This window comes from Saccharospirillum sp., assembly GCF_039982735.1.
Lineage (GTDB): Bacteria > Pseudomonadota > Gammaproteobacteria > Pseudomonadales > Natronospirillaceae > Saccharospirillum.
Window position 1 is genome coordinate 460682 of sequence record NZ_JBDWXV010000003.1, and the last position, 57671, is coordinate 518352.

52 protein-coding genes and 2 tRNA genes (2 of these 54 running past the window's edge) are annotated in these 57671 nt (G+C 57.8%); 30 read left to right on the top strand and 24 right to left on the bottom strand.

The window, feature by feature from the left end; all coding sequences use genetic code 11:
* Positions 1–414: the 5' portion of a flagellar motor protein PomA gene (gene pomA, locus ABJT94_RS03430; protein ID WP_127560640.1), read on the bottom strand. It extends 339 nt beyond the left edge of the window; only the first 414 of its 753 coding nucleotides appear in the window; its start codon is at positions 412–414; its stop codon lies off the left edge, out of view.
* Between the two features lie 294 nt (positions 415–708).
* Between pomA and ABJT94_RS03435 the strand changes: the two genes are divergently transcribed.
* The 7 genes from ABJT94_RS03435 to ABJT94_RS03465 all read left to right on the top strand — a co-directional run bounded on the left by ABJT94_RS03435 (position 709) and on the right by ABJT94_RS03465 (position 8335).
* Positions 709–942, top strand: coding sequence for an exodeoxyribonuclease VII small subunit (locus tag ABJT94_RS03435; protein ID WP_127560638.1), 234 nt, complete (start codon positions 709–711; stop codon positions 940–942).
* 12 nt (positions 943–954) lie between these two features.
* The gene (locus ABJT94_RS03440; protein ID WP_348474037.1) at positions 955–1839 is read left to right on the top strand and encodes a polyprenyl synthetase family protein; all 885 of its coding nucleotides are present in this window, start codon (positions 955–957) and stop codon (positions 1837–1839) included.
* A 165-nt stretch (positions 1840–2004) separates the two neighbouring features.
* Complete coding sequence (gene dxs, locus ABJT94_RS03445; protein WP_348474036.1) at positions 2005–3891, top strand: 1-deoxy-D-xylulose-5-phosphate synthase; 1887 nt, start codon at positions 2005–2007, stop codon at positions 3889–3891.
* Positions 3892–4162: 271 nt separating this feature from the next.
* Positions 4163–4546 carry an MmcQ/YjbR family DNA-binding protein gene (locus ABJT94_RS03450; RefSeq protein ID WP_348474035.1) on the top strand — a complete coding sequence of 128 codons (384 nt, stop codon included), beginning with the start codon at positions 4163–4165 and terminating at the stop codon, positions 4544–4546.
* Positions 4539–5198 carry a glutathione S-transferase family protein gene (locus ABJT94_RS03455; RefSeq protein WP_348474034.1) on the top strand — a complete coding sequence of 220 codons (660 nt, stop codon included), beginning with the start codon at positions 4539–4541 and terminating at the stop codon, positions 5196–5198. Before ABJT94_RS03450 ends, ABJT94_RS03455 begins: the two co-directional genes overlap by 8 nt.
* 20 nt (positions 5199–5218) lie before the next feature.
* Positions 5219–6091: a phytanoyl-CoA dioxygenase family protein gene (locus tag ABJT94_RS03460; protein WP_348474033.1), complete on the top strand. Its 873-nt coding sequence runs from the start codon at positions 5219–5221 to the stop codon at positions 6089–6091.
* Between the two features lie 24 nt (positions 6092–6115).
* Positions 6116–8335, top strand: a complete 2220-nt coding sequence (locus ABJT94_RS03465; protein WP_348474032.1) for a glycoside hydrolase family 3 C-terminal domain-containing protein — start codon at positions 6116–6118, stop codon at positions 8333–8335.
* Between the two features lie 21 nt (positions 8336–8356).
* On the opposite strand, the gene ABJT94_RS03470 is transcribed toward ABJT94_RS03465, so the two are convergent.
* The 4 genes from ABJT94_RS03470 to ABJT94_RS03485 all read right to left on the bottom strand — a co-directional run bounded on the left by ABJT94_RS03470 (position 8357) and on the right by ABJT94_RS03485 (position 12401).
* On the bottom strand, positions 8357–8839 hold the full coding sequence (locus ABJT94_RS03470) for a YbhB/YbcL family Raf kinase inhibitor-like protein (RefSeq protein ID WP_348474031.1): 483 nt from the start codon (positions 8837–8839) through the stop codon (positions 8357–8359).
* Between the two features lie 129 nt (positions 8840–8968).
* Positions 8969–10438, bottom strand: coding sequence for an ATP-binding protein (locus tag ABJT94_RS03475; RefSeq protein WP_348474030.1), 1470 nt, complete (start codon positions 10436–10438; stop codon positions 8969–8971).
* Entirely contained in the window at positions 10435–11187 is a 753-nt protein-coding gene (locus ABJT94_RS03480; RefSeq protein ID WP_348474029.1) for a response regulator transcription factor, read from the bottom strand. Before ABJT94_RS03480 ends, ABJT94_RS03475 begins: the two co-directional genes overlap by 4 nt.
* Positions 11184–12401 (bottom strand): ABC transporter substrate-binding protein, encoded by a 1218-nt coding sequence (locus tag ABJT94_RS03485; RefSeq protein ID WP_348474087.1) that lies wholly within the window; start codon positions 12399–12401, stop codon positions 11184–11186. The genes ABJT94_RS03480 and ABJT94_RS03485 overlap by 4 nt, the downstream gene beginning before the upstream one ends.
* A 338-nt stretch (positions 12402–12739) precedes the next feature.
* On the opposite strand from ABJT94_RS03485, the gene ABJT94_RS03490 reads away from it, so the two are divergent.
* The 19 genes from ABJT94_RS03490 to ABJT94_RS03580 all read left to right on the top strand — a co-directional run bounded on the left by ABJT94_RS03490 (position 12740) and on the right by ABJT94_RS03580 (position 34138).
* Entirely contained in the window at positions 12740–13993 is a 1254-nt protein-coding gene (locus tag ABJT94_RS03490) for an ABC transporter substrate-binding protein (RefSeq protein ID WP_348474028.1), read from the top strand.
* Positions 13994–14121: 128 nt separating this feature from the next.
* Positions 14122–15036, top strand: a complete 915-nt coding sequence (locus tag ABJT94_RS03495) for a sugar ABC transporter permease (protein WP_348474027.1) — start codon at positions 14122–14124, stop codon at positions 15034–15036.
* Between the two features lie 10 nt (positions 15037–15046).
* On the top strand, positions 15047–15892 hold the full coding sequence (locus ABJT94_RS03500) for a carbohydrate ABC transporter permease (RefSeq protein ID WP_348474026.1): 846 nt from the start codon (positions 15047–15049) through the stop codon (positions 15890–15892).
* A gap of 77 nt (positions 15893–15969) precedes the next feature.
* The gene (locus tag ABJT94_RS03505) at positions 15970–17211 is read left to right on the top strand and encodes an FAD-dependent monooxygenase (protein ID WP_348474025.1); all 1242 of its coding nucleotides are present in this window, start codon (positions 15970–15972) and stop codon (positions 17209–17211) included.
* Positions 17211–18425: a UbiH/UbiF/VisC/COQ6 family ubiquinone biosynthesis hydroxylase gene (locus ABJT94_RS03510; RefSeq protein WP_348474024.1), complete on the top strand. Its 1215-nt coding sequence runs from the start codon at positions 17211–17213 to the stop codon at positions 18423–18425. The genes ABJT94_RS03505 and ABJT94_RS03510 overlap by 1 nt, the downstream gene beginning before the upstream one ends.
* Positions 18426–18472: 47 nt before the next feature.
* Entirely contained in the window at positions 18473–18937 is a 465-nt protein-coding gene (locus tag ABJT94_RS03515; protein WP_348474023.1) for a tRNA (cytidine(34)-2'-O)-methyltransferase, read from the top strand.
* Between the two features lie 375 nt (positions 18938–19312).
* Entirely contained in the window at positions 19313–20248 is a 936-nt protein-coding gene (locus tag ABJT94_RS03520) for a hypothetical protein (RefSeq protein ID WP_348474022.1), read from the top strand.
* The gene (locus ABJT94_RS03525; RefSeq protein ID WP_348474021.1) at positions 20245–20874 is read left to right on the top strand and encodes a PilN domain-containing protein; all 630 of its coding nucleotides are present in this window, start codon (positions 20245–20247) and stop codon (positions 20872–20874) included. The genes ABJT94_RS03520 and ABJT94_RS03525 overlap by 4 nt, the downstream gene beginning before the upstream one ends.
* Complete coding sequence (locus ABJT94_RS03530; protein WP_348474020.1) at positions 20871–21512, top strand: hypothetical protein; 642 nt, start codon at positions 20871–20873, stop codon at positions 21510–21512. The genes ABJT94_RS03525 and ABJT94_RS03530 overlap by 4 nt, the downstream gene beginning before the upstream one ends.
* Positions 21505–21858 (top strand): hypothetical protein, encoded by a 354-nt coding sequence (locus tag ABJT94_RS03535; RefSeq protein WP_348474019.1) that lies wholly within the window; start codon positions 21505–21507, stop codon positions 21856–21858. Before ABJT94_RS03530 ends, ABJT94_RS03535 begins: the two co-directional genes overlap by 8 nt.
* A 4-nt stretch (positions 21859–21862) precedes the next feature.
* Positions 21863–23467 carry a pilus (MSHA type) biogenesis protein MshL gene (gene mshL, locus ABJT94_RS03540; protein ID WP_348474018.1) on the top strand — a complete coding sequence of 535 codons (1605 nt, stop codon included), beginning with the start codon at positions 21863–21865 and terminating at the stop codon, positions 23465–23467.
* A gap of 15 nt (positions 23468–23482) precedes the next feature.
* Entirely contained in the window at positions 23483–24397 is a 915-nt protein-coding gene (locus ABJT94_RS03545) for an AAA family ATPase (RefSeq protein WP_348474017.1), read from the top strand.
* The gene (locus ABJT94_RS03550) at positions 24394–25497 is read left to right on the top strand and encodes a tetratricopeptide repeat protein (protein WP_348474016.1); all 1104 of its coding nucleotides are present in this window, start codon (positions 24394–24396) and stop codon (positions 25495–25497) included. The genes ABJT94_RS03545 and ABJT94_RS03550 overlap by 4 nt, the downstream gene beginning before the upstream one ends.
* Positions 25498–25503: 6 nt before the next feature.
* The gene (locus ABJT94_RS03555; RefSeq protein WP_348474015.1) at positions 25504–26337 is read left to right on the top strand and encodes a hypothetical protein; all 834 of its coding nucleotides are present in this window, start codon (positions 25504–25506) and stop codon (positions 26335–26337) included.
* Positions 26338–28089 carry a GspE/PulE family protein gene (locus tag ABJT94_RS03560; protein WP_348474014.1) on the top strand — a complete coding sequence of 584 codons (1752 nt, stop codon included), beginning with the start codon at positions 26338–26340 and terminating at the stop codon, positions 28087–28089.
* Positions 28082–29317, top strand: coding sequence for a type II secretion system F family protein (locus ABJT94_RS03565; RefSeq protein WP_348474013.1), 1236 nt, complete (start codon positions 28082–28084; stop codon positions 29315–29317). The genes ABJT94_RS03560 and ABJT94_RS03565 overlap by 8 nt, the downstream gene beginning before the upstream one ends.
* A 99-nt stretch (positions 29318–29416) precedes the next feature.
* Positions 29417–30445, top strand: coding sequence for a tripartite tricarboxylate transporter substrate binding protein (locus tag ABJT94_RS03570; RefSeq protein ID WP_348474012.1), 1029 nt, complete (start codon positions 29417–29419; stop codon positions 30443–30445).
* Between the two features lie 89 nt (positions 30446–30534).
* The gene (locus ABJT94_RS03575; RefSeq protein WP_348474011.1) at positions 30535–33231 is read left to right on the top strand and encodes an EAL domain-containing protein; all 2697 of its coding nucleotides are present in this window, start codon (positions 30535–30537) and stop codon (positions 33229–33231) included.
* Between the two features lie 133 nt (positions 33232–33364).
* Positions 33365–34138: a 1-acyl-sn-glycerol-3-phosphate acyltransferase gene (locus ABJT94_RS03580; protein WP_348474010.1), complete on the top strand. Its 774-nt coding sequence runs from the start codon at positions 33365–33367 to the stop codon at positions 34136–34138.
* Here ABJT94_RS03580 and ABJT94_RS03585 read toward each other — a convergent pair.
* On the bottom strand, positions 34135–35046 hold the full coding sequence (locus ABJT94_RS03585) for a bile acid:sodium symporter family protein (protein WP_348474009.1): 912 nt from the start codon (positions 35044–35046) through the stop codon (positions 34135–34137). The two genes, ABJT94_RS03580 and ABJT94_RS03585, sit on opposite strands and share 4 nt — an antisense overlap.
* 238 nt (positions 35047–35284) lie before the next feature.
* On the opposite strand from ABJT94_RS03585, the gene ABJT94_RS03590 reads away from it, so the two are divergent.
* Positions 35285–36247: a patatin-like phospholipase family protein gene (locus ABJT94_RS03590; protein WP_348474008.1), complete on the top strand. Its 963-nt coding sequence runs from the start codon at positions 35285–35287 to the stop codon at positions 36245–36247.
* 19 nt (positions 36248–36266) lie between these two features.
* Here the strand turns inward: ABJT94_RS03590 and ABJT94_RS03595 are convergent, their stop codons facing one another.
* Complete coding sequence (locus ABJT94_RS03595; RefSeq protein WP_348474007.1) at positions 36267–37559, bottom strand: MFS transporter; 1293 nt, start codon at positions 37557–37559, stop codon at positions 36267–36269.
* Positions 37560–37717: 158 nt separating this feature from the next.
* Between ABJT94_RS03595 and ABJT94_RS03600 the strand changes: the two genes are divergently transcribed.
* Positions 37718–37906 carry a DUF2892 domain-containing protein gene (locus ABJT94_RS03600; RefSeq protein WP_348474006.1) on the top strand — a complete coding sequence of 63 codons (189 nt, stop codon included), beginning with the start codon at positions 37718–37720 and terminating at the stop codon, positions 37904–37906.
* A 13-nt stretch (positions 37907–37919) separates the two neighbouring features.
* Here ABJT94_RS03600 and ABJT94_RS03605 read toward each other — a convergent pair whose 3' ends face one another.
* Positions 37920–38930, bottom strand: a complete 1011-nt coding sequence (locus tag ABJT94_RS03605) for an ABC transporter permease (protein WP_348474005.1) — start codon at positions 38928–38930, stop codon at positions 37920–37922.
* Positions 38931–38948: 18 nt separating this feature from the next.
* Complete coding sequence (locus ABJT94_RS03610) at positions 38949–39827, bottom strand: ABC transporter ATP-binding protein (protein ID WP_348474004.1); 879 nt, start codon at positions 39825–39827, stop codon at positions 38949–38951.
* Positions 39828–40250: 423 nt separating this feature from the next.
* On the opposite strand from ABJT94_RS03610, the gene ABJT94_RS03615 reads away from it, so the two are divergent.
* Positions 40251–41060: a DnaT-like ssDNA-binding domain-containing protein gene (locus ABJT94_RS03615; protein WP_348483213.1), complete on the top strand. Its 810-nt coding sequence runs from the start codon at positions 40251–40253 to the stop codon at positions 41058–41060.
* 40 nt (positions 41061–41100) lie between these two features.
* Positions 41101–41751, top strand: a complete 651-nt coding sequence (locus ABJT94_RS03620) for a replication protein P (protein ID WP_348485111.1) — start codon at positions 41101–41103, stop codon at positions 41749–41751.
* A 74-nt stretch (positions 41752–41825) separates the two neighbouring features.
* On the opposite strand, the gene ABJT94_RS03625 is transcribed toward ABJT94_RS03620, so the two are convergent.
* From ABJT94_RS03625 to ftsH, 15 genes are all read right to left on the bottom strand, one after another.
* On the bottom strand, positions 41826–43022 hold the full coding sequence (locus ABJT94_RS03625) for a hypothetical protein (protein ID WP_348474001.1): 1197 nt from the start codon (positions 43020–43022) through the stop codon (positions 41826–41828).
* Between the two features lie 160 nt (positions 43023–43182).
* Positions 43183–45327, bottom strand: a complete 2145-nt coding sequence (pnp, locus tag ABJT94_RS03630) for a polyribonucleotide nucleotidyltransferase (RefSeq protein WP_348474000.1) — start codon at positions 45325–45327, stop codon at positions 43183–43185.
* Positions 45328–45652: 325 nt separating this feature from the next.
* Complete coding sequence (rpsO, locus tag ABJT94_RS03635) at positions 45653–45922, bottom strand: 30S ribosomal protein S15 (RefSeq protein WP_127560569.1); 270 nt, start codon at positions 45920–45922, stop codon at positions 45653–45655.
* A gap of 470 nt (positions 45923–46392) precedes the next feature.
* Positions 46393–47313: a tRNA pseudouridine(55) synthase TruB gene (gene truB / locus ABJT94_RS03640; protein ID WP_348473999.1), complete on the bottom strand. Its 921-nt coding sequence runs from the start codon at positions 47311–47313 to the stop codon at positions 46393–46395.
* A gap of 3 nt (positions 47314–47316) precedes the next feature.
* Entirely contained in the window at positions 47317–47760 is a 444-nt protein-coding gene (gene rbfA / locus ABJT94_RS03645; protein WP_348473998.1) for a 30S ribosome-binding factor RbfA, read from the bottom strand.
* A 283-nt stretch (positions 47761–48043) separates the two neighbouring features.
* Positions 48044–50632, bottom strand: coding sequence for a translation initiation factor IF-2 (gene infB, locus ABJT94_RS03650; RefSeq protein ID WP_348473997.1), 2589 nt, complete (start codon positions 50630–50632; stop codon positions 48044–48046).
* Positions 50633–50651: 19 nt separating this feature from the next.
* Positions 50652–52151: a transcription termination factor NusA gene (gene nusA / locus ABJT94_RS03655; RefSeq protein WP_348473996.1), complete on the bottom strand. Its 1500-nt coding sequence runs from the start codon at positions 52149–52151 to the stop codon at positions 50652–50654.
* Between the two features lie 57 nt (positions 52152–52208).
* On the bottom strand, positions 52209–52670 hold the full coding sequence (gene rimP, locus ABJT94_RS03660; RefSeq protein ID WP_348473995.1) for a ribosome maturation factor RimP: 462 nt from the start codon (positions 52668–52670) through the stop codon (positions 52209–52211).
* A 581-nt stretch (positions 52671–53251) separates the two neighbouring features.
* Positions 53252–53328, bottom strand: a tRNA-Met gene (locus tag ABJT94_RS03665).
* A 153-nt stretch (positions 53329–53481) separates the two neighbouring features.
* Positions 53482–53568, bottom strand: a tRNA-Leu gene (locus ABJT94_RS03670).
* A 27-nt stretch (positions 53569–53595) separates the two neighbouring features.
* The gene (gene secG, locus ABJT94_RS03675) at positions 53596–53937 is read right to left on the bottom strand and encodes a preprotein translocase subunit SecG (protein ID WP_181952738.1); all 342 of its coding nucleotides are present in this window, start codon (positions 53935–53937) and stop codon (positions 53596–53598) included.
* Positions 53938–53940: 3 nt separating this feature from the next.
* Positions 53941–54696, bottom strand: coding sequence for a triose-phosphate isomerase (gene tpiA / locus ABJT94_RS03680; RefSeq protein WP_348473994.1), 756 nt, complete (start codon positions 54694–54696; stop codon positions 53941–53943).
* 157 nt (positions 54697–54853) lie between these two features.
* A complete protein-coding gene (gene glmM / locus ABJT94_RS03685; RefSeq protein ID WP_348473993.1) occupies positions 54854–56206 on the bottom strand; it encodes a phosphoglucosamine mutase in 1353 nt (450 codons plus the stop codon).
* A gap of 60 nt (positions 56207–56266) precedes the next feature.
* The gene (gene folP / locus ABJT94_RS03690) at positions 56267–57121 is read right to left on the bottom strand and encodes a dihydropteroate synthase (RefSeq protein ID WP_348473992.1); all 855 of its coding nucleotides are present in this window, start codon (positions 57119–57121) and stop codon (positions 56267–56269) included.
* A gap of 81 nt (positions 57122–57202) precedes the next feature.
* Positions 57203–57671, bottom strand: partial view of an ATP-dependent zinc metalloprotease FtsH gene (ftsH, locus tag ABJT94_RS03695; protein ID WP_348473991.1) — the end only. Its footprint extends 1454 nt past the window's final position; the window shows 469 of its 1923 coding nt (coding positions 1455–1923); its start codon lies beyond the right edge, outside the window; the stop codon is at positions 57203–57205.

Genomic DNA, 57671 nt, shown 5'->3' on the forward strand with positions numbered 1-57671 from the left:
TTCTTCGTGCCGTGCTGACGTCATCTTCATGTCTTTGCTGAGCAGTTGTTTGACCACTTCCGGGTCATGCCCGTCAACCAGCAACTGTATGCCTTTGGAGAGAAACTCATGGCTGGTTTCACGCCCCTCCAGTGACAACAGCCCACCCTTGCGAGCCGCGTCGGCCAGCTCAACCACTTCATCGATCATGTCGTCAGGCGTCACCAGCTTAAAGGAAAACGCTTTCCCCACGACACTTCCCACCCCGAGAAATTTCTCCAGGGTCAATTTGGACATGGCTACGAACGTTGAACCGACAAATACAATGAGTATGGAAGGTACGTTAACAAACATGCCCAAGTTGCCACCCAGCAACATCGACATCAAAACCATCGCAAAGGCCCCAATGAGGCCAATGATCATCGCTAAATCCACAGTGTAAGCTTCCCGGTCTGGTCCCGTTGAATCGTCTATCCTGTTATTCTAACAAGAGTCTAGCAAGAGTCTGGCAGAACAGCGTGCTCTATAGGCCTGTTGCAACTCCGGCTATCAAGGACGATCCGTCCATCTTAACCGGTATATCGGCAGGCCCGGTCATTGTTTGACTGTAAAACGCCCATTTCGGGAAAAGAATATCAGTAGAGTGTAAAGTATCGGCTGGTGCCAAATGGTTGACCCTTATGGCCTGCCTTCGTACCTTACGCGACCACCACAGCTCAGGACCCCGACATGACCGACCCTAAAACCGACACATTCGAAGCCAAAATGGGCCAGCTGGAGACGTTGGTCAGCCAACTGGAGTCCGGTGAACTGTCGCTGGACGATGCCATGAAAACCTTTGAACAGGGCATTAAGCTAACGAGAGAGTGCCAGTCTGCGCTCGACCAGGCAGAACAGACCGTGCAGGTACTGCTCGGCGAACCCGGTCAGGAACAGCTGTCCCCGTTAACCGATTCCGAGTGAGCCCAAGCCCCAATGACCTTTGCGTCTTTTCAGAACGATACCCGCCAGCGCCTTGAGCAGCACCTCACTCATCTGTTGCAACGGCCGGTCGCTAGCCGGCTGGCCGAGGCCATGCGTTATTCCCTGCTCGATGGCGGCAAGCGCCTACGCCCAACCCTGGTGCGTGCCGCCGCCGAAAGCCTGAGCGCCGAGCCCGACACCTGGCTGTATCCGGCCGCCGCATTGGAAATGATGCACGTCTACAGCCTCATTCACGATGATCTGCCCGCCATGGACGACGACGACCTGCGCCGTGGCAAGGCCACCAACCACCGGGCCTTCGACGAAGCCACCGCCATACTGGCCGGCGACGCCCTGCAAAGCCTGGCTTTTGAACACCTCAGCCAGGCACCGGGCCTGGACGCAAACACCCGCCTGGCCATGGTCGGTATTCTGGCCAGGCAGGCCGGACACGCCGGCATGGTAGGCGGCCAGATGCTGGATCTACAGGCCGAAGGGCAACAACTGGGGCTCGACGACCTGGCCCGTATTCACCGCCTTAAAACCGGCGCACTGATCGAATCGGCCCTGCACCTTGGTGCCCTGTGTACCAATGCCCCCCTGCCCGACGTTACCCGCGCAGCGTTAACCACCTTCGGCCAGGCTCTCGGCCTTGCGTTTCAAATCACCGACGACATACTTGATGTCACGGCCGATACCGCCACGCTGGGCAAACCTCAGGGCAGCGATGCGGCGCTGAACAAATCCACCTACGTGCAATTGCTCGGTCTCGACGGCGCCCGGCGTGAGGCCCAGCAGCACACCGACGCTGCCCTGGCCGCGCTCGACCAACTGGGTATCGACCCGGCATCTCCCCTGCGAGCACTGACGAACTATGTTCTAAACCGGAACCACTGATCGTGTTCCTTAATGACCGAACTTCCCGCAACGACCACTAGGGACGAACAGGGCTTTCCGTTACAATGCCGTGCCCGGCAGACACAGACCGGGACGACCCACACTATAACGATCATCACTGGTTCCGTTGCAGGGACAGGCTCGAAGGCAGGAAAGCGCATTTTCATGAAGGTTTTTACTCACATCCCCAAAACAAGACCGGTCACGCCCCTGCTCGATACCATCGACACGCCGGCAGACCTGCGTCTGCTAACGCTGGACGAACTGCCCCGCCTGGCGGATGAACTGCGCGAATTCCTGCTCTACAGCGTCGGCCAGACCGGGGGTCACTTTGGCGCCGGTCTGGGCGTCGTGGAACTGACCATCGCCCTGCACTATGTCTACGAAACACCCAACGCCTCACTGGTCTGGGACGTCGGCCACCAGGCCTACCCCCATAAAATACTGACCGGGCGGCGCGAGCGCATGCACAGCATCCGCCAGGCCGAGGGTCTGGCGGCCTTTCCAAAGCGCGATGAAAGCGACTATGACACCTTTGGCGTCGGCCATTCCAGCACGTCCATATCAGCGGCGCTGGGCATGTCGATCGCCGACCGGATGCTCGGCATACCGCGCCAGAGCGTTGCCGTCATCGGTGATGGCGCCCTGACCGCCGGCATGGCGTTCGAAGCCCTCAATCACGCCGGTCACGACGGCGCCGACATGTTGGTCGTGCTGAACGACAACGACATGTCGATCTCGGAAAACGTCGGCGCCCTGTCGAAAACCTTTTCCCGGGTCTTTTCCTCCAAGACTTACTCGCACATGCGCGAGAACAGCAAGAAGGTCTTGCAGAACCTGCCGCCCATCCTCGAATTCGCGCGCAAGGCCGAGGAACACGTTAAAGGCATGGTGTCGCCCGGCACCCTGTTTGAAGAGCTGGGGTTCAACTACGTCGGCCCGGTAGACGGCCACGACGTGATCGAACTGGTGCATACCCTGCGCAACCTGAAAACCTTCAACGGACCGCAATTTCTGCACGTGGCCACCCAAAAGGGCAAGGGGTTCACCCCGGCCGAGAACGAACCGATCAAATACCACGCCATCACCAAACTGGAAAAGAAAGACGTAGAGCCGGCCGCCAAACCCCCGGCAGGCCCCAAATACTCGAATGTCTTTGGCCAGTGGCTGTGCGACATGGCCAGCAGCGATGACCGCCTGATGGGCATCACCCCCGCCATGCGCGAGGGCTCAGACTTGGTCGCCTTCGCCGACCATTTCCCGGGCCGCTATTTCGACGTCGCCATCGCCGAACAGCATGCGGTCACCCTGGCCGCCGGCATGGCCTGCCAGGGTGCCAAGCCGGTCGTGGCCATCTATTCGACGTTTCTACAGCGCGCCTACGACCAACTGATTCACGACATCGCCATTCAGAACCTCGATGTCACCTTCGCCATCGACCGTGCCGGTTTGGTCGGTGAAGACGGCCCAACCCACGCCGGCAGCTTCGATCTGAGCTTTTTACGCTGCATTCCCAACCTGGTCATCATGGCGCCCAAAGATGAAAACGAATGCCGCCAGATGCTTAGCACCGCCTATCACCACCCCGGACCTGCCGCCGTGCGTTACCCCCGCGGCACCGGGCCTGGCGCTACCATCGAAACAGCGCTCACGGTATTGCCCCTGGGTGAAGCCGAAACACTGCGCCAGGGTAAAAAAGTCGCCATCCTGGCCTTCGGCAGTATGGTCGCCCCGGCCCAGGTTGCCGCCGACGCACTCGACGCCAGCCTGGTCAATATGCGTTTCATCAAACCTTTGGATACCGAGCGGGTTATGGACATGGCCCGTAGCCACGACCTCATCGTGACCGTAGAAGAAAATGCCATTTGCGGCGGCGCGGGCTCGGCTGTCACCGAATGCCTGCACCAGGCAGGCCTGACCACCCCGGTATTGCAACTGGGTTTGCCAGACACCTACATCGAACACGGCAAACCCCAGGATTTACTGGCCAGTGTCGGCCTTAATGCGCCAGGAATTCAGACAGCGATTGAGCGTCGATTAGCCGATATCTGACCCTCTGTCGCTACTTTGCATTCGGGGGTTGATTCTTCTGTTGTGCCAAAGGTTCGCGCTGGCCACTGGGTATGTTTATCCGGGTGGTGCGACACATCGCTCGGCGTAGATCCGTCAATGGCGGTCCGACGTCTCGGGCCTAGACCGCAGCATCCATGCTGCGGACTACCCCGGATAGGCATACCCAGCAACCAGCGCTGAGACTGTGGTAAAGTTCAATTTAGTAAAATCCTTTATGAGCTCAATCACTGTTTATCAGTAGGTAAATACCATGCCACAGACACTGGATTTCTGGCGCACTGTCATGCAGTCCAAGCCTGGCAGCCAGGAGGAAACCCCGTTCGGCGCTGATGCCCTGGTGTATAAAGTGGGTGGCAAGATGTTTGGATTGATCGGCATCGGCGACCGGTTCATCCTGAACCTGAAATGCGACCCTCAGGATGCCCTGATACTCAGAGAGGCTTTTACAGCGGTCACACCCGGCTATCATATGAACAAGCAACACTGGAACACGGTTGATCTGACCGCCGGTTTGGATCCGGACCTGATCAGCGAATGGATCGACGACTCCTACTTGCTTGTCGTTCGCTCCCTACCCAAAAAGCAGCAAGCCCAACTGCTGAGCCCGACTCAGCCGGAGACCAGGGATGAATAACCTAACGCTCGTGATCGCCAACAAAAACTACTCCAGCTGGTCGCTGCGCGCCTGGCTGCTGATGACACAGTTTAAAGTCAACTTTCAGGAAGTTCGCATTCCGCTCGACACGCCTGAAACACCGGCCCTGATGGACCAGCACAGTCCGAATCGCCGCGTGCCCGTGCTGAAAATCGGCAAGCTCAGCGTCTGGGATTCACTGGCCATTTGCGAAACCGTCAATGAACGGTTTCTGCAGGGCGCCGGCTGGCCATCCAACCCCGATTTGCGCGCCTTTGGCCGCTCGGCCTGTGCCGAGATGCACAGTTCATTTGCGGCGTTGCGTCATGCTATGCCGATGAACTGCCGCCGAGTGGTCAAAGGCTTCTCGCCAGACGCCGCCACCCGCGCCGATATTGACCGGATGCACACCCTGCTCAGCGATTGCCTGATGCAATCCGACGGGCCATTCCTGCTGGGTCGCTTCTCCATTGCCGACGCCTTCTTTGCGCCGGTCGCCATACGCCTGCGCGGTTATGGCATTGAATCGCCCGAGGCTGTCACCGCCTGGGTCGACCGGATGCTTGAGTTACCGTCACTGCAGGCCTGGCTCGATGCCGCCCGCGATGAAACCGAAACCATTGACGCCGAAGAAGTCCCTGATCAGGGCTGACGGAAACGGGAGTTCACCTGATGTCGAGTCTTGAACACACCATGCCTGACAACGCACCTGCCGTGCTGACCAACGAACAACTGAAACAATACCAGCAAGACGGTTTTCTGTTGCTGGAAGGCTGGGTACCGGATGACCTGAGACAGCAACTGATCGATCGAGCTTACCAACTGATCGAGCAGGCCGACCTGACCGAGCACAACCGGTTCTCCACCACCGATCGGGCGCAAATCAACAACGATTTCTTTCTGGAGTCGGCCGAAACCATTCGCTGCTTCTTTGAAGAAAAAGCCTTCGATGACACTGGCGAACTTACCCAGCCCCGCGCACAAAGCATCAACAAGATCGGTCATGCCCTGCACGATCTTGATGATGTGTATCAGGCTTTTGCCCGGCGTTCGGAATTCGGCGCCCTGGCACGCGACCTGGGCCTGCAGGCCCCGCACCTATACCAGACCATGGTGATTTTTAAACAGCCCCGCATCGGTGGCGAAGTCACCTGGCATCAGGATGCGACCTTCTTTTACACCGACCCCACCAGTGTCATCACCTACTGGTTTGCGCTGGAAGATGCCACCCTCGAGAACGGCTGTCTCTGGGTCGAGCCGGGCGGCCACACCGGCCCCTTGCGTGAGCGGTATTTCCGCGAGGACCGCGACCTGCGCATGGAATCGCTGGACGACACCCCCTGGCCCGATGACACCTCGGGCACGCCCATGCCCGTAAAGGCGGGCAGTTTGCTGGTGTTCCACGGTCACTTGCCGCACTACAGCGCCCCCAATCGCTCCGATAAATCCCGACTGGCCCTCACCTTTCACGTGGTCGATGGCCAAATCACCTATGCACCCGAAAACTGGTTGCAGCGCCCGACCCTGGGCACGTTTCCGCTGTAACCGCCGTAGAATGAGGAGTCGCTCGTGTTCGATGTAGCCACTACCCTGACCCAGCTCAGTACGGACGAAAAAGTCAGGTTACTGTGCGGAAAAGACGCCTGGCACCTGCACGGTATAGAGCGACTGGGCATTCCGGCTATAACGCTCACCGACGGCCCGCATGGCGTGCGGCTCAGTGAATCCCAGGCGCTGGATGATTCCGCCCTGCCCGCCACCGTGTTTCCGGTCGAGGCCGCCATGGCCGCCAGCTGGAACCCGGACTTACTGGAGCAGGTGGCTGCGGCCATTGGCGAAGAATGTCAGTCGATGGATGTGGGCATCTTGCTCGGCCCGGGCGTGAATGGAAAACGCACGCCTCTGGGCGGTCGCAACTTTGAATATTTTTCGGAAGACCCGTTTCTCTCGGGCGCCATGGCCAGCGCCTTTGTTCGCGGCATTCAGTCGCGCGGGGTAGGTGCCTGCCTGAAGCACTTTGCCGGCAATGAACAGGAAACCCGGCGTTTTCTGGTCAATGCCGAGATCGACGAACGCACCCTTCAGGAGCTCTATATAGAGCCCTTTGCCAAAGTCATTCGCGAGAATCCGCCGTGGACGATGATGGGCGCCTACAACGCCGTCAACGGCGTACATGCCTGTCAGTCGGCCGACTTGCTGCAACGCATCCTGCGCGACCAGCTAGGCTACGATGGCCTGGTGATGTCCGACTGGGTGGCGGTTAAAGACAAAGCCGCCTCCCACATCAACGGGCTCGATCTGGAAATGCCCGGCCCCGGTGAGCGCGATGCCGAGCTTCATGCCGCCCTGGCCGAGGACCTGCTCAGCGAAGCCGAACTCGACCAGCGGGTCACACGGGTACTGACGCTGATCAAACAGGTGTTGGACACCAACCGGACGGTAACCGTCGAATGGCCGGCCCACCACGAACTGGCCACGCAACTGGCGGTCGAGTCGATGGTGTTGCTGAAAAACGAAGCCGGCCAGCTACCCCTTAAGCCGCAACAGCGCATTGCCGTCATTGGCGACTTTGCCCGCCACCCGCGTTTTCAGGGCGGCGGCAGTTCGCACATGACGCCACACCAGCTCAGTACGGCTCTGGGCGCCATCGAACAACGTGCCGAGGTGATATTCGCCGAAGGGTACACCGAAACTCAGGTCACGCAGGAACAACTGGACGCCGCCGTCAGCGCCGCCACAGGGGCAGACCGCGTGGTTCTGCTCACCGGCACGACCGACTCGATGGAAAGCGAAGGCTTCGACCGTGCCGATATGAAACTGGCCCCGGACCACCTGATGCTGATCAGCGCCATCGCCGATGCCAACCCCAACGTCACCCTGGTGCTGCACACCGGCTCGGCCATCGAGACGCGACAGTTCGAACACCAGATACCGGCGATGCTGCAAGCCTGGCTCAGCGGGGAAGGCGGCGGTGAGGCGCTTGCCAGGGTATTGTTTGGCGAAGCCAACCCCAGCGGCAAGCTCAGTGAAACCTTTCCGGTACGGCTAGAGCACAACCCGACGTTTGAGACCTTTCCCGGCACCAAAGCCACGGTTGCCTATCAGGAAGGTCTGTTCACCGGTTACCGCTACTACGACACCAAAGCCCTGCCAGTGCAGTATCCCTTCGGTCACGGGCTCAGTTACAGTCAGTTCACCCTGGGGGATTTAACCTATCACGCCGATGCACGCCAGGTCAGTTTCAGCATCACCAACCAGGGGCCGGCCGAGGGTGCTGAGGTGGTGCAACTGTATATCCACGACGAAGCCAGCACGTACCGGCGGCCCGTGCACGAACTGAAGGCGTTCCGGAAAGTCAGGCTGGTTCCCGGAGAAAAACGAACGGTCGCCTTGCAGCTTGATGCTCATGCCTTTGCCTATTACGTGCCCCATCTGAACGGTTTCGCAGAAGAAAGCGGCCGGTTTGAATTGCGCCTGGGGTTTTCGTCAAGAGACATTCGCCAGACGCGCTGGGTGACCGTCGAATCAGACACAGATGTCCGGATACTGCCAACCCTGGGTGATACGGTTCAGGACTGGCTGTCAGACAGCCGCACGGCGCCCATTCTGCAAACCGAACTGGATCGTCTGAACTTTACCGCATCGCACCCGATGTACGGCATCGCACTCGGTTTCCCGATTCCCCAGCTCATTCAGTTTATTCCCCATATGGGGTACAGCGAAAACGATGCCAGAGACGTGCAGCGCTCGCTTGAACAGCAGTGGAGCCAGATCCAGGCGCTGGCCTGAACCCGGCCTTTAGACGGCTAATCAGCCTTCACGCCGGTAGGTTCCCACCAGCCGGTTCATGCCAATGATGTTGGGTTCTATTTTTTCCAGCAGCTGCCACAAGGTCAGGTCCGGTGCATACTGTTCGTTGCTGTCCAGCGCCAGTACCCAGAAATAATAACGGTGTGTTCCGTGCCCTTCCGGCGGCATCGGGCCACCGTAACCGGAATGGCCAAAATTGTTTTGCCCGGCCGTTCCCAGATCAGTGCCTGCTGACAGTTCGGTCAATGACCCCGGCAGGTTATAGAGCACCCAATGCACGAAACCGTAATTGCCATTGGATGACACCAGCGGTGCATCCGGATCGTGGCAAATAACCGCGAACGACTCGGTGCCTTCCGGTACCTTGTCCCAACTCAGCACGGGTGAGCGATCTTCCCCTTCACCGGTGCAGTCACGGGGAATCACGCCATCGGCTGGAAAATCAGAACTGCTTAGGGTCATGGGCGACAGGGCAAATGGCATGGGCAAACCTCCAAACGTTGACGTGAACAGAGACTGTCGTTTCTGCGCGGACCACTACACTGGCAAATCCTTGGGCCACAGGTCAATCAAACCTTGGTCGCAGAGCTAGGGAGTCTCTGAATAATTCCGCTAGTGATGATGCATGCGCACAGTATAGTCACACGGCAACTGCACCGTTACCTCAAGACCACCCTGCGGATGATCTCGCAAACTCAATTCACCACCATGACCGTGCACAATGCTTTGCGCTATACCGAGCCCAAGGCCCATACCACCGGCATTGCGCGCCTGGCCGTGCGCCAAACGGGTATAGGGTTTGAACAACTGCACGGGGTCCGTTGTACCCAGGCCCGGCCCGCTGTCTCTAATGCGCACAACGGCCTGCCCGTGCTCTATTGCCAGGCTGACGACAGCCTGGTCTCCATAAAAGACGGCATTGTCGATCAGATTGGTCAGGCAGCGCTTCAGCGCCAGGGGTTTGCCCATTACGTCAACCGGTTGTTTCTGTTGCACGATAACCCGGTGACCACCGAGTTGTTTTTCGCTGGCAATTTTGTTGATCAGTGTTCCCAGTTCAAGGGGTTTCGGGTCTTCGTGAATATCCGCATCGCGCACCGTTTGCAGGGCGCCCTTAACCATCAGATCCAGCTCTTCAAGATCTTCTTCCAGCGACAGCCGCAACGCCTCATCGTCAATCATTTCCGTCTGCAGCCGCAGCCGGGTGATGGGCGTGCGCAGGTCGTGCGAAATGGCGGCAAACAGCCGCTCACGGTCATCGAGGTAACGCTGAATGCGCAGTTCCATGGCCGAAAATGCCTCGGCGGTCGCGTCGAGCTCGCGCATGCCCGATTCAATCAGCGGTTCATGGGCTACGCCCCGGCCAAAGGAGTCGGCGGCGTCGGCCAGCCGCCGTAGCGGTCGGGTTTGCCAGCGAACAAACCAGAGGCCGAGTACGCCGACGGCCATCAACGTCACCCCCAGAGACCACCAGCGCTCGCGCGTGAGCACCCGGTTTTTATCGAGAATGTAGGGGTCGGGCAGCAGGGTGGCCAGGTATAACCAGTCGCCACTGGGCATGGGCACTTGCACCGTGAGAATGGGGGCCGGTTCCGGCTCAAGGATCAGGCTCTGGCGAATCCAGCGAATCGGGATGTCGGCAATCGGCACTTGCTGATCGTACACCCGAACTTCCTGCGGCAATGCCAGAGCCAAGTGAACACCACCCTGACCCAGGTCGGCACTGAGCTGGTCGTCAATGGCCGCCAGAAAGGCGTCCTTCAACGGCGCAGTGAAGGTGCTTTCACTGGCCAAACGGTGTTGATTGACGCTCATGAACAACCGGCTACCGCCTACTTCGCGTTGCTGGTCAATAACGATCGGACGCACGTTATCGGGCAGTGCCTGAAAGTAGCGAATGGTGGCCGCCAGGGTAATGGCCAGGTACTGGGCATTTTCCGACACCCGATTACGGCTGTCGCTGTCCAGCTGACCCGCCCAGATCAGACTGGTCATGATCTGGGCAACCCCGACGCCCGACAACATTACCAGCAACAGACGCGCGAACAGAGACCGGGGCAGCCAGCGCCGGGTCGGGTTCACGTTGAAACCTCCGGCTCCTGCGGCCGCTGGTTCAACCGTTCAACTTCAGCGGTAAACACGTAGCCCTGGTTGCGCACGGTTTGAATAAGCTGACCATTGCGTCCCGCATCACCCAGGCAGGTTCGTAACCGGCTGATCTGGACATCCAGATAACGATCGAGCGGGCCAAGGTCTCGCCCCCGGGTCGCTTTCATCAGAAAGCTGCGCGACAAGACATTACCGGCCTGGTCCAGAAACAGAGTCAGCATCTGATACTCCGCCGCTCCGAGCGTGATGGTGTGTCCCGTCGGCAGTTGCAAGGTGCGTTCGAGCGAGTCCAGCAGGTAGTGCCGAAACCGGTAAAAACGCCCGCCGTCACCGACTGACTGGGCCGGCTCGTAACGCCGGTGAATCGCCTTGATTCGCGCCAGCAACTCACGCGGGCTGAAAGGTTTGGCAATGTAATCGTCCGCGCCCATTTCAAGGCCGACCACGCGGTCGGTTTCTTCCGCATTGGCCGTCAGCATGATGATCGGCACATCGGACACAGCCCGAAGTTTCTGGCACACGCTGAACCCATCCTGTCCCGGCAGCATGATATCGAGCACAACCAGAGACACTTCCCGGCTTCGGGATTCGAACTCAGCCAGAAAAGTTTCGCCGTCGGCAGCGGCATAGACCTGATAATTGTTCTTTTCGAGATAGGTCTTCAGCAACTCACGAATCTTGTGGTCGTCATCCACCACGTAGATGTGTTTGGGTGTTTTCATTTCAATGCTCTCAGCGTCTGAGCCAGTTGAATTGCCGCCAACTCGGGCGTCATCCGCTCGTCGTTAAAGAAGCGATGCACAATCTCGAAAACGGCATCTTCCGACTCCGGAGACATGGCCATTGAATGGGCAATGCTGGGCGCCAGCATGCCGCTTTGACTGGCCTGGCCAAACACATGATGAGAAGCTCGCGAACAATCATCGAAGGCGGTTACCGGCAGGTCTTTTCGGGCCGGGATGGTCCCCTTGGCCAGGCTGAAATCGCGCTGTAAATCGGGAGACAACAGCGTATCGATAAAGGTTGGCATCGGCACCGCATTGGGTTCATCGAGAAACATCACAAAGGTGTCGATGCTGTACAGGTGTTGCTCATTGGTTCCGGGAACCGGCAGGCACAAGTAGTCCTCTCCCGGGACCAGGCCCCAGGCACTGAATTCGCCTTTAACCCAATCGCCCATAATCTGCACAGCAGCCTCCCCGTCGGCAACCAGTCGGCTGGCTTGCTGCCATTCGCGCTGATTGATGTGCGGGTCCATCAACGTTTTCAGTGTGCGCAATTGCTCAAAGGCGGCAACGACCGACGGATCGGTCAGGGCAGACTCATCCCGGTCGATAAAATACTGGCGGTAAAAGCTCGCGCCTGCCTGGCTCAGCAATACGATTTCGAACAGCGTAGCGTTCTGCCAGGGTTCGTTGCCATGTGCCAGGGGAATAATGCCCGCTGCACGCAATACCGGTGCTGACGATTCCAGCTGACTCCAGGTGGTCGGTAACGGAATGTCGAGACGTTCAAACACCGAAGGGTTCAGCCACATCCAGTTTATGCGATGAATGCTTAATGGAATGGCCACCGTCTGCCCCTGAACCCGAATCAATTCATTGACGACCGGATAAAACAGCGATGTATCGTCCAGTTGCGCATGATGCAGCGGGCTCAGAAAACCCAGCTGTGCCCAGTGCTGGATATCCGGCCCTATGATCTGGGCAGCCCCGGGTGGCGAGCGGTCGATCACCCGGGCTTTTAATACCGCCATGGCCGAATCACCCCCGCCACCGCGTACCGGGTAATCCACCCAGAGCAGGTTGCGGTCTGCCAGCCGCTCTTTAAGCACCGCCGCCGATTGCTGTTCACCGCTGGATGTCCACCAATGCAGCACTTCAAGGGATTGCATCGCGTAGGCGCAGGTCGGCATCGCGATCAAGGTTATCCACATCACAGCAGGCGCAAGAGTTACCCTGGGATCAGTCATCATTATTATTCTGTTCAAACCCAATCGAATCTTACCTTACTCTGCTGCCACGTTTTCTATCAAATTCTTACCGGCATCTTTCACACTCTGCCATTCGGACTGCATTGCAAGCTTAGGAAAGGACAGCTGTTTGCATACCTTTCGTAAAAACCCTCTGAAAATCAATTCGTTAGCCTGTGCCTGAAAACATTACGCGACAGTCGGAGGCGAGTTTCAGGTAAGACGCCCTTTCGTCATAAGGTCGTGTAACTGGATTCATTGCTCCAGCGAACCGCTCAATTCCAACAAGAAGAGGAAGCACCATGCTGTCGTTAAAACCCACCCTGTCGCTGACCGCGGCGCTACTGACTGCAAGCCTTGCCGTCGAAGCCCAGACGCTGACCATCGAAAGCTGGCGTGTCGACGACAAGGACCTTTGGCAAGACATTCTGATACCGGCGTTCAACCAGCAACATCCGGAGATCGAAGTCCGGTTCAACCCGACATCGCCCACCGAGTACGACTCATCACTGAATGCTCGCATGCAAGCTGGCACCGCCGGTGATCTGGTTACCTGTCGTCCCTTTGATGTCTCTCTTAACCTGTACCGTCAGGGACATTTGATGGCCCTCAATGAGCTGCCCGGGCTAGATCACTATCAGGACTTTGCCAAACGCGCCTGGAGTACCGATGACGGCGCCACGGCTTTCTGCCTGCCCATGGCGTCTGTGATTCATGGCTTTTTCTACAACAAAGCTATTTTCAGCGAGTTGAGTCTCGAACCGCCAGAAACGCTGGATGAGTTTCATGCCGTACTGGAAACCGTCAAGTCCGAATCCCGTTACACCCCCCTCGCCCTGGGCACCAACGATCAGTGGGAAGCCAACCAGATCGTCTTTACCAACATTGGTCCCAACTTCTGGCAAGGTGAAGCAGGACGGCTGGCGCTGATTAACGGCGAGGCGACGTTCACCGACGCGCCCTACGTTGCCGCCTGGGAAGAAATGGCACGTTGGAGTGACTACATGGGACGCGGTTACCCGTCGCAGACCTATGGCGATTCACAAAACCTGTTCGCGCTCGGGCGAGCCGCCATCTACCCCACCGGCAGTTGGGACACCTCCTATTTTAACGATCAGGCAAGCTTCGAATTCGGGGCCTTCAAACCGCCCGTGGCCGCCGCCGGCGACCAGTGCCATATTTCCGATCACACCGACATGGGCATTGGCATCAACCCGGCTTCCGACAACCCGGAAGCGGCAAAAACCTTCCTGAACTGGGTCGCCAGTGCTGACTTTGCCGACCTGTTCACCAACGAGGTAACCGGCTTCTTCTCGCTGTCGACCCACCCCGTTGAAGTCAACGACCCGGTGGCCGCTGAAATGATCAGCTGGCGCGATGAGTGCGACTCAACCATTCGACTGAACGCCCAGGTCATGAATCGCGGCACACCCAACATGGAACAGGAGCTGTGGATTGTCAGCAGCCAGGTTCTGAACGGTGACATCACGCCGGAAGAAGCAGCAGCGCGCATCCAGACTGGCTTTGCCCAATGGTATGAACCTCAGTCCGAGTAACCGGGCTGTTTTGAGGGCGCCCTGTTCATCAGGGACGCTCTCCTTTTTTAAAACCGCTGTGCCTTCTCCGGTCCGGTACCGGCATACGTTTTCGATAGGGTTCATGATACATACCGAGGTTAGCACCCATGCAACGCGCATTTCCCTGGCACCTGATTTTCTTTCTGGCACCGGCGGTGATCATTTACACCGTCTTCAGTGCCTACCCGCTCTTCGATACGCTGCGACTGAGTTTCTTTACCGACAATCTAAGCGGTGAACGCAGCTTCGCCGGTCTCACTAACTTTGCAACACTGCTGGGCAATGCGGTCTGGTCAGAGGCATTCTGGAATGCCATGTGGAACAACACTCAGTTCTTTCTGATTCACTTGCTGGTTCAGAATCCAATCGGTCTGGGCCTTGCTGCGTTACTGAGCCTGAAAGGTCTGCGCGGTGCCCGCACTTACCGCACGCTGATTTTTCTACCGACCCTTTTGTCCGTCGTCATCATTGGTTTTATCTGGCAATTGATTCTAAGCCCGCTATGGGGTGTGTCAGAGAATTTTTTATACGCGCTCGGTCTGGGACACTACTTCGACGCCTGGCTCGGCAAAGAAAGCTCCGCACTGATTACCCTGTCATTAATCTCGGTCTGGCAATTCATCGGCATACCCATGATGCTGATTTACGCCAGCCTGCTGTCGATTCCGGATGAATTACTGGAGGCCGCCAAGGTCGACGGGGCGTCACCCTTTCGAATTTTCTGGCGCATAAAAGTGCCGCTTATTCTGCCCACCCTGGGCCTGGTCACCATTCTGACCTTTGTCGGGAACTTCAATACCTTCGAGCTGGTCTATGCCGTTAAAGGCGCGCTGGCAGGGCCAGATTATTCCACTGACATCATGGGTACCTTTTTCTATCGAACCTTTTTCGGCTACCAGTCGCAACTGGGCAGCGCCACCATGGGGGCGACAGTTGCCACCATGATGTTCCTGGTGATTCTGACCGGGGTGATGGCCTATTTTTACCTTGTTCAGCGCCGCCTGACACGCTACCAGTTATAAGGAACCGCGCATGACACCCTCATTTCAGTATCAGCAAAAGGCCCGGATGGGCCTGGTTCATCTCGCTCTGCTGGGCTACACGCTGATTGCGCTGTTTCCCATTGTGCTGGTCATCATAAATTCCTTTAAATCACGATCCGCGATCTTTAACGACCCGCTTTCACTGCCAGACACCGGCAGCTTTACCCTGGTTGGCTATGCCAAAGTTTTGCAGGAGTCCGACATCCTGCTCTACTTTGGCAACAGTTTGCTGGTGACGGTGATTCCGCTGTTTCTGGTACTGCTGTTCGGTGCCATGGCCGCCTGGGCCCTGAGTGAATACCGGTTCCGGGGCAACCGGCTGCTGGCACTGTTTCTGGCCATGGGCATCATGGTGCCGATTAGGCTCGGGACGGTCAGCATTCTGGAGACCATGGTGAGCCTTAACCTGGTGAACACCCACCTGGCGCTGATACTGGTCTACACCGCCATGGGCTTACCCCTGGCCATTTTTATCCTGACCGAATTCATCGGCCAGGTGCCCAATGAATTGAAAGAGGCCGCGCGCTGCGACGGCATTACCGAGATTCGCCTGTTTTTTCAGATCATTCTTCCGCTGGTACGACCCGCCGTGGCAACGGTGGCGGTTTTCACCATGGTACCGATGTGGAATGACCTCTGGTTCCCGCTGATACTGGCACCGGGTGATGCCACCAAAACGATTCAACTGGGCGTTCAACAATTCATTGGCCAATATGCAACCGACTGGAATTCAGTGCTCGCGGCGCTGTCGCTGGCGGTGCTGCCGATTCTGTTGCTCTATGTCTTCTTCTCGCAGCAGTTGATCAGCGGGCTGACATCGGGGGCCGTCAAGTAGATTCCCGCACGGTGACCGATGACCGGCCCGGTCACCCCTGTTATTATCAGCGGCCTCTGTTGTAAGGCCGCTTCGCTATGAAACCCTTTGATATCGCAATCGTCGGTGGTGGCCTGGTCGGCCTGACCCTGGTGCGTGCGTTGCAACCGGCTCTCGATGCCGGTGCCCGCCTGGTGGTGATCGACCCGGCCCCTAACCCGACCGACCAGGCGCCGCAATCCCCCAGCTTCGACGACCGCGCCACCGCACTGGCCGCCTATTCCTGCCTGGCCTTGCGTCGGCTGGGCCTGGGTGAGCCACTTGACCGTTACGCCAGCGCCATTCGCTGGATTGAAGTCAGCGACAAAGGCCATGCCGGGTATCAGGTGATGGACGCTGCCGATCATCCCGAAGGTGCGTTCGGCCAGGTGATTGGCAACGCCGCCCTGGGGCAAATACTGTGGCAGGGGGTTCAGTCAATACCCGGTGTCGACTGGCGTTTTGGCACCCGGGTACAGAACCTGGTACCGGGGCAGTCCGACAGCAGCCTGCATCTCGACAACGGAGACAGCCTCACAGCCCGGCTGGTTATCCTCTGCGATGGCGGACGCTCACCGCTGACCGGGCAACTGGGCATTGGCCACGAGGTGCGCGACTATCAGGCGCGCGCCGTGATTGCTACCGCCCGCACCGAGCAGCCTCACGCGGGTCGGGCCTATGAGCGCTTCACCGATACCGGACCGATTGCGATGCTGCCTTTCGGCGACTACTCGGCCCTGGTCTGGACCGTACCGTCACGGCTGGAAAAACGCTTTCAGGTACTGAATGAGCGTGATCGACTGGCGCTGCTCAACCAGCGCTTCGGGCAACGACTCGGGCGCATCACCGAACTCGGTCCGCTGACCGGTTACCCGCTGCAACGACGCACCGCCACCGAGCTGGTTCGGCACCGGTTGCTGGTACTGGGCAATGCTGCCGCGACGCTGCATCCGGTTGCCGGGCAGGGTTTCAACCTCGCCTTGCGCAGCGTCATGCGTACAGCCACGTTACTCAACCAGCAACTGATACAGGGCGAAGACGCCGGGGCCATCGCTCCGCTGCGCACCCTGGCATCGTCGATTCAGGCCGATCAGGCCATCACCGCCGGTTTTTCCGATACTCTGGTCCGCAGCTTCGGGTCAGAGCGACCCTGGTTGCAGCTCGGTCGCACACTCGGCCTGAATACGCTGGACCGTCACCCACAGCTTGGGCGCGGCTTCGCGCTCGCCAGCATGGGTTTGTTGCAGGGCGCCCCCCTGCCCCGCTATGACTTTAACTTGTCCAAAGAAGGACTGACCTGATGATTACCCAAACATCGCACGACCTGTTGATTGTCGGTGGCGGCATGGTCGGCCTGGCACTGGCCATCGACAGCGCTCGCAGGGGTCTGAGCGTTATCGTGGTAGAGCAGGACTTGCCAGAACCCGAAACGGCGGTCGCGGGGGTTTATTCGCCCCGGGTCAGCGCCATCAGCCGGCAAAGCCAGGACTGGCTGACTAGCCTGGGTGTCTGGCAACACCTACCGGCTGGCCGCGCCTGCGCTTACCGGGAAATGAAGGTCTGGGATGGCCAGGGGCAGGGTCGTATTGGCTTCCATGCCGATGAAGTTCAGGCCGACGACCTGGGTCACATCGTTGAAAACCGTTGGCTGGTCAGTGCCCTGTGGCACCAGGCAGAAAATACACCGGGCCTGACTCTGGTCGCGGGTCGGACAGTGCAACACTGGGATCAACAGACGCACCAGGTGCAGGCGACTCTGAGCGATGACAGCACCGTCACCGCCTCGGTGCTTGCGGCCTGTGACGGTCGCTTTTCGAAGATCCGGCGCGACGCCGGCATGGCGACCCGGGAATGGGACTACCAGCAACGGGCCATCGTCACCACAGTGCGCCACCAGCGGCCGCACCACGGCGTGGCCCACCAGGTTTTTCTGGACACGGGGCCACTGGCGTTCCTGCCATTGCAGGATGAAACCAGCGACCAGCAGGCCAGCTCCATAGTCTGGTCGGTCGACAACGATGCGGTTCAGGCACTGCTCGACCTGCCTGAGGCTGACTTTCTGAAAGCACTGAACCGCGCCTTCGAAAACACCCTGGGCGAATTGACCGGCTGCGATCCGCGTTTCAGTTTTCCGCTGCAACAGATGCACAGCAAAGCGTATATTGCCCCGCGTCTGGTACTGGTTGGCGATGCGGCTCATGCGCTTCATCCCCTGGCGGGCCAGGGCGTTAACCTGGGTTTTCAGGATGCCGCGACACTGGCCGCCGAATGGCAGCGGGCGCATCGGCGGGGTGAAGACCCGGGCAGCGAGCGCACCCTGCGTCGCTATCAGCGCCAGCGCCAGGGTCACAACCTGGCCGCCATGGCAGCCATGGAAGGGTTCAAGCGACTGTTCGGCAGTGACCATCCGCTGGCCGTCCTAAGCCGTAACTGGGGAATGAGCCAGTTAGACCGCCTGCCGCTGGCAAAACGCCCGCTGATCAGTACCGCCCTGGGGCGGTCCAGAACCCACTAGCCGGGATCAGTCCAGCCTCCAAACCATCAGACCATACAGGATGCACCGTGTTTCACATCGCCCTGCACGAACCCCAGATCGCCCCCAACACCGGCAACATCATGCGACTGGTTGCCAACAACGGCTGCCAGTTGCATGTTATTGAACCCCTGGGGTTTGATTTCGAGGAGAAGAAGCTGCGTCGGGCCGGGCTCGATTATCAGGATCTGGCGCGCATGTCCCGCCACTCTGATTACGCCGCCTTTATTGAAGCCATGGGCGAGCGACGCGTCTTCGCCTTTACCACCAAGGGCCATCGCAACTACGCCGATGTCCGCTTTGAACCGGGCGACGTATTGCTGTTTGGTTCCGAGACGGCCGGACTGCCCGCCACGATCCGCGAGGCGCTGCCTGCCGAACACTGCCTGCGCATTCCCATGTTGCCCAACAACCGGAGCATGAACCTGTCCAACGCTGTGGCTCTGGTCAGCTATGAAGCCTGGCGTCAGCAGGGGTTTGCGGGGGGTCGCTGACCCACTGCCCGCCGCAGCGACCTGCGCAGCAAATAATTGACACTTTACGTCACCTACCGAACTTTCACCCGTCGCGAATTTGACGACAGCCCCCATTCATTGGGTCGACTGTCGTTACATTTGACTTCTCTTCACCTAGAATGTGACGCAATCATCAAATTCATACCATGACTGGCAAACTTCAGCCTGTATCATCTTGCCAGACGGCCACGGGGATGCTTGACGATCTTATGGGCCTGCGTACTCAGTTCAGGGACACCGACTTCAACAACGCGGCAAACCAAAAAAACAAAATGCTCAATGTGACAGAACAATGCGCACACTTATTGCTAGACTCAAACAGCGAACGAGCGGAGATGCCATCTTTTGGGTGATATGAAACGGCGAAAACGGCCTGCGCGCCAGCAAACCTGGGTTTACCTTACCGAGACAGGCATCGGCCTGCTGGTCCTTGAGCGCTCCCGCCAGGGGATTCCTCAGGTGAGGACCAGCCTGTGGCGTTCGGAAGACACACCCTTGTTGAAAGCCGAACAGCTGGCGGACTGGGTGGCGAAACACAGCCGCGGCCAGCTTAACCTTCTGCTCAGCGACCCGGCCTACCAGATGTTGCTGGTCGATGTGCCGGACGTCCCCGCCGCCGAGATGGACGCAGCATTGCGTTTCAAAACCGCTGAACTGATTAGTTACGATCTCGACGACGCCAGTATCGACGTTATTATGTTGCCCACCGAAGCCTATCGTGGCCGCCTGCGCATGGCGTTTGTCATCGCTGCTGAAAAGAAACCTCTGGCCGACTGGGCCATGGCCATGGCCCGGCGTGGCCTGCGCATTGAATGCATCGACATCGATCAGCTCGCCTTGCGCAATACCGCCATTCGAACGCTGGAACGCAACCAGAGCGGCCTGTTGTTTATGGAAGCAGACCGCTGCCGTCTCATTTTGCTGTTCAACCAGGAAATTGTGCTCAGTCGCCAGTTCGAAATAGGCTATTCCGATTTGGGCCTGGCCGCCGACGGCGAACAAGGGCTGGAACTGGAGGGCAATACCGACATACAACTCGATTCATTGTCGCTCGAAATCCGTCGCTCCTTCGATTATTACGAGGCGCAACTGGTTTTGGGAGCCATTACTGACGTGGCCTTGCTGGGCTGGCCTGGCGACCCGGCCATTGGGGAGATACTGGGCACCAAACTCGATACCCGTTTCAGCTTGTTGTACCCGGAAGATTTTATCATGACACCCACCGACGGCGACTGGCCGATTGAGCTGACGCCGGCGCTGGGTGCCGCCTTTCGGGAGAGCGCCGCATGACCCGTTATATCAACCTGATGCAGCCAGACATGCTGCCGGGCCACGGCCGCCTGCAACTTCCCGCCTTTGCCGCCGTATTGTTGCTGGCGCTGGCGGGTTCAGCCGGCTGGATCGCACTCAGTTGGCAGCAGCAAAACCGCTTGCAATCAGAACTGGCAGACTGGCAGCAGCAGGAGGCTCGCAGTGAGCTGGCGTTGCAACAGGCGCGATCGGTCAACCCGCAACTGGACACCGAAGCTGCCCTGATTCAGGAGAACGCCGAGCTCACCCGGGAGAAAAACGCACGTGAAACTGCATACAGCGGCCTAGCGACCCAACTGGGGGCATCGTCAAGCGGGTTCTCAACTCCGCTGTCGCAGCTATCGGCGATTGATTTCGACGGCCTCTGGCTCAGCCGGATCGAACTGCGAAACAGCCAGCAAAGCCTCGGACTGGCCGGCTATGCCCGTCAGCCTGGCCTGGTTCCCCGCTATCTGAGCCAGCTTGAAGGCTCGGTGTTCCGCGGCATCAGCATTCAGAACATGAACATTGAACAGGCTCCGGATGATGACGCTCTGTGGCGCTTTACCCTGGCCAATTCGGCCAGTGTTGACGCCGCACTGAACAGCGGGGAACCAAACCGATGAACGCCGCCCTGTTTCAATTGCGCCTGCTTATCGACCGGCTGTCAATCCGGGAACGGGCCATTCTGCTGGTAAGCATGGCATTGTTACTGGTCGGCATCAGCTACGGCGGACTCTGGTATCTGGGCTGGACAGACCAGAGCGCCGTGCGTGACCAGATCACCCGACTGCAGGTTCAGAGCACCGACAACCAAAACGCCCTGCTGGCTCTGGAACAGGCCCGCAACAATCCGCAACTGCAGACCCTGAGCAACCAGAATGAACGCCTGCGCCGGGAAGTGCAGCGACTTAACGATCGCATCAGCGGCATCACCGAAGTGTTGATTCCACCCAACACCATGGCCACCCTGTTGCGCGAACTGCTGGGCAGCAGCGATCTGACCCTGGTTCGGTTTGGCGCCCTGCCCGCCCAGCCTCTGGCCGAGGACGACAGCGGCGAAGCCCAGTTGTTCAGGCACCAGCTCGACATTGAACTGACCGGCAATTTTGACGCCCTGACTGGTTATCTGAGCAACATCGAAGCCCTACCCTGGCGCCTGTTCTGGGACGAACTCAGTGTCGAAACCGAACAGTACCCGCAACTGCGAATTCGGCTGAAAGTCCACACGCTGAGTGATCAGGAGGCCTGGTTGAATGTCTAGCATGATCCGCGGTTCCATCACCCTCTGTCTGACGTTGTTGTTCACCGCAACAAGCACTCAGGCAGACCCGATGCAACCCGACACGGCCCGGCCCCAACCACAGGCGCAGGCGGCACCAGTACCTCAGCCCGAGCCGACATTCAGGCTGACCTCCATCTATAGGCTGGATCAGCAAGCCTACGCCGTCATCAATGGCCAGTGGCTGTCGGTCAACGACACGCTTAACCAATACCAACTGATGGCCATCAGCAGCGACCGGGTCCTGCTGCAGCGCGGCAACCGTACCCGAACCCTGACATTACCGCAGGCCGGCACCCTGGCCATCACCCCGACCGATGAGGAATAACCCAGTGCCCTACCCGCTTCCTAACTGGATTGCCAAACACCCGGAGAGCATCGCTACCCACAGCACACGCGTTGCTGTGTTGCTCGTCGCTCTGGGGCTGGCCGGCTGTGCTTCGATGTCAGAGCCCCGGGAACCGACTAAAGCACCGGAACTCGACAACCGGTCTGTACTCGAGCAGGAACTCAGTGAGACTTCTGAGCCCGCGCCGGAGCGCAGCCCGGTAACGGCACCGCCGGAACTGAGCAGCGACCTGCTCGACTTCAGTCAGGCGCCCCGTACCCGTCCACGTTTTGATGTTCAGGCAACCGATGTACCGCTGACCCGTTTCTTTTCCGATCTGGGTACCACCCAGGGCGTGAACATTCTGGTCGACCCGGACATTACCGGCACGCTGACACTGAACATGACCTCCGTTACCCTCGATCAGGTGATGTCAGCCGTGCGCGACATCTACGGATATGACTATCAGCGCACCGACTACGGCTTCCGGGTGCTGCCCAACCAGATTGCCACTCGCATCTACCGTCTCAACTACCTGAACGTCGCCCGGTCGGGCCGTTCCGACACCACGGTCAGCGGCGGGCAAATCAGTCAGCAGGACAGTGCCAACAACCAAAGCAGCAGCGTCGCCACTGAAACCAGTGCCGATTTCTGGCAGGGTATGGAAACGACGATCATGGGGCTACTGGACCAGACGGAAGATCGTCAGGTCGTGGTCAATGCCCAGTCCGGTCTGCTGGTAGTTCGTGCCACCCCACGTGAACACGAGGTCGTTGCCGGGTTCCTGGATGACGCGCAACTGAGCCTGCAACGCCAGGTGGTGATTGAAGCCAAGGTGGTTGAGGTCACGCTCAACAACGAATTTCGCTCCGGCATTAACTGGAACACCTTCGCCAACGATCTGATCGCCGTGGGCACCGATTCGACCGCCGGGCTCAGTGCCAACCCCCTCAGTGGCATAGGGGACATCGGCGGGGTATTCAGTTTGAGCGTGGGCGATGGCAACTTTAATTCCATGTTGCAACTGCTGCAAAACCAGGGCGATGTTCAGGTACTGTCCAGCCCCCGGGTTTCAACTGTGAACAACCAGAAGGCGGTCATCAAGGTCGGCACCGACGAGTACTTTGTTACCGAGGTCAGCTCACGTGACAATGACGACGACGATACCAGTTCCAGTTCACCTGAATTCACTCTATCACCGTTCTTCTCCGGTATTGCGCTGGATGTCACCCCGCAGATCAGTGCTGAAAACAACGTCATTCTGCACGTGCGGCCCTCAGTAACTGAGGTGGTTGAGCGCACCAAGGTCATTACCGTGGGCGGCACCGAGTTCGATTTGCCACTGGCGTTTTCCAGCATTCGCGAAACCGACAGCATCATCCGCGCCTCCAGCGGTCAGATTGTCGTCATCGGCGGTCTGCTGTCCCAGCGTCAGGGGGCGTCGGCTACCGGATTGCCAGGCCTGTCGCAACTGCCCGGCCTGCGTTTTCTGTTCGGTCAGAACCGCGAATCCCAGGAAAAAAGCGAGCTGGTCATCTTGCTGAAACCCGTGGTGTACGATGAAGAAACCACCCGCAATGATCTCGACCGTGTCCTGAACCGGATGTAAAGGCAGCCTACGGCCATGTACGAAGCCCACTTTGGACTCAATCAGCCGCCGTTCAGCCTGTCTCCCGATACGGCCCTGTTCGTGCGCCTGGACGATCATGAGGCGTGCTACCAACTGCTGACACACGTGCTCGACACCGGCGAAGGCTTTCTGAAAGTCATCGGCGACGTGGGCACCGGCAAAACCATTCTGTGCCGGCGGCTGTTGCGCTTTCTCAGTGACGACGAGGCCGCACGTGAGCGGTTTCACAGCGTTTACATCCCCAACCCCATGTTGTCGCCGGTGGGACTGTACCGCGCCGTTGGTCAGGAGCTTGGGCTGGAGACGCCGCTGCAGGCCGACAACGCCGCCCTGCTGGAACACATCAACCAGCAAATCCTGAACCTGGCGCAACAACAACGCGGTGTGGTGATTGTGGTGGACGAAGCTCAGTCGCTGCCACCGGCCACACTCGAAGCTCTGCGTCTGATCACCAACCTCGAGACCGAACGGCAGAAACTGGTGCAGGTGATCCTGTTCGGCCAGCCCGAACTCGATGAATTGCTCGATCAGAACCGGTTCCGGCAATTGCGTCAGCGCATTACTTTCGCCCACTATCTGAAACCCCTGTCGCGCACCGCCATTCGCCAGTATCTCGACTTCCGCCTGACCCAAAGTGGCTACAACGGGCCGTCGCTGGTCACCGATCGGGCCATCAAACGCCTGCACCAGCTCTCCGGCGGCATTCCACGCATGATCAATGTACTCACGCACAAGGCCTTGTTATCGGCCTATGCCGACCAGCGACGTCAGTTGACCCCAGCTGACTTTGACCGGGCCTGGCGCGATAGCAAGCCGGAAGCACCCCGGCTGACAGCCCGGGTAGCACCGCTGGCCGCCATGACCGCCGTGCTGCTGCTCGCCGTAGTCTCGGTCTGGAGCCTACTATGAGCCTGATGCACCAGGCACTCGACCAATCGGCTGCACCAGGCCAGAGCCGACGCAGCGGTTACAACCCGTTGCAGCGGAGCACGAAACGCACCGGTGTTTTCTGGTGGGTCATCGCACTCGTTGCGTTGTTGATGGCACTGGCCGTGCTTGCCTGGCCACACTGGCGTTCGACACCCGCGTTATTGCCACCGATTCAGGCCCAGGCAGCCCCTGTCGAGGAGAGCCTGGCAGCGCCAGCCAATACACCCATGCTGGCTGCGGCTGAGCCAGCGCCTGAGTCAGTACAACTCACAACAACGGCCTCGCCAGTAGCGACCAGCCAACAACCGGCTAACCAGGTGCCAGAGCCCCAGCCAGTACCTGAACCTGCTGAAGCTGACAGTGCGCCCGCCCTAGTCACAACAAACGCCGATAGCCCGCAGGTCACCCCTGCGGTGCCTGCCACCGCGGCTGAACCCGAGGCAACAGCCAGCCAGCCAACGCCCGAGCCGACGGCCGTCGACCCACCGACTGCGCGCCCCCCGGCACCGGCCAAGATTGAAGCTTTACCGGAATCAGCCGATACTCTGACTGACCCTGTCGCTACTGCCCAGGCCAGACCGGAAGCGACGGCCGCGCAGTCGAGCAGCAGCGTGGCCACAGCGGTTGCGCAACACGCGAGCGCGCGCCAGGCCGTGCAAACGGCCATTGGCCAGGGGGATCTGGAACAGGCGCAACAGCGGCTGCGCGCCTGGATCAACCGCGAGCCGCAATTGGAAGAACCACGCATCTGGCTGGCCAAACTGTATTTGAACCAGGGTGATGCTGATCAGGCCGAAACCTTGCTGATCGGCTTGCAGAGCAGCGAAGCCGTGGGTTTGCGTGGTCTCATTCTGGAGCAAGGCGGGCGCTATGCCGACGCTGCCCGCGTATTCGAAGCGCTGACACGGGAAGAGGCCAGCAACCCACAGTGGTGGCTGCACTGGGCCATCAACCTGGAAAACGGCGGCAGGCTGGCGGAAGCCCGGCTTCTGTACCAGACTTATCTGGAGCAGTTTTCCGCACATAACGCACGGCTCACGGCCTTTGCGACAGAGCGTTATCGGGAGCTGGCGGGGTAACACAGCATGAACCGGTTATATGAACTGTTAAAAGACCATTCAAACCTGAACCTCGAGGTTCTGGAACAACACTACCTCGCCCTGGACAACGAAGACGATGAACGGGAACTGGGCAGAAGGCTTATTCTGGCCGGGCTGATCAAGCTTTCCGGCATTATGGAAATTGCCCTGCAGTACGACCTCTTTCCAAAGGCCGATTCAGTGCTACGACGCCTGGCCGAAACACGCCAGCGCCACCAGGTGATCAAACCCAAGACCCACACCACCCGCTATCGGGTCAGCGAAGACGATGTGCCGGTCGACCAGATCGAGCTGATCGACATTGGCGTCAACCTGCCCATACCAACGCCCAACCTGAAGTCGTTTCGCGATACCAGTACCGATGAAAAACAGGTAACCGACATGGCCTATGAACTGGCGCAGATGAACCAGGTTCAGGAAGCCGAAATGTTCATGATTGATGCACAGGAGGAATTCCCGAAATCCATGCGCATCTTCGTTTTGCTGGCCTGGCACTACTGCCGATGCCAGCATTTTAAAGACGCAATTAAGTGTTGCCACGCCGGACTCAAGCTTAACCCGTCGGTGTTTCCGCTGGTGGAATACATGGCCATCGCCGAACAGGCATTGGGCAAGCACTTGCTGGCCATCAATCATTTTCAGAAGCTCGCCTGTCTGCCCCGGGTAAAACCCATCTGGTACATGCAGCTGGCCTTGTCGCTGGAACGGGCCCGGCTGAGCATGGACGCCAAACAAAACTATCAGATGTTTCTGGCACTGAACACAGACCCCGAATTGCAGCAATTCGCTCAACAACGCTCATCGATACTGGCTGGATAAATGACTGAACCCCGAACTCTGGACACCACACCACAAAGCCGCAAGAAAATTCGACTGGGTGACCTGCTGGTCGAAGCCGGACTGATCTCCGAGGGTCAGCTTGGTCTGGCCCTGCAGGAACAAAAGCACACGGGCAAGAAAATTGGTCGCGTGCTGGTCGACATGGGGCTGGTGCCGGAAAACAAATTGCTCACCACCCTGTCGAAGCACCTGGATATCCCCTTCATCGAAATGCGCCAGTTCCAGCTCAAACAGGATGTGATGCAGCGGCTGGACGAATCCGTGGCACGGCGCTTTCGTTGCCTGCTGCTCGCCGACAATGCCGACGGCTTGCTGCTGGGCATGGCCGACCCGCTGGATCTGATGGCCATAGATGAAGTTGAGAAACGGCTGAAGAAAAACGTCAAACCCGCCATTGTGCGCGAAGCCGAACTGCTGGCCACCCTGGATTCGGTGTATCGGCGCACCGGTGAAATTGAATCCATCGCAGTCGAACTGGAAGGTGAACTGCGCGAAAGTGATTTCGACCTGGCCAATCTGGCTGACGACAGCGACCTGCAAGATGCGCCAGTGGTGCGCTTGCTGCAAAGCCTGCTTGAAGACGCCGTCGCGGTGAACGCTTCCGACGTGCACATTGAACCCGATGAATCCGTGTTTCGCATTCGCATGCGCGTCGATGGCGTGCTACAGGAACAAGTTATCAAGGAAAAGCGGGTTGCCTCAGCACTTGTGATGCGGCTTAAAATCATGTCAAACCTCGATATTTCAGAACGGCGTATGCCACAGGACGGTCGCTTCAACATTCGTGTTAACAGCAAATCAATCGATGTGCGTTTATCCACCATGCCGGTTCAGTATGGCGAGTCGGTGGTGATGCGTTTGCTCGACCAGTCGTCCAGTTTGCAATCGCTCGAAGCACTGGGCATGCCTGAAGCCATTCGCCGGCGCTTTGAACTGATGGTCGAACGGCCCCACGGTTTGATTCTGGTCACCGGTCCAACCGGTAGCGGTAAAACGACGACACTGTATTCCGCCCTGAATTTGCTGAACCAGCCCAACCGGAAAATCATCACCGCTGAAGACCCGATCGAATACCGCATGTCGCGCATTAACCAGGTGCAGGTCAATCCGCGCATCGACCTCGATTTTGCCAGCATTTTGCGTTCGGCACTGCGTCAGGACCCGGATGTCATCCTGGTCGGCGAAATGCGCGACCAGGAAACGGTTTCCATCGGTGTCAGGGCGGCCCTGACCGGCCACCTGGTGATGAGCACCCTGCACACCAACGATGCCGTCTCCAGTGCCATGCGCCTGGCCGACATGGGCGTTGAATCTTACCTGGTGGCGTCGGCTCTGCGCGGCATCATGGCGCAGCGGCTGCTGCGCAAGGTCTGTGAAGAATGTCGCCAGCCATACCGGCCCGAAGTCCGCGAACAACTATGGCTCGACAATCTGGCGAATGGCCGCTTCTCGCAACAGACCTTCTACCGGGGAACCGGCTGTTATCACTGCAACAATACGGGTTACCGCGGGCGTGTGGGGGTTTACGAGTGGCTAGAGCTGGATGAAGCCATGCTGATTGCATTGCGCGATCAGGATCACAATGCCTTTGTCGCTGCCGCGCGCGCTAACGCCCAATTCAAACCCATGGAGGAATGGGCGCTTGAGTATGCGGTAGACGGCATAACCGACTTGTCAGAGGTCTTCAAAATCACCATCGACCTGAATGACCTGGTGGCAGACCATGGCTGAGTATTTTTACCAGGGTCGCAATGCCGAAGGGCGCCAGGTAGAAGGACAACTGGAGGCCGCTTCACAAAGCGCCCTGCTGCAATTGCTCAAACGCCAGAGCATTATCGCCACCCGTATTGAACCGGTGGCAAAACCATCGTCCCGAAACATTGATGTGTCCGCCCTGCTCGGTCGCTATACCCAGCGCAAGGCCAAAGTCAGCATCGACGAACTGATCATGTTTTGCCGTCAGATGTACGCGCTGTCGCGTTCGGGGATTCCGCTGATGCGGGCCATCAACGGCCTCGCCGATGCCACCCGTTCGCCACGCCTGGGCGAGGTCCTCGGCGATGTAGCCCGCATTCTCACCCAGGGCTCCCCCCTGTCGACGGCGTTTCGCAGCCACCCGGATGTCTTCAACGACCTGTTCATCGCGATGATTCGCATGGGCGAGTCCACCGGCCGGCTCGATACCGCCTTTCAACAACTGGTCAGCCACCTGGAGCTGGAAAAAGACACACGCAAACGCATCGCTTCGGCTACCCGCTACCCCATCATCGTCGTTGCCGCCATATCCCTGGCGATGGTGGTCATCAACTTTATGGTGATTCCGGCCTTCGCCGGGGTATTTGCCAAGCTGGGCGCTGACCTGCCCATTCCAACCCGCATCCTAATCACCAGCTCAGACATCATGATCAGTACCTGGCCCTACTTGCTGGGCCTGATTGTACTGGGGATATACGCCTTCAAACGCTGGAAAAAAACGCCTCAGGGTGCCCTGGCATGGGATCGTCAGATACTGCGCTTCCCGCTGATGGGCGGCATCTACGAACGCATTGCACTGGGCCGGTTCGCCCGCCCTTTCGCCATGATGCTGGAAGCCGGGGTACCGCTGCTACAGGCACTGAGCGTCGCCAGCCGGACCGTGGGCAACAAGTACATTGGTAAGGGCATTGAAGGCATGATGTCGGGCATTGAACGGGGTGAATCGCTACAGGCTACGGCCTCGGCCAGTGGTTTGTTCAACCCGCTGATTTTGCAAATGATCGCCGTTGGCGAAGAAACCGGTAATGTCGGTGGTTTGCTGGTCGACATCGCCGATTTTTACGACCAGGAAGTCGAATACGATCTGAAACGACTGGCCGAGGCGATTGAACCGATCCTGTTGCTGTTTATGGGCATGATGGTGCTGGTGTTGGCCCTGGGCGTGTTTTTGCCCATGTGGGATCTGGGTGCTGCCTTCGGCTAATAGCCCCGCGCCTTCGGCTAGACAAACAAACAGCTCACTCCTAAACTGACGTAACCGGGATGTACCCAACACGACTCAGGGATAGACGGGGATTGATGTATGAGTGAACTCGATTCTAATTGCGCCCGGTTACCTCCAGGCAGACGCCACACAATCTCCCGCTTCTTCAGCAATCTGACGCCTGCGTCCCTGAGCCTGATCGCCAGCCTGCTGGTGCTCTGTGCCTTGCCGGGTGTCAGAGCAAGCGACTTTCCCAACCGCCCACTGACTATGGTCATTGGTTTCAACCCGGGCGGCAGCACTGACATTCAGGCTCAGGCCCTGGCTGAGGTGCTGGAAGACGAGCTTGGCCAGCCAGTAGAGCGACTCTACCTGCCAGGCGCTGGCGGTGGTGTTGCGGCTGCCCTGGTGGCAAGCAGTACCGACCAGGGTTACCTGATGATGTTTGGTTCATCGCTACCCTATACCTTTACCCCCCTGGTAACCGACGCTTCCTTCGATCTGAACAGTTTTCGTTATGTGTCGGCACTGGCACTGGATCAGTCGGCGTTGGTCACCGGTGGTAACAAGCCGTACCGCACCTGGGCAGAATTACTGGATTACGCCCGCGAGAAAGACGAACTGACAGTCGCCTCCCAGACCTCACAAGATCGCTTTGTCATCAATATGATCTCCCGTCGAGAGGGCATTCCACTGCGTATCGTGCCCACCACGGGAGGGGCTGGCATGGCACCCATGGTACTGGCGGGCGACGTTGACTTTGCATTCAGTGGCGGAACGCACACCCAGTACACTGAATCGGGCGAGATGGTCGTGCTGATGGGGCTCGTTAATGAACGGCTGATTGGTTACCCGGACGCGCCCGCCATTGGCGAGCTCGGCTACGATGTCTCGATGCAGAACCCACGGGTGGTGGTGGTACCCGCCGATACGCCGGACGACCAGGTCAACGTTCTGTCCGCCGCCCTGTCCAAAGCCACGCAGGACCCCCGTTTTATTCAGGCCACCGAACGGGTTCGCCTGCCCATCACCTTCTGGGATGAACCCCGGTTACAGTCCTACTTTGAACAGCAAGTTGAAAACTATCGCTGGCTGATTCAGGAGTATGGTGAAGTCGATGAGAACTGAACATCCCAACCTACACGCCAACCGGGGTATGAATGCCAAAGCATTCGACGCTTGACGCCAATGGGTCAGTGAGAAGGCGCTTCCTTGAATTGAAATTCATTACCCGCATCGCCCTCGTCTTTGGCGCACTGGGGCTAATAACGCTCTTTTTTTCCATGCTTTATGCTGTCGAAACCGCACAGGACAGCCTCGACAGTGAAATTCAAAACGCCTTGCGCCAACATCACCGGACGGCCGCCAACCTTTATACCAACCGGCTCGACCTGCTAGATGCCTATTTGCAAAGCGCGGCAGCCAACCGGGTATTCACCTCGATCGCCAGTGGCACAACCAGTCTCGATTCAGCAAACGATGATATAGCCTATATGTTTCAGGATTCGGCGCTGGGAAACAACATTGATGTCCTGTTCATCACCGACGCCTCCGGCCAATTGCTGTTCGATGCCAGTCTGCCCCTCTACGATATCAACCCCATGCTGAGCCAATTGCGTTCGCCCGTGCACTACACCCATCGCTGGCTGATTGAAGATACTGAACCGCTGACGGCCATTCTGAAAGCGGCACCACTTTTTGACCCTGCCTCGCTCAGACTTCGCGGCTACCTCTATATTGGTCTGGCCATTGGCCAGAATCGCACTTTGTTGAATGATATTGCCAAACTGGCCGATGCTGATGTGATCAAGATCGGGCTGGGTGACCAGGAGCTGATTCGCCAGACCGAACTGGACTATAGCGGCGGCGCGTCCTATGCGCAGCCATTCGGTGTCGTTGAGCAAAAAGACAACGTCTATCTGAAAACACTGCCATTAGACATTGCCAGCAACCGCGATGACGTCTGGATCGAACTCGGCCTGTCGGCCGACCACTTTCCGCCCGTAGCTGAAACCTACCAGAGAACGTTCTTTGCCCTGTCGGCCGGGTTCATTCTGCTTTTTGCATTCGCCACCTGGCTGGTCCATCTTAACCACAACCGGAGCATCAGCAATCTGCTGCAGTACATTGCAAATACCCGGCAAAGTACCCGGGCTGCACCGTTTAAAACCGGTGGCATCTACGAGCACAATCAGGTCGGACTTGCCATGCAGCGCATGGTGTACGAACTGAATATTGCCGCCAACGTGTTTGAGTCGGCGCAGGGCATGCTGGTCACCGATGGCGCAACCCGTATTTTAAAAGTTAACGAAGCCTTCACCCGGATGACCGGTTACCGCCAGGAAGACATTGCCGGCTCACTCATGAGTCTGATAGAACCTGACCGGCATGACGAAGACATCAACCAGATCATTGAACAAAGCCTGGCCAGCACCGGCAGCTGGCAGGGCGAAGCCTGGGGGCAACGCAAGAACGGAGAGCATTACCTGCAATGGATGCACATTACCGCCGTGTTGTCGGATGACGGCGACACCGTGCAGAACTTTGTCGTGACCATCGTTGACACCACGGAACGCAAAGCGGCCGAACAGCGCATTGAACAACTGGCCTTTTATGACCAGCTCACCAGCATGCCCAACCGACGCATGTTGATGGACCGCCTCACAAGAGCCCTGGCAGCCGCTACCAGCACCGAACAATATGGTGCCTTGCTCTACATCGACCTCGATGATTTCAAAACCCTTAACGATACCCGGGGGCACGATACCGGCGACCTGTTTCTGCAACAAGTTGCCGAACGGCTTGTCGGTTGCATTCGCCATACTGATACCGTGGCACGCATTGGTGGTGACGAGTTCATCATTTTGCTGGAAAGTCTCTCGGCAAGTGTCAGCAATGCCACCGAATTTGCCGACGCATTGGCCACCAATGTGCTGGACGCCTTCAGGCAACCTTTCTTTATGCCCAATCTGGAACATTTCAGCACCCTGAGTATCGGGATTACTCTGTTCAGCAACCACTCGCACAGTGTTGATGAATTGCTCAAACAAGCTGATCTGGCCATGTATCAGGCGAAGGACGCGGGCAAGAACACCGCCCGTTTTTTCACCCCCGACATGCAGGCCCGGGTGCTAGAGCACCTGGAAATGGCCAACGAAATTCGCACGGCCATCAAGGAGCAGCAATTCGAACTCTTTTTACAGCCCCAAGTCGATGTCGACCACACCATTATCGGTGCCGAAAGCTTGCTGCGCTGGCATCACCCCAGCCGCGGCCTGCTGCCACCGACTGAAGTGATACAGGTGGCAGAAGAAACCGGTCTGATTAATCCTCTGGGTAACTGGGTGCTCGAACGTTCCTGCGAAATATTGGCCGGTTGGGCAAAGGATCCGGCCCTGTCTCAGCTGACCCTATCGGTCAACATCAGCGCGCGGCAGTTGCATCAGCCCGATTTCGTCGCCGAGGTAGTGCGCATTGTTCAACAGGCCCGCGCACCCGCTGCGCTGCTGAAACTCGAACTGACAGAAAGCATGTTACTGGAAGATGTGCAGGACACCATTGCCAAGATGCAACGGCTACGTTTGCAGGGCATCGGGTTTTCTCTCGATGATTTTGGCACCGGCTATTCGTCGCTGTCCTACCTGAAACAACTGCCTTTGGATCAACTGAAAATCGACCGCACCTTCGTCAACGACCTGACCACCAACCCGGACGATTCCGACATCGCCCGGACGATCATTTCGCTGGCCTCAAGTCTGTCGATCAACGCTATAGCCGAGGGTGTCGAGACCGCCGAGCAAGCGCGGTTACTGAAACAGTTTGGCTGCCAGGCTTATCAGGGCTACTACTTCGGCCACCCAGTGCCGCTGGCAGAGTTTGAACGCAGTGTAAAAGCAGCGTACCAGCCAGGTTAGTGAACCGTTCGCGGATGCGAGGGACGCGCTTGTAACGCGGCGTTAACCGACTTATTCTCTGGCGTTACTCAGGTTGGCGTTAGACCGACCCGTTATTAGTCATGTCAGGGATGATCCAGCTGGATACACAACGATGCTTGATCACTGGCCCGCCCCCGTGCGCCGCACCCTGTTTAAACTGGTCGGTGTTAACTGGGCCGAGCAATTACTGAACGATGCCTGGCAAACCGGCGATGGCGACCTGCATGCCATGCTCGATACCCTGTTGCGCCGAAACCAATTTTCGCTGACTGCCGAGAACACCGACCTGCTCGATGACCTGGGCAGTTGCATTGTTGCCGGTAATCATCCGCATGGTCTCTTCGACGGGCTGGGCCTGGCCTGGCTGGCCAGTCGAACCCGGGTACCGACGCGCATCATGGCGCGTAATTTTCTGAACGTGTTTGGCCCGCTGCGCAAGGTGTTTCTGTCGGTCAACCTGGACAGCGAACGTCGCTCTCTGGGTGGCAGCAAAACACTGGCGGCCGCCAGCCAATGGTTGCAGGAAGAGGGGCGGCTGGTTATTACGCCGGCCGGCGGGCTGAGCCAGGCGCGACCATTCTGGGGGAACGCCACCGACCCCGCATGGCGTACCGGCATCATTCGGCTGGCTCGCGAGACCAATCGCCCCATCGTGCTGGTCGATGTGCAAATGCCACGCGCGCCTGTGCGCCAGCTGTTGCATCGCATTCACCCGGTGCTGCGAGCGATTGTACAGGTTTGGGCGTACCGGCTGGGCAGGCACCAGCACATTCACATGCGGGTCGTCGAGGTGATAGCGGTCAGTGAACTGCCGTCAGAGAGCAGCCTGGCAGACCAGGCTCTGTGGTTGCAAAACCGGTTGCATCTGGCCCAACAGGCCGGTTAAACCAACCCGATACTGAGTTTAGGGGGGCGTCGCGACCAGAATGCCGACAACAACAAACCGCTGACCAGGTGCCAGACACCCCAGAACGCGGTAATCAGCATCATGCCACCGAGATTCGGATAGAACGAAAACAGGATAATGAGCCCGAGACCCGAGTTCTGAATGCCGACTTCGAGAATGACCGCACGCCGCTGATCTTCAGGCAGTCGGGCCCAGGTGGCTGCTGCCCAGCCAAGGCTGAGTGCCAGAGCGTTGTGCACGATGACCAGCCCGGCAAAGGCTGTGGCATGTTCGAGAAAGAGCCCGCCATTGCGCGAAAAGGCAATTCCCACAAACACCAGGAAGATCAGCAGCGAGACCCAGCGCGCCGGCTTGTCAGCACGGGCCGCAAACCCCGGGAACTTGTGACCCACCAGCATACCCAGTGCCAGCGGCACCCCCAGAACCCAGCCAATCAACTGCACCATGGCCAGCGGCTCGACATTGATGGCCTGGACGATGGCCCGGGTTTCCGGTGCCAGAGAAGCATAAAAGGTGAAGTTCAACGGGGTCATGACAATTGCCGCGAGCGAAGAAATGCCGGTCATGCTGACCGAGGTGGCAACATGGCCACGGCTGAGAAAAGTGATGATGTTCGAGAAACTACCACCCGGACAGGCTGCGACCAGAATCATGCCCAGTGCCAGCGAGGGATCCAGAGACAATGCACGAGTGAGGGCGTAAGTGGCGGCCGGCAACAGAACAAACTGACAGACCAGACCAATCACCGGGGCTTTGGGCGACTTCAGTACGTAACGGAAATCGCTCATTTTGACCGACAAAGCCGCGCCAAACATCATGATGGCCAACATGAAGTTCAACATATCGAGGCTGGAAGGATCGAAAGCAATTTGGACTGAATCTAACACTCAGGACTCCTCAACGGGGTGTTTCAGGGCAAACAACAATGAGCCTGACCCGATTCTTCAACGGCCCGGCATCAGTGCCGGCAGCTCATTCGGCATAACCTAACAGTGTAGCGCTGGACTGGGATAACCACTATCACCGGAAGCCTTAGAGGGTAGCAATTCAACAAATTGGCTTCATACTTTACCTCGAACAGGCTTCCCGCCTTATTCAGAACATGGGAACCAAAGGAGCAATCTCGTGAAGTCACAAAAAACCGTATCGCTGGTACTTGGAAGTGGCGGCGCCCGGGGTATGGCTCATATTGGCATTATCCGCTGCCTCGAAGACCGGAACTACAAGATAACCAACATCGCGGGTGCCAGTATCGGCGCCCTGGTCGGAGGATTTTACGCGGCCGGGAAACTGGACCAGTACGAACGCTGGGTCTGCGCTCTGGAACGCACCGACGTCCTTCGCCTGCTCGACCTCTCCTTCAACGGCGGTGGCCTGTTCAAGGGTTATAAGATCATGGAGGTTCTAAAGCGCCAGGTTGGCGATGCGCAAATCGAGAACCTCCCCATCGAATTCACCGCCGTAGCAGTCGATATCGAACGCCAGCGGGAGATCTGGCTCAACGACGGCTCCCTGTTTGAAGCCATCAGAGGGTCCATAGCCATCCCCTCTGTCTTCAAGCCGCACCCCTACCGGGGCATGATGCTGGTCGACGGCGGCGTACTGAACCCAGTGCCGATCGCCCCCACACTGCGCACCCAGACCGACATGACCGTAGCGGTCAACCTCAACGGCCGCGCTGACATGCTGGGCAGAATGGAAAAGGCGAAACACAAGAAGCCGGTCAGACTCTCCCAAGAGGCGCAAAATACGGTACACCGCGCCATTAACCGCTTTATTGACCGCTGGTGGTCGGAAAAGGCCGACACCACAGAGCCCCAGAATCAATGGAGCATGCTCGAACTGATGAACCGCTCCATCGACACCATGCAGAACACCATTGCCCACATGAAGCTGGCCGCACACCAGCCCGATGTTCTGATTGAAATTCCACGGGGTGTGGGGGGCCTGTTTGACTATCACCTGGCCAGCGAGATGATCGAGGATGGCTATCAGCTGTGCGCCGCCGCACTGGACCGCTACGAGGCCAAGCAAGGCTTTGCCGACCTGACCGACGAAGAGATCGAAATCGGCACCGACGAGCTGTAAGACGTTTTTGGCAGTTCGCCTATGCCGACACCCGGTCCTCGCTGCGGCGCTCTTCGGGCACGCCCACATCCTCTTCTGACTCCGGGTGCAGCGGCAGTACGTTGGGCGAGGTGCGCACCATGGCCACGTATTGGCTTTCGTGGTCTTCCGGACGTTCGATGATGCGTGACCGAATCAGCTGTACGCTCAGTACCAGGCTGAACAGCGCCAGAGTGATCAGGTAATAGGCCGGCAAGCCACCGGCGCCCAGGTATTCGAGCGCCAGCCCCGCCGCCGCAGGCCCAATGAACGACCCGAAGCCATAGAGCATCAGCAAGCCACTGGAGCCGGCAACCAGATGGTCCTTGTGAATCCGGTCGACCAGGTGGGCTACTGATATTGGGTAGACCGCCAGCACCAGCCCGCAGAACAGGACCGACAGCGCCGTCATCAGGGTGCGTTCAACCGGTAAATACCAGGCGCTCAGCGCCATCCCCAGTGCCAGTAGAGTGCCGAGCACGAAGGTCACCAGAATGACACGGCGCCGGTCCATGCGGTCTGACCAGCGTCCAACCGGGTATTGAATCAGCGCGCCGCCGAGAATCGACAGGGAAATAAAGGCCGCCAGCTGATTTTCGGTATAGTCGAGGCCCGCCACGAACAAGGGTGTTAGCCCCCAGAAAGGCCCCATGATCAGGCCAGACACCACCACGCCAGTCACCGCAACCGGCGCAGCATCAAACAATTTCAGAATACTCATCGACGGCATGTCGACAGGCACATGGGGTTGCTGAAGACGCGTCCAGGAGACCGGCATGATCGCTGCGGTCACCAGAAAGCTGGCCAGCACAAACAGGGTGTAGCTGGTGGCGCTGTCGATGCGCAGCAACTGCTGGGAGGCCGCAATCGCCACCAGATTCACCAGCGTATAGATTGAAAACACCCAGCTGCGGTAGGCATCCTGAGTCTGGCCGTTCAGCCAGCTCTCGATCACCGTATACATTACGAACACACCGAACCCGGTAAAGAACCGGATCACCAGCCAGGCCAGCGGCGAAATAATAAGCACATAGGCCAGAATACTGCAGCCCAGCAAGGCCGTGCAGAAGGTAAAGCAGCGAATGTGACCCATGCGCTTGATCATCGTCGAGGCCATCAAGGTGGCCACCAGCGCCCCGAGAAAGTAGACCGACGTCAGGATACCCAGATATTGACCGGAAAAACCTTCAGCGACACCGCGCAACACCAGCAAAGTACTCAGCAGGCTGTTGCCCAGTAATAACAGGCAGATGCCCAAAAACAGGGCCATAATTGATACAAGAATTGAACGCATACCACTTCCGTACGGCTTTGGAACAGGGATTGAAACCCGGCAGTATAGACTAAACCGGGGCGAATCAAGCACGCTAAACGACGACAAGATTGAAGGCAGGTGACAACGTCTTAAATCACCTATATATTAGACTATACTAATCAAAAGGAGTCACCGCTATGAAGATCAATATGGGCTCGACCGACCGCACGCTTCGCCTGATCGCCGGCATCATCCTGATCGCGCTGGGGCTCACCGGTGTCATCGGCTGGTGGGGCATCATCGGCGTCGTGCTGGTGGCCACCGCCGTTGTGCGGGTTTGCCCCGCCTACCTGCCGTTTGGGCTGTCGACCTTGCGCAAGAAATAACAACCGACACTGTTCAGCGGTGATCGCTGTCCCAGTTAAACAACAGGGCGGCGATACCCAGAAACAAGGCTGTCATCCCGAGCAGGATCAGTAAGTGGTCACTCACATGCATCAGGCTTGCGCCTTCCGTCGTTATCTCCCGGGCGGCACTGACCAGGTGCGTCAGCGGCAAGGCATTGGCGATGGATTGCACCATGGGCGGTGCCCCTTCCAGCGAGAACCAGACTTGCGACAAGCCCATCATCGGCCAGGTGGCCATGTTCATCAGGCCGCCGGTCAGTTCCTCACTTCGCGACCGGCTGGCCACCGCCAACCCGAGTGAAATCAGCGCCAGAGCGCCAATGAACAGCGTCAGCAACAAGCTGAAGGCGTTGCCCAGCATCAGCGTCGACAAGGCCCAGTGACTGCCAAAATAGATGATCGATGCCACCAGCATCACCGTCAGCAGACGCGACAGGATCTGGGCCGACACAAACTCGAACGCCGACAGCGGCGTTGCCTTGAGCCGTTTCAAAACCCCATTCTTACGGTAGCGGACAATTGCATAGCCAACCCCGAACAGCGAACTGAACATGATGTTCATGCCGATGATGCCGGGCAGCACCCAGTCAACGTAGCGAATCGGCTCGCCCTGCACCACACGCCGGTTGAACTCCGGGTCAGCGTTTACCAGCAAGCGTTCGGCCACATAGCCATTACGGCTCTCTTCATTGACCCAGTAGAGCCTTCGGTCAAGATCCAGAACCAGGTCTATCTGGTGCCGCCGGGCCCGATTCAGCGCCAGGTCCAGCTCCTCGTAGGGCACAAACTGAATATGGCTGAGCTGCATGAAAGCCGGACGGGAGATGTAGGCATCATGCTCACTGATGACCCCAACCTTGAACATCGGCATGCCCTGGCCAAAAATAAAATAAAAACCAAACACCAGCAGAAACGGAAAGGCAAAGTTCCACGCGAGTGAACTCCGGTCACGCCAGAACTCCTTATTGCGGGCATTAAAGACGGCCAGCAGACGGCTCATCATTGCGGGATCTCCTTATGATCAGGCGCGTAGGGCATGGCCGGTGAGTTTAAGAAAAAGATCGTCCAGATTGGGGCTTTTAACCTGCAACCCTGTCAGCGAAACCTGAGCGTCGGCAAGCTGGCGTACCGTGGCGTCCACCGCCGTTGTCTGAATCTCGACCCGCTCCCGGTTTATCAGCATTTCAAAGGGCAATGTCTTCCCTTCGACCGCCGAGGCGGGCAAGTGCACCATCACGCCCTCAAAATGGCGATCCAGCAACTGCGCCGGAGACCCGCGCTCGACAATGCGCCCCTGATCCATAATGGCAATGTCATCGCAGAGGATTTCCGCCTCGTCCATGTAGTGCGTGGTCAGCACAATGGTCTTGCCACGGCGTTTAATGGCTTGCACCAGCTCCCAGAAATTCCGGCGCGACTGCGGATCCAGCCCGGTCGTCGGCTCATCCAGAAACACCAGGTCCGGATCGTTAATCAACGCCAGCGCCAGCAACAAACGCTGACGCTGACCACCTGACAATTTGCGCGCATCCCGGTTCAGAAACTCACCGAGTGAACACAACTCGACCAGTTCATCCCGATCAATGGTTTTCGTATAAAAGGCAGCAAACAGCTTCAAGGTCTCGCCCACCGTCAAATAGTCCTGCAGGGCCGTATTCTGAAACTGAATACCCACCCGCTCGAACGCTTTCCGTGAGGCCGGCTCACCAAAGAGTCTTACTTCGCCCGAGGTGGGTTTACTGATGCCTTCCATCATTTCAATGGTGGTGGTTTTGCCGGCACCGTTCGGCCCCAGAAGCCCGAAGCATTGCCCTTTAGCCACCGAAAAACTGATGCCGTCAACGGCCGTAAGCTGTTTGTAGCGTTTCACCAGATTGTGAACGCTGAGAAGATCGGTCATCGCACTGCCTTTTTAATGAACTGATGCGGAGTTAACCCCGGCAGCAAGCGCCAGCCGCCGGGGTTGCCTCTGTGGGGAAGTCCGCAACATGGACTAAAACGCCAGGAGCGTTTTAGCATGAGCGAAGCGAGCCCAAAGGGTGAATCCCATGGAAGGGATTCATATCCTGCGGCCTGGGCTCCAAGGATGGATCTAGGACGACCCCACAGAGGCAACCCCGGTGGTCGGCGCGACCCAATGCCACCCGACTAAAGCTGCCGCAGGTTACCCTGCAAAGGATTCGTCCGCTATAGCCGATAAGTCATTCCCGCCCGGGGGGTGCCAGTGCTAGACTGGCCAGTCTGCATTTAACCGACATCGGGACCGCCCAACTGAGCGCGGCGCATCAATCCCGTTGACGGTATTAACCATTGAGGACTCTGTGTGATCCCTGAGAAAGTATTAGTGGTCTCTCCCGCCCTGGCGGAAACCCTGGGATTGGAAGAGGCGCTATTGTACCAACTCCTGACTGAAATGGCCCTGTTGCTCGGGTCACGGGTCACCCTGACCGAACACCATCGACAGCAGCTGCTACCCTTCTGGAGCAGCGCCCAGCTCAGCGCCGTATTGCGTAGGGTTCAGGCACAGGGGCTACTGAGTGTGCATAATGAAGACCCCTGGCATGTGCACCTGGAAGACTTAGACGACAGCCTGGAACCACCCGAACCCTGGCCTGATGCGGAAACGGACGCCAAACCGGCAGAGGCTATACCGGTTGAGCGGGTTCCGGTTAGAAGCATGAACCGGCCAGCTCCTGCCCCAGAAACGGGCAACTCGCCGCAGTCAGGCATGAACGATGCCCGGCGCCGCAATCAGATGCAGGATGATCTGGCCTATCTGAAGCCCGAGAAACCCGACATGAACTCCGTGCGCGCCGAACGCACCCGGATGCATCCAGACTGGGAGCCCAGCCCTGAATTTCCCGGGTTGCTCTCGTTTCACGATATTCCACTGACTTATGCATTGGCGGAACTGCCAAAATTCAGACAGTATTATCAGGACAAAGACAGAGCCGAATTCAGCTGGGACGTCCGTTTTTTGAACTGGGTCCAGCGTTCCTGGCACGATCAACTGAACAACAAGGGCCGACATGAGCGAACCCAACAACACACCCAAGAGCCTGCAAACCCTGCTCGCGAAAAACGGGCTAAAGTCCGGGAAGCTCTCCGCAACATCCGGGACACCGACTGGTAGCGGCGGCGCGCTCGACCACGAGACCAAACTGCTGGTTAACATGATTTTCGCCCGCTTCCACCATATCTATACACACAAGTTCGAGAGCGCCTACGGCGATGAATCGACCCTGACACTGGCCAAGCGGGAGTGGGCCTACAGTCTGGCCGGAACACCTGCGCATCTGGTGGAGTACGCTCTGGAGCGCTGCAAACTCGAATTTGCCTGGCCTCCGACCATTGCCGACTTTGTTCAGCTTCTGCAACCTCAGCCCGAAGCTCTGGGTTTGCCAGGCATTCGCGAAGCTTATCTCGAGGCCTGCCAGAACAGTCATTCACCGGCCAACCGGCACTGGTCGCATGCGGCCGTGCACCTGGCGGCGCGGGATGTCGGTTTTTTCAGAATGCGCACAGAGGCCGAGCGTTACAGTTGGCCGCCGTTTGAAAAGGCGTATCAGGAAAGGGTGAATCAGGTGGCGCGCGGCGAGGAACTGGTGGTCAGCGAACCGGCCATCGCTCTGCCCGACCCGGATACCAGTGCGGAACTGAACCTGGTCAAAACACTCGAACAGGCCGGTGTTGAGGCGCCGGTCGCCTACAAGCTGGCCTACTATCTGGAAAAACCACCGGGTTCAGAGGTGCGGGAACGGTACCGGGAACACAGCCGCCAGCGGCTGGACGAGCTTGGCGTGACTATCACCTTGCCAGCATAGTGTCTTAACCGGCGCCGCGACCGCCTAACCGATCGGTGTTCGTTCTTTTACTGAGCCTCAAGCCGTACTCGAGCTCAGTTTACGGGTTCCATGAATCGGCTGCTGGCATAACCCACGCGTCCCTCGACCCGAATCCGGTTCCAGGTCCCCTGGGAGCCTTCAGGCTCCATCCAAACCCGCGCCCCCTCTCCCAGCTTGATGATGACATCAGACTCAGTGGAGGGTGCCTCACGCACGTTCAGAATCGAAGCGGTCACTTGCATCAGAACATCAGGTTCATCGGTCACCGGTTCAGCGGCTGAGTCCGCACCTGGCGCGGCTTCCGGTTCCGACTGTGACACCAGGCTTTGCGGCGACGCTTCGCCATCGGATGTCGCGACCGTTTCCTCAGGGTTGCTGACGTCGGTGACTTCTGCCTCCCCGGTGGATTCATCTTCTGGTGCTGCCAGCGAAGTCGCCTGCTCAGGGCTTGCCTCCGGCAAGGTTGACTGATCCAGTGTGCTGGCACCCAGAACCGATTCGGACGCTTGGCTTCCTTCAGATTCGTCCACAGAGGCGCTCGGGCTAATCGCGGGTAATGGCGCCCCCTGGTGCGACATTCTCGGGACCGGCTCACGCCCCAGCTGCGGCGGCCCCCAGACCAGAAACGCCAGAGTGCCCGCGCCCACCGCCAGACCTGCCACAAAGGCACTGGCAAGCCGGAAACGGCCACCGCTCCCGCCATCGTCAACATTGCTGGTCCGCCGAATCGGGTCGCTCATGCCGTACAAACGCCATTCGATCCGATCAAGATAACGCGGATCTTCAGGTAAAAGCGGGGCCCGTGTGACTTCTGTTGGTTGCTGTTCAAGTTCTTTCTGAACTTTTTTGCCAATATCGAGGATATGAAATTCAGGAACTTTCAGAACCCGGCCGAGCAACCGCAGTGCCAGAGGTACATGGCTGGGCAGGTCATGATTAACCAGCAACAATCGCCAGCAACTTTCGATCAGAAAAGGCAGTTGCTCTTTCGACAAGGTAGACGACAGCCATTGCAGGGCCTGCACATGATCGTCGATGTCTTTTTCTTCGAGGAAGATACGCCAGCGCTGACTCAATTCGTCATCGGTATAGGGCAGCGCTTCACGCAGGGTGGCTTCCAGGTGCATTTCACTGGTGGGGTAGACGAACGCAAGCCATTGCAGCGCAAGATGCACTGCAGCCTGGGTTGAGTCAGGGTGGTGCACCCAGAACCGGGGCGTGTCCATGTCGGGGCTCGTTGCTGATGTCATAGTTCCGACATTCAACCACTGGATGAGCCGGTGCGCAACCGCCTTAAACGCCTTTACACCGGGCCGGAGCTTCGTCAGGGCGGCGCTTGCCTCTTGCGTTCACCCATAAAAAAGCCCCGAACCAGTCGGGGCTTTGCATTGGGCTCAATTAAGCCGGTGGTTATTCTTCGACGATGACAGCGTCAGCGTCTTCGAAGCCTGCCTTCTCTTCAGCGGTCACTTCACGCATGGACAGCTTGACCCGGCCACGGTTGTCGACATCAAGAATCTTGACGATGACGGTATCGCCTTCGTTGATCTCGTCTGTCACCTTGGCAATGCGGCGATCGGCGATCTGGGAGATATGCACCAAACCATCCTTACCCGGCAAGAACTGCACGAATGCACCAAAATCAGCGATCCGCACCACCTTACCCTGGTAGACAGAGCCGGGTTCCGGCTCGGTCACGATCGACAGGATCTTATTGCGCGCCGCCAGGGCAGACTCTTTGGTCGGGGCGTACAGGCGTACGGTGCCGTCGTCCTGAATGTCGACCTGGGCGCCGGTTTCTTCAACGATGGCGCGAATGGTTGCGCCACCCTTGCCTATCACGTCACGAATCTTGTCGGTATCGACTTTCATGGTGTCCATGGTCGGTGCGTTGTCAGACAGCTCAGTCCGCGAGCTGGAGATCACATGCGCCATTTCACCCAGAATGTGGGTGCGGGCTGCGTGTGCCTGCTCCAGTGCGATTTCCATGATCTGCTCGGTAATGCCCTGGATCTTGATGTCCATCTGCAATGCAGTTACACCAACATCGGTACCAGCGACTTTAAAGTCCATGTCACCGAGGTGGTCTTCATCGCCCAAAATGTCGGTCAGAACGGCAAAGTCATCACCTTCCTTGACCAGGCCCATGGCAATACCGGCCACCGGACGCTTGATGGGTACACCAGCGTCCATCAGGGCCAGGGAGGCACCGCAAACAGAGGCCATGGACGACGAACCGTTGGACTCGGTAATTTCTGAAACCACGCGCACCGAGTACGGGAAGGTCTCTTCATTCGGCATCAGCGACAATACGCCGCGCTTGGCCAGGCGGCCATGCCCGATTTCACGACGGCCTACTCCGCCCATACGGCCGGCTTCGCCGACGCTGAACGGCGGGAAGTTGTAATGGAACATGAAGTTGTCGGTCATGGTGCCGTGCAGCATGTCTTCCATCTTGCCATCACGCATGGTGCCGAGGGTGGTGGTTACCAGCGCCTGGGTTTCACCCCGGGTAAACAGGGCTGAACCATGGGCACTGGGCAATACACCCACTTCCACTTCGATGGCGCGAACGGTCTTGTTGTCGCGACCGTCAATTCGAGGCTGGCCACTGACAATGCGCTCACGCACCAGCTTCTTCTCGACTTTGGCGAATACGCCTTTCACATCGTCTGCAGAGGGCTGGCCTTCATCATCACCGGCGAGCGCTTCAACCACTTCGGCTTTCAGCGTAGAAAGAATGCCGTAACGTTCCATCTTGTCGGAGACCTGATAGGCCTCGGTGATGCGCTGCCCGAATGTATTGTTGATCTGCTCGATCAAAGACGTCTTCTCGGCAGCCGGCTCAAACTCCCACTTCGGCTTGCCATTTTCACGGGCAAAAGCATCAATGGCAGCAACAGCGACCTGATACTCCTCATGGGCATACAACACGGCGCCCAGCATCTGGTCTTCTGACAGCTCATCCGCTTCTGATTCAACCATCAGTACGGCATCTTTGGTACCGGCAACCACCATGTTCAGGCGAGAATTTTCCAACTGGCTATAGGTTGGGTTCAGCAGGTAGCCGTTATCGTCTGTGTAGCCAACACGCGCTGCACCGATTGGACCAGCGAATGGTACGCCAGATATGGCCAGGGCGGCTGAGGTGGCCAGCATGGCACAGATATCCGGATCGTCTTCTTTATTGGCAGAGACGACATTCAGCACAACCTGAACTTCGTTCATGAAGCCTTTCGGGAACAGTGGACGAATCGGGCGGTCGATCAGACGCGAGGTCAGCGTCTCTTTCTCTGAGGGGCGACCTTCGCGCTTCAGGTAGCCACCGGGGATTTTACCGGCCGCGTAGTACTTTTCCTGATAGTGCACCGACAGCGGGAAGAACGGCTGGTCCGGGCGGGCTTCTTTCACGGCAACCACGGTGGCCAGTACAACGGTCTCATCGATGGTACACAGAACAGCACCGGTGGCCTGACGGGCTACACGGTTGGTTTCCAGGGTGACGGTTTTGCCACCGAACTCGAAGCTGTGTGATTTGGGTGTTAAATGACTCAATGGAGTCTCCTTATGATCGATCATTGTCAAAGATGGACGCCGATCCCAACGATGCTTCTATCACTGGGCTTTGCGGTTGCAGGTCGAAACGCTGCAAAGCCCAGTGATAGAAGCTCCTCAGGCAGGCAGTACCCGGCACTGGGAAGATATCGTTGTTCACGGTAGTCCTGATGTTTCACTGCCATTCGGCCATGCTACAAGTGCCAGGCACCAGCAGACCGGTCAACAGCGAGGGGAAGTTTAGCAACCTACGAGGCAAACAGGGAGCACAGTGCAGAAATGACAAGGGCCCCTGACAGGAGCCCTTGAAACACGAAGCTTAAGCTTAGCGACGCAGACCGAGACGCTTGATCAGGCTGGCGTAACGGGAAACGTCTTTACGCTTCAGGTAATCCAGCAGTTTACGACGCTGGTTTACCATGCGAATCAGACCACGACGCGAGTGGTGATCTTTACCGTGCTCTTTAAAGTGGCTCTGCAGACCTTCAATGTTCTTGGTCAGCAGGGCAACCTGGACTTCGGGTGAACCGGTGTCGCTCTCGCTGCCACCAAATTCTTTTACCAATTCTGCTTTTTGCTCGACAGTTAATGCCATGGTACAAACTCTCCACGAATATGCGTTCAATGTGAAATAGCCACCGTGCATATTAACAGTGACATTCCAGCCCCGGCCGCAAAGGCCAAAACCGGGCGGGATTATACATGACACTTCCCCAGGAACAAAGCGATGCGGTGACTGGGGTTCTTTCGAGGCTATGGGCCTCGACGGGTGGCAGGGGGGCTTATGCGGGGGCGCCGTGAATACCCCGAGACGTCGGACCGCCCTCTAGGCTTAACTTCGGCACCCATGCCTCAGATACCCCCGCATAAGCACCCCTACCACCCGTCGCTAGTCTATTGTGGATATTGAAACTTAAGCTATAAGACGAGCGGCGGGTGTCGGTTGTGCCTCTGGGGGGTAGTCCGCAGCAGGGATGCTGCGGTCTAGGCTCCACGGATGGATTCACGCCGATCCCACAGAGGTACAACCGGCATCCTCCGCGGGCCACTGCCACCTAATTAGGCCTAACTGGCAACCAGCCGTAACGGTTGCAATAAACTATCTGAAACCACCTCGCCCACACCTAGAAAACGACCACTTTCGTCGTCCTTAACCCGGTATTGACCGGGCTTTAGTTCCAGACCATCGCTGACCGGGTTGCCGTGGCTGAAGCGCCGTGTCTGGCCTTCGGTGAGGGTGATGACAGGTAACTCGGCGAGCAGGTCGTCGAGGCTGAAGAGGTGTCGGTCGAGGGCTTCGGGACCGTCAGCTTCCTGTTCGCTGATCAGCGCATCCAGCGTCACGGCGTTGTCCAGTGAGAACTGGCCGTGTTTTGTGCGTCGCAGCGCGGTTATGTGAGCGCCACAGCCGAGGGCCTGGCCAATGTCGTCAACCAGGGTTCGAATGTAGGTGCCTTTGGAGCAGTGCACATCCAATACCATCTCATCATCCACCAGGCTGACCAGTCTCAGACTGAAAATGGTCACCGGCCGGGGCTCTAGCTCTATGTGCTTGCCTTCACGGGCCAGCTCATAGAGCTTTTTGCCATCCCGCTTCAGCGCCGAATACATGGGGGGAATCTGTGCAATATCGCCAGTAAAGCGCTCCGCCAGCAGTACCTCTACCTCAGCGCTATCGAGCTCGGGAACCGGGCAGGTCTCGGTGACTTCGCCTTCGGCATCCAGCGTATCGGTACGTTCGCCCAGTTTGGCAACCGCTCGATAGGCCTTATCGGCTTCCAGTAAAAAACGGGTAAATTTGGTCGCTTCACCCAGGCAGAGGGGCAACAGGCCCGTTGCCAACGGGTCCAGCGCACCGGTGTGACCGGCTTTTTGCGCCTGGAACAACCAGCGCACCTTTTGCAGCACACCGTTTGAAGACCAATCCGATGGCTTGTCCAGCAAGATAACGCCGTCGATGGCGCGTCCTTTTCTGCGACGTGCCATGAATCAGGACGGGTCTTTGTCTGAAGACTGCTCGTCTGAAGAGCCTTCGTCTGCAGCGTCGTCGGTGTTTCTGGCTTTATCCTGACGCACGGCTTCGTTGATCAGACCCGACAACCGCGCACCCGACTCCAGTGTTGGGTCGTAATGAAAGCGCAGTAACGGCATGACCCGCAGCTTAAGCTCGCGAGCCAGGTTAGTACGCAAAAAGCCAGCGGCCTTGTTCAGTACCGCTTCCTGCTCACTGCGCTCGATATCGGCTTCGGCGGTTTCACCGAACACCATGCAGGTAAAATAAATATCGGCGTAGGACAAATCCTTGCTGACCTTAACGTCGTTCAGGGTCACCATGCCTAGGCGCGGGTCCTTCACTTCCTGCTGGATAATCACCGACAGGTCACGCTGCATCTGGTCGGCAATGCGCCGGATACGACTGTTTTCTTTGGCCATGATGTGGCCCTCTTGCGAATAGGGGAAATAACTCGGTTTATGTAACTCAAATTTCAGCGTTCGCAATACACTAAGTGCCAGGTGCCGGGTGTACCTTTCCGGGGAAGTCCGTAGCATGGATGCTACGGTCTAGGCCCCATGGAAGGGTTCACGCCGCCCCCGGATAGGTACACCCGGTGCCTGGCACGAACTCATGGCAACAAAGCAAACCCGAACGCGGAAACGTGCCTCTATAAAACAGACAACCCCGGACAAGCCGGGGTTGTTAGGAACCGGCTACGCATCAATCATCGATGGTGCGCGCAAATTCCTTAACATCAAAGACTTCGATCTTGTCACCGGCTTTAACGTCATTGTAGTTCTTGACGCCAATACCGCATTCCATGCCCTGACGAACTTCCTGGACGTCGTCTTTGAAGCGACGCAGAGATTCCAGCTCGCCTTCGTAGATGACCACTTCGTCACGCAGTACGCGAATGCGCTTGCTGCGGTGCATGCTGCCTTCGATGACCATACAGCCGGCCACTTGCCCGAACTTGGGCGAGTTGAAGACATCACGTACTTCGGCAAGGCCGACAATCTCTTCACGCAGATCCGGCGACAACAGACCGTTCAGTGCGGCTTTGACATCATCGATCAGGTTGTAGATCACGTTGTAGTAACGCAGATCCAGACCTGCCTGCTCGATCACTGTCCGGGCTTTACCGGTGGCACGTACGTTGAAACCGAAGACAACCGCCTGCGAGGTAATCGCGAGGTTAGCATCAGATTCTGAGATCGCACCCACGCCGCTGGCAATCACGTTCACCTTCACTTCTTCGTTGCCCAGTTTCTGCAATGAAGCGGTCAGGGCTTCGAGTGAGCCGCGAACGTCGGTCTTCAGTACGACGTTGAGCACCTTCTTGTCTTCGGAACCCATACCCTGGAACAGAGCATCGAGTTTCGCCGCCTGCTGCTGGGCATGTGCCGACTCTTTGGTGCGCATAGAGCGCATCTCGGCGACTTCACGGGCTGAACGCTCGCTTTCCGACACCACAAACTCGTCACCGGCATCCGGCGTACCGTTCAGGCCGAGAATCTCGACCGGAATGGACGGGCCAGCTTCCTCGATCTGTTTGCCGGTTTCATCCAACAAAGCACGCACTTTACCGTAGAAAGTACCGGCCAGAACCACATCGCCCTTCTTCAAACGACCGGACTGAACCAGAACAGTGGCAACAGCGCCACGGCCCTTGTCGAGGCTCGATTCCACGACGGTACCCTTACCCGGGCCTTCGTGGTGTGCTTTTAGCTCAAGCACTTCGGCCTGCAACAGAACCGCATCGAGCAGCTCATCGATGCCCTGACCGGTATGCGCCGACACCTGAACAAACTGGGTGTCACCACCCCAGGACTCGGGAATCACATCGCGCTGAGACAGCTCGTTGATCACCCGGTCCGGGTCGGCCGCTTCTTTGTCCATCTTGTTGATGGCCACAATCAGAGGAACGCCGGCCGCACGGGCGTGTTGAACCGCCTCTTCGGTCTGCGGCATCACACCGTCGTCTGCGGCAACAACCAGAATCACCACGTCCGTTGCCTTGGCACCGCGGGCACGCATAGCGGTAAAGGCCGCGTGACCAGGAGTGTCCAGGAAAGTAATCATGCCTTTCTCGGTTTCAACATGGTATGCCCCAATATGTTGGGTAATACCACCAGACTCACCGGATGCAACACGAGTACGACGAATATGGTCGAGTAAGCTTGTCTTACCGTGGTCAACGTGACCCATGACGGTTACAACAGGTGCGCGAGGTGACTCTTCACCGCTGTAGCTGACCTCCATCACATCGTCTTCCATGGCGTTTTCATTCACCACGGTATACTTGTGTCCCATTTCCTCGATCACCAGAATCGCGGTGTCCTGATCGATGGCCTGGTTAACCGTCACCATGACGCCCATCTTGAACAGAATCTTGACCACTTCAGCGGCCTTGACCGACATCTGACTGGCCAGTTCAGCCACGGTGATAGCTTCACCCAGTTGTACTTCGCGCACTACGGGTGCGGTCGGGCGCTCAAACTGGTGATCACGCTTCTTGTTACCACCACGCTTGGCGCGACGACGACGGCCCATGCCATCTCCATCGTCCAGTGCCGACAGCATCTGCTGATGCTTGTTGCCGCCACGACCGGTGTTAACGCGCTGCGCCACTTCCGCTTTCTTGCCGCCCTTCTTGTGACCGGCCTTGCGGCTGTCTGCAGCCGGGCCATCGTCCACCCGCATCGGGCGCTCAGCCGTCTTGTGCTTTTTCTTGTCGGTGGTGCGATCTTCCTTGGCCATTTTGGCCTCGGCGTCCGCGACCGCCAGTTGCGGATCAACCTCTTCCTCAACTTTCTTCGGTTGTACTTTTGAAGTGCGCGCTTTTTCAGCTTCGCGCTTGGCCGTTTCTTCACGCGCCTTCTCTTCGGCGGCACGTGCCCGTGCTGCTTCGAGTTTCGCGTCTTCTTCGGCACGACGACTGGCCGACGTATCGGCAGTCGCCACAGGGGCCGGCGTTTCAGTCGGTGCTGCATCGCCGCTGCCTTCAACGGCATCGCGCTTCATGTAAGTACGCTTCTTGCGCACTTCAATATTGACTGTCTTGCCGCGACCGCCACCACTGGTTTTCAACGTGGTGGTGACTTTGCGCTTCAACGTGATTTTCTTGGGGGCTCCGCTGTCTTCACCGTGACTTGTTTTCAAATACGTCAACAGTGTCTGCTTCTGGTCATCATTAACCGCTTCGCCCTCAGACTTTTGCGGCAGACCAGCATCGCTCATTTGTTTCAATAAACGATCAACGGGTGTACCAACGCTTTCCGCCAGTTGTTTAACGGTGACTTCTGCCATGGATTCCTCCTACCCGTGATTACTCATTCTCAAACCAAGGTGCCCGTGCTGCCATGATCAATTGGCCGGCACGTTCCTCGTCCATATCATCGATGTCCATCAGGTCATCGATACTCTGTTCCGCTAGATCTTCCATCGTGGCGATGCCTTTGCTCGCCAACAGGCGGGCCAGGTGTTCATCCATGCCATCCAGGCTCAGCAAGTCGTCACTGGGTGTTGCGGAATCCAGTTGCTCTTCACTCGCCAGTTCCAGCGTCAGCAACATATCTTTTGCGCGCTGACGCAGTTCGGTCACGATGTTTTCGTCAAACCCTTCAATGCCAAGCATTTCCTCTAGAGGTACGTAAGCGACCTCTTCCAGTGTGGTGAAGCCTTCCTCTGCCAGAATGGCAGCAATGTCTTCATCGACATCCAGCTTCTCTTCAAAATAGGTAACCAGGCGACCGGCTTCCTCTTCCTGTTTCTCGTCGGCTTCTTCCTCGGTCATCACGTTGATCACCCAGCCAGTCAACTCACTGGCGAGCCGAACGTTCTGTCCACTGCGACCAATGGCAATGGCCAGGTTGTCGGCGGCAACCGCGACATCCATGGTGTTGGTATCTTCATCCATTACGATGGAAGCTACTTCAGCCGGTGCCATGGCGTTAATCACCAATTGGGCCGGGTTGTCGTCCCACAAAATGATGTCGACACGCTCATTGTTCAGTTCGTTCGATACTGCCTGCACACGCGAACCGCGCATACCGACACAGGCACCCACCGGGTCGATACGACCGTCATTGGTTTTCACCGCAATCTTGGCGCGAGAGCCAGGGTCACGGGCACAACCACGAATTTCGATCACTTCTTCCTGAATTTCCGGCACTTCAATGCGGAACAGTTCGATCAGCATGTCGTTGCTGGCACGGCTCAGTTCGAGCTGCGGGCCACGGCCTTCAGCACGAATGTCCTGCAACACAGCGCGCACCCGGTCTCCAATGCGAAAGGTTTCACGCCCGATCACCGCTTCACGCGGCATTACGGCTTCGGCGTTGTTACCCAGGTCGACAATAATGTTGTCACGAGTCACTTTCTTGACCGTACCCAACACCATTTCACCAACACGCTCACGGTATTGCTCAACAATTTTTGCCCGCTCGGCTTCACGCACTTTCTGTACGATGATCTGCTTGGCTGCCTGGGCGCTGATGCGGCCAAATTCAGCGTTCTCGATCACCTCTTCGTAGGTGTCGCCCTCTTGCAATGTCTTGTCGACTTCATGGGCTTCCTGAGTGGTCCATTCGCAACCCAGGGTCGGAACGCCATCATTTCCCATCACAGTCCAGCGACGAAAGGTCTGGTACTCACCGGTCTTGCGGTCGATCACAACGTGAATGTCGATCTCGCCTTCTTCATCTTCGTCGAAGCGCTTCTTGGCAGCGGCTGCCAGAGCCAGCTCCATGGCATCAAAGATGACCTCTCGGGACACACCTTTCTCATTCGCTACTGCGTCCACGACCAGGAGAATTTCTTTACTCATCGTCTCAGCCTCTTGTTTGCCGGGCGGTTGACCGGGCTTTCCTTTCGGTTAATCGGTTTATTGCTTGTCAAAGTTCGGTATCAGGTTGGCTTTGTCGATGCTTTCGATCGGCAACAAATAGTCCATACCATCAACGGTCACGCAGATGTCCTGATCCTCTATCGCGGACAGCACACCTTTAAATTTACGACGCCCTTCAAATGGCGCACGCAAACGCACCTGAACCCACTCACCCAGATACGCTGAAAACTGTTCCAGACTGAACAAAGGACGATCCATACCCGGGGAGGAAACCTCCAGGGTGTAGTTCTGGCTGATCGGGTCTTCAACATCCATCACCGCGCTGATCTGGCGGCTCACTTCCGCGCATTGATCCACATTGATCCCCGCTTCGTGATCAATGTACACGCGCAGGGTGCTGTGTTTGCCCTGTGCTGAAAACTCCAGACCCCAGAATACAAAACCCAGACCGGTAATCACCGGTTCCAGCATTGCATTCAGTTCGTCGACCTTTGCCATTCAAACCCCTCTGTGAGCCCGGTTTCCGGGCCTGCCTGTTGCCAGTGGCGCTTGCCACTGACCTCTATTCGATGATGTTGTGCCCTTAGTTGACTTTTTCAGAGCCAAAAAAAGGGCAACTTTGGAACCAACGCCTTCCGTTGGCTCCGCAGGCCCAGATCGATAACACTGAGATCCCAACGGTTCCGCACTCGTGCGGTTCACGCAGGTGAGCTTCAAAACACGAAGCTCTACGGAAAACCGACCAGCCTGCTAACAAAAAGCCCCTGCTAGGAGGGGCTTCAAGTCGTGGTCTCGCAGACCAGTCTATGAGTCGGAAGGCCCTCTGGCTTCCGAGGGTCTGCAGACCCTACAACATACCTATCCGTGTACGTTGTTCGGTGAAAACCGCGTGATCGACGGTGACTTTCACCTATCTAAATGGTAGCGGCGGCGGGATTTAACCGGCCGGCGCTCCGGCTACGACCTTCGGAGCGCTTTCGCTTACCAACTTTCTAAATATGGTAGCGGGGGCAGGATTTAACCGGCCGGCGTCCCGGCTACGACCTTCGGGGCGCTCTCGCTTACCAACTTTCTAAATATGGTAGCGGGGGCAGGATTTGAACCTACGACCTTCGGGTTATGAGCCCGACGAGCTACCAGACTGCTCCACCCCGCAACAACACGTGTCCTATCAATCCGGACTATAAAACTTCGAGGAATTCACACTCCTCAGGCGGCGGCATTATAGGGATGCCCCGCCCGACTTTCAAGGCAAAGCCCGGAAAGTCCCCCAATAAAGAAAAAGGCCTGCTCGCACAGGCCTTTTAAGTGGTGCCGACGACTAGACTCGAACTAGCACGGGCATAAGCCCACCACCCCCTCAAGATGGCGTGTCTACCAATTCCACCACGTCGGCAAAAGCGCTCCCCGGTCGGGCTATTCCTTACTCGGCCGGTATATCCAAAGTATTCTGTTCGGGTGCGACTGGCGCTTCCTCGGTTTGCTCAACCGCAGGAATATCCAGACCCAGGTCATCAAGACCTTCTGCTTTTTGCTTGGCAATGTACGCCAAGCCAAAACTGGTCAGAAAAAAACCGGTCGCCAGTATGGCGGTGGTGCGGGTCAGAAAGTTGGCACTGCCACCACTGCCAAACACGGTTTGCGAGGCACCGCCACCAAAGGAGGCCCCTGCATCGGCGCCCTTGCCACGCTGAATCAGTACGAAACCGACAACACCCAGACCCAGCAGAACATGAACCACCAACACCAAATTTTCGATAGCCATTCGTTAAACCCCTTTCGCAGCCTGACAGATCGCAACAAACTCGTCGGCGAGCAGCGATGCTCCCCCTACCAGCCCGCCATCAATGTCGGGTTGCTGAAACAATTCCTGTGCACTGGACGCCTTGACACTGCCGCCGTAGAGCACCTGGCACTTCCCGGCAACAGACTCGGACGCCTGCGCCAACAAACCTCGAATAAACGCATGTACCGCCTGAGCCTGTTCGGGCGAAGCGGTCTTGCCGGTGCCTATCGCCCAAACAGGCTCATAGGCAATAACAATCGTCGCGAATGCATCAATGCCAACGACATCCAATACCGCCCGCAACTGGCGACCGACAACGGCTTTTGTCTGGTCAGCTTCGCGCTCGGCGAGCGTCTCGCCGACACAAAGCATCGGCACTACACCAGCGGCCAACGCGGCCTGAACCTTCCCGGCGACAACACTGTCGCTTTCAGCGAAGAGTTCACGACGCTCAGAGTGACCTACCAAAACGTAGTCGGCCCCAAAATCCTTCACCATTCCCAGTGAAATCTCACCGGTATAGGCCCCTTTCTCAGCAGCATGGACATTCTGAATACCATATCGAATGCCACTGCCGGCGACAGCCGATGCTACCTGATCCAGGTACACAGCCGGAGGAAACACAACAGCATCGACCGCTGCGGTATCGATTCCCTGTACAAATGCCGTCAACAAAGCGCTGTTTGCAGCCTTATCGCCATTCATCTTCCAGTTTGCGGCTACCAGTTTGCGTCGCATGCCTGACCTCCTTAAATCGGGCGCAGAGTGTACTGCCTTTCCACCGGCCGAGCAACAGGCTGTTTGGGAAAAACGGGGTTAAAACAACAGCTTACCCCATAAACCCCAGTGGCTGACCAGGCTATTCTTTGCAATTGGGGTGACTTTTTCCGGCAAATTATACCGCTGCAGCCTCGACCGCCGCCTTGACGACCCCGGCCAACCGCTCACAACTGCGTTTGACCTGACCAATGTCTTCCCCTTCGACCATGACCCGAACCAGCGGTTCAGTACCGGACGGTCGCAGCAGAATCCGACCTGCATCGCCCAACACCCCGGCCTGCACATCCAACTCGGCCTGTACTTCAGGCAACGCCTGAACATCCATCTTGTTCGGCATTTGCACATTGATCATGACCTGGGGGTACTTGCGCATGCCGGATTTGGCCTGAGACAGTGTCTGGTCGGCAGACTGCAAGGCGCACAGCACCTGCAATGCGGCGACAATGCCATCCCCTGTGGTGGTGACATGCTTGCATACCAGGTGCCCGGAATTTTCGCCCCCCAACACCCAGCCGCGCTGGTGCAACTGCTCCATCACATAGCGATCACCAACCTGTGCCCGAACCAGTTCGATGCCCTCTTTCCTGAGCGCCACTTCAAGACCCAGATTGGTCATCAGCGTACCGACCACCCCCCCCTGCAGACGATTCTGGCGGTGCAGATGAATGGCAAGCAGGTACAGCAACTCGTCGCCATCGACCAGCTCACCTTCATTGTCGACCATCAACACCCGGTCGCCGTCGCCATCAAAGGCGATACCCAGATCAGCCTCCTGCTCGAGCACGGCTCGCTGCAGACTGGCCGGATGGGTCGATCCCACGCCCTTGTTAATGTTCAGGCCGTCCGGCGTGGCTCCAACCAGGCTGACCCTGGCGCCCAACTCCCGAAACACCTTGGGAGCCACATCGTAGGTGGCGCCGTGGGCACAATCGAGCACGATGTGCAGGCCATCCAGGTTGAGGTAGCCCGAGGTACTTTTACAAAATTCCACATACCGACCACCGGCATCGTTGATGCGCACTGCCTTACCCAGCAAGTGACTCTCAGCCGTGGTCATCACCTTTTCAAGCTCGGCTTCGATGGACAACTCCACCTCATCCGGCAGCTTGGTGCCGTCTGCGGAGAAGAATTTGATGCCATTGTCGTAGTAGGGGTTGTGCGAGGCTGAAATGACAATACCCGCGTCAGCATGAAACGCACGGGTCAAATAGGCTACGGCTGGCGTTGGCATTGGCCCAACCAGCAGGATATCGCACCCGGCAGCCGACAAGCCGGCTTCCAGAACCGCCTCGAACATATAACCCGATATTCGGGTGTCTTTGCCGATCAGTATTTTGCTATGTCCTTCACTGGCGAACACCCGGCCAGCAGCCCAGCCCAGTTTCAATAGAAATTCAGGAGTAATGGCGCCGCTTCCAACCCGGCCCCGTATGCCATCCGTGCCAAAATACTGTTTTTCCTGACTCACTCGTTCTTCTCCTTGGTTTAAGGTGCTTTTGCCAAAGCCACCCCAAAAACACGACTTTTCTTACGCCGACTGGTGCAGGGCGTTGATCACGGCAATGGCATCTGCGGTTTCCGCCACATCATGCACACGCACGATGGACGCGCCGTTCATCGCCGCGGCAACAGCAGCGGCCAGGCTGCCATAAAGACGCTGATCGACCGGTTTGCCCAGTACATCGCCAATCATCGATTTGCGCGACAGCCCCACCAGCACCGGGCAACCCCAGCGGGTAAAGCGCTGCAAATGCTTCAGCAAACTGAGATTGTGGCCCAGTGTCTTGCCAAAACCAAACCCCGGGTCAACCAAAAGTTGCTGACGTTGCAGTCCGGCGGCCTCACAGGCGCTAATCCGTGCATCGAGGTAACGCTCAACCTCAGCAACCACATCGTCGTATTCCGGACTCATCTGCATCGTGCCGGGCTGGCCCTGCATGTGCATCAGACATACCGACAGGCCGGTCTCTACGGCGGCCTGCATGGCCCCTTCGCGAGACAGGGCACGGACATCGTTGATCAGGTGCGCTCCAGCTCGCGCGGCCTCCCGCATGACCTCCGGGGTGCTGGTGTCGACCGACAAGATCACCTCGGTGTCTTGCGCCAGCGCCTCAACCACGGGCACAACCCGGTCCAGCTCCTGCTGTACGCTGACCGGGGTGGCACCCGGGCGCGTGCTCTCGCCACCCACATCCAGAATACTGGCACCGGCCGACACCAGGCGCCGAGCCTGGGCCAGAGCGGCTTCGGCCTTAATGAACCGGCCACCGTCTGAAAAACTGTCGGGAGTCACGTTCACCACGCCCATAACCCGGGTAACGCTGAGATCCAACGAACGATCACCAAATAGCCAACCAGACCCGCTGGCGTGAGTACCCGTCATGAAGGCGACTCCTTTAAACAAATGCTTACATAAAAAAACGGCGCCGGAGCGCCGTTTCAAAATTTTTGCCGAGCCAGAGGCTTATTCGGTCTGGCCGTCCCGGTCCAGATCAGCCTGGTCCTGAGAGGGTTCAGCCGTGGTATCGGCAGGCTCGCCTGATTGTGCCTTGCCACCACCTGAATCCCGATCGTCCCAGCCTTTGGGCGCTCTTGGCTTGTTGCCGTTCATAATGTCGTTGATTTGCTCGGCATCAATGGTCTCATAGTCCATCAGCGCATCTTTCATCATTTCGAGCTTATCCCGATTGGCTTCGAGCAATTCACTGGCGGTTTTGTAACACCGGTCGAGAATACTCTTAATCTCCGAGTCAACCGCGCGAGCGGTTTCCGGAGACAGCTGTGCCATGGACGACTGACTGCCCAGATACCCCTGCTGTTCTTCTTCAAACTGCTGGGCACCCAGCTCACTCAGGCCCCACTTGGTCACCATGTTGCGAGCCAGTTGCGTCGCCCGCTCAATATCATTCGACGCACCCGTGGTCACGCCTTCC

Coding starts and splice junctions, on each gene's coding strand:
- rbfA (WP_348473998.1), bottom strand. CDS start 47,760: ATGGCCAAAGAAAACAGTCGTATCCGGCGCATTGCCGACCAGATGCAG.
- ABJT94_RS03625 (WP_348474001.1), bottom strand. CDS start 43,022: ATGACATCAGCAACGAGCCCCGACATGGACACGCCCCGGTTCTGGGTG.
- rimP (WP_348473995.1), bottom strand. CDS start 52,670: ATGGCAAAGGTCGACGAACTGAATGCAATGCTGGAACCGGTGATTACC.
- ABJT94_RS03440 (WP_348474037.1), top strand. CDS start 955: ATGACCTTTGCGTCTTTTCAGAACGATACCCGCCAGCGCCTTGAGCAG.
- ABJT94_RS03480 (WP_348474029.1), bottom strand. CDS start 11,187: ATGAAAACACCCAAACACATCTACGTGGTGGATGACGACCACAAGATT.
- ABJT94_RS03600 (WP_348474006.1), top strand. CDS start 37,718: ATGAAGATCAATATGGGCTCGACCGACCGCACGCTTCGCCTGATCGCC.
- ABJT94_RS03450 (WP_348474035.1), top strand. CDS start 4,163: ATGCCACAGACACTGGATTTCTGGCGCACTGTCATGCAGTCCAAGCCT.
- ABJT94_RS03435 (WP_127560638.1), top strand. CDS start 709: ATGACCGACCCTAAAACCGACACATTCGAAGCCAAAATGGGCCAGCTG.
- ABJT94_RS03520 (WP_348474022.1), top strand. CDS start 19,313: ATGAAACGGCGAAAACGGCCTGCGCGCCAGCAAACCTGGGTTTACCTT.
- ABJT94_RS03525 (WP_348474021.1), top strand. CDS start 20,245: ATGACCCGTTATATCAACCTGATGCAGCCAGACATGCTGCCGGGCCAC.
- ABJT94_RS03500 (WP_348474026.1), top strand. CDS start 15,047: ATGACACCCTCATTTCAGTATCAGCAAAAGGCCCGGATGGGCCTGGTT.
- ABJT94_RS03570 (WP_348474012.1), top strand. CDS start 29,417: ATGAGTGAACTCGATTCTAATTGCGCCCGGTTACCTCCAGGCAGACGC.
- ABJT94_RS03560 (WP_348474014.1), top strand. CDS start 26,338: ATGACTGAACCCCGAACTCTGGACACCACACCACAAAGCCGCAAGAAA.
- infB (WP_348473997.1), bottom strand. CDS start 50,632: ATGGCAGAAGTCACCGTTAAACAACTGGCGGAAAGCGTTGGTACACCC.
- folP (WP_348473992.1), bottom strand. CDS start 57,121: ATGACGGGTACTCACGCCAGCGGGTCTGGTTGGCTATTTGGTGATCGT.
- ABJT94_RS03555 (WP_348474015.1), top strand. CDS start 25,504: ATGAACCGGTTATATGAACTGTTAAAAGACCATTCAAACCTGAACCTC.
- ABJT94_RS03535 (WP_348474019.1), top strand. CDS start 21,505: ATGTCTAGCATGATCCGCGGTTCCATCACCCTCTGTCTGACGTTGTTG.
- truB (WP_348473999.1), bottom strand. CDS start 47,313: ATGGCACGTCGCAGAAAAGGACGCGCCATCGACGGCGTTATCTTGCTG.
- ABJT94_RS03485 (WP_348474087.1), bottom strand. CDS start 12,401: ATGTGGATAACCTTGATCGCGATGCCGACCTGCGCCTACGCGATGCAA.
- ABJT94_RS03580 (WP_348474010.1), top strand. CDS start 33,365: ATGCTTGATCACTGGCCCGCCCCCGTGCGCCGCACCCTGTTTAAACTG.
- ABJT94_RS03530 (WP_348474020.1), top strand. CDS start 20,871: ATGAACGCCGCCCTGTTTCAATTGCGCCTGCTTATCGACCGGCTGTCA.
- ABJT94_RS03550 (WP_348474016.1), top strand. CDS start 24,394: ATGAGCCTGATGCACCAGGCACTCGACCAATCGGCTGCACCAGGCCAG.
- ABJT94_RS03510 (WP_348474024.1), top strand. CDS start 17,211: ATGATTACCCAAACATCGCACGACCTGTTGATTGTCGGTGGCGGCATG.
- ABJT94_RS03490 (WP_348474028.1), top strand. CDS start 12,740: ATGCTGTCGTTAAAACCCACCCTGTCGCTGACCGCGGCGCTACTGACT.
- ABJT94_RS03545 (WP_348474017.1), top strand. CDS start 23,483: ATGTACGAAGCCCACTTTGGACTCAATCAGCCGCCGTTCAGCCTGTCT.
- tpiA (WP_348473994.1), bottom strand. CDS start 54,696: ATGCGACGCAAACTGGTAGCCGCAAACTGGAAGATGAATGGCGATAAG.
- nusA (WP_348473996.1), bottom strand. CDS start 52,151: ATGAGTAAAGAAATTCTCCTGGTCGTGGACGCAGTAGCGAATGAGAAA.
- ABJT94_RS03595 (WP_348474007.1), bottom strand. CDS start 37,559: ATGCGTTCAATTCTTGTATCAATTATGGCCCTGTTTTTGGGCATCTGC.
- ABJT94_RS03460 (WP_348474033.1), top strand. CDS start 5,219: ATGTCGAGTCTTGAACACACCATGCCTGACAACGCACCTGCCGTGCTG.
- ABJT94_RS03505 (WP_348474025.1), top strand. CDS start 15,970: ATGAAACCCTTTGATATCGCAATCGTCGGTGGTGGCCTGGTCGGCCTG.
- ABJT94_RS03455 (WP_348474034.1), top strand. CDS start 4,539: ATGAATAACCTAACGCTCGTGATCGCCAACAAAAACTACTCCAGCTGG.
- rpsO (WP_127560569.1), bottom strand. CDS start 45,922: ATGGCATTAACTGTCGAGCAAAAAGCAGAATTGGTAAAAGAATTTGGT.
- ABJT94_RS03610 (WP_348474004.1), bottom strand. CDS start 39,827: ATGACCGATCTTCTCAGCGTTCACAATCTGGTGAAACGCTACAAACAG.
- ABJT94_RS03605 (WP_348474005.1), bottom strand. CDS start 38,930: ATGATGAGCCGTCTGCTGGCCGTCTTTAATGCCCGCAATAAGGAGTTC.
- ABJT94_RS03565 (WP_348474013.1), top strand. CDS start 28,082: ATGGCTGAGTATTTTTACCAGGGTCGCAATGCCGAAGGGCGCCAGGTA.
- dxs (WP_348474036.1), top strand. CDS start 2,005: ATGAAGGTTTTTACTCACATCCCCAAAACAAGACCGGTCACGCCCCTG.
- ABJT94_RS03470 (WP_348474031.1), bottom strand. CDS start 8,839: ATGCCATTTGCCCTGTCGCCCATGACCCTAAGCAGTTCTGATTTTCCA.
- ABJT94_RS03620 (WP_348485111.1), top strand. CDS start 41,101: ATGATTTTCGCCCGCTTCCACCATATCTATACACACAAGTTCGAGAGC.
- secG (WP_181952738.1), bottom strand. CDS start 53,937: ATGGCTATCGAAAATTTGGTGTTGGTGGTTCATGTTCTGCTGGGTCTG.
- ABJT94_RS03495 (WP_348474027.1), top strand. CDS start 14,122: ATGCAACGCGCATTTCCCTGGCACCTGATTTTCTTTCTGGCACCGGCG.